53 protein-coding genes and 2 riboswitches (2 of these 55 running past the window's edge) are annotated in these 57,671 nt (G+C 38.3%); of the genes, 34 read left to right on the top strand and 19 right to left on the bottom strand.

The features are described 5' to 3' along the window. The 5 genes in view from ACFX4R_RS09140 to ACFX4R_RS09120 are tightly spaced (at most 13 nt apart) and all read left to right on the top strand, a layout consistent with a single transcriptional unit that may run on beyond the window. On the top strand, positions 1–123 hold the final stretch of the coding sequence (locus ACFX4R_RS09140) for a Mur ligase family protein (RefSeq protein ID WP_377569394.1). It extends 1,287 nt beyond the left edge of the window; only the last 123 of its 1,410 coding nucleotides appear in the window; the start codon falls outside the window, past its left edge; its stop codon occupies positions 121–123. Positions 124–136: 13 nt separating this feature from the next. Next, positions 137–1,654, top strand: coding sequence for a phosphoenolpyruvate mutase (aepX, locus tag ACFX4R_RS09135; protein WP_340447638.1), 1,518 nt, complete (start codon positions 137–139; stop codon positions 1,652–1,654). Next, positions 1,647–2,777 carry a phosphonopyruvate decarboxylase gene (aepY, locus tag ACFX4R_RS09130; RefSeq protein ID WP_165575544.1) on the top strand — a complete coding sequence of 377 codons (1,131 nt, stop codon included), beginning with the start codon at positions 1,647–1,649 and terminating at the stop codon, positions 2,775–2,777. Before aepX ends, aepY begins: the two co-directional genes overlap by 8 nt. After that, positions 2,770–4,611 carry a 2-aminoethylphosphonate aminotransferase gene (locus tag ACFX4R_RS09125; protein ID WP_377569392.1) on the top strand — a complete coding sequence of 614 codons (1,842 nt, stop codon included), beginning with the start codon at positions 2,770–2,772 and terminating at the stop codon, positions 4,609–4,611. The genes aepY and ACFX4R_RS09125 overlap by 8 nt, the downstream gene beginning before the upstream one ends. Positions 4,612–4,618: 7 nt before the next feature. Next, positions 4,619–5,041: an NUDIX hydrolase gene (locus tag ACFX4R_RS09120; protein WP_013081823.1), complete on the top strand. Its 423-nt coding sequence runs from the start codon at positions 4,619–4,621 to the stop codon at positions 5,039–5,041. 111 nt (positions 5,042–5,152) lie between these two features. Here ACFX4R_RS09120 and budA read toward each other — a convergent pair whose 3' ends face one another. The 6 genes from budA to ACFX4R_RS09090 form a co-directional block, all read right to left on the bottom strand. Continuing rightward, positions 5,153–5,866 carry an acetolactate decarboxylase gene (gene budA / locus ACFX4R_RS09115; RefSeq protein WP_043980365.1) on the bottom strand — a complete coding sequence of 238 codons (714 nt, stop codon included), beginning with the start codon at positions 5,864–5,866 and terminating at the stop codon, positions 5,153–5,155. Between the two features lie 16 nt (positions 5,867–5,882). Then, entirely contained in the window at positions 5,883–7,562 is a 1,680-nt protein-coding gene (gene alsS / locus ACFX4R_RS09110) for an acetolactate synthase AlsS (protein WP_377569390.1), read from the bottom strand. Between the two features lie 226 nt (positions 7,563–7,788). Beyond that, positions 7,789–7,953 carry an aspartyl-phosphate phosphatase Spo0E family protein gene (locus ACFX4R_RS09105; protein ID WP_014461503.1) on the bottom strand — a complete coding sequence of 55 codons (165 nt, stop codon included), beginning with the start codon at positions 7,951–7,953 and terminating at the stop codon, positions 7,789–7,791. Positions 7,954–8,837: 884 nt separating this feature from the next. After that, positions 8,838–9,035, bottom strand: a complete 198-nt coding sequence (locus ACFX4R_RS09100; protein ID WP_043980363.1) for a YwbE family protein — start codon at positions 9,033–9,035, stop codon at positions 8,838–8,840. Beyond that, on the bottom strand, positions 9,035–9,214 hold the full coding sequence (locus ACFX4R_RS09095; RefSeq protein WP_013055499.1) for a hypothetical protein: 180 nt from the start codon (positions 9,212–9,214) through the stop codon (positions 9,035–9,037). Before ACFX4R_RS09095 ends, ACFX4R_RS09100 begins: the two co-directional genes overlap by 1 nt. A gap of 84 nt (positions 9,215–9,298) precedes the next feature. Continuing rightward, positions 9,299–9,667, bottom strand: coding sequence for a winged helix-turn-helix transcriptional regulator (locus ACFX4R_RS09090; protein WP_013055500.1), 369 nt, complete (start codon positions 9,665–9,667; stop codon positions 9,299–9,301). Between the two features lie 329 nt (positions 9,668–9,996). On the opposite strand from ACFX4R_RS09090, the gene ACFX4R_RS09085 reads away from it, so the two are divergent. From ACFX4R_RS09085 to ACFX4R_RS09050, 8 genes are all read left to right on the top strand, one after another. Further along, positions 9,997–11,196: an MFS transporter gene (locus tag ACFX4R_RS09085; RefSeq protein ID WP_162213645.1), complete on the top strand. Its 1,200-nt coding sequence runs from the start codon at positions 9,997–9,999 to the stop codon at positions 11,194–11,196. Between the two features lie 57 nt (positions 11,197–11,253). Continuing rightward, a complete protein-coding gene (locus ACFX4R_RS09080; RefSeq protein ID WP_043980360.1) occupies positions 11,254–12,210 on the top strand; it encodes an LLM class oxidoreductase in 957 nt (318 codons plus the stop codon). Between the two features lie 224 nt (positions 12,211–12,434). Then, positions 12,435–13,361 carry a malonate decarboxylase subunit epsilon gene (gene mdcH, locus ACFX4R_RS09075; RefSeq protein WP_165575540.1) on the top strand — a complete coding sequence of 309 codons (927 nt, stop codon included), beginning with the start codon at positions 12,435–12,437 and terminating at the stop codon, positions 13,359–13,361. A 37-nt stretch (positions 13,362–13,398) separates the two neighbouring features. Further along, positions 13,399–15,051 carry a malonate decarboxylase subunit alpha gene (mdcA, locus tag ACFX4R_RS09070; protein WP_322551744.1) on the top strand — a complete coding sequence of 551 codons (1,653 nt, stop codon included), beginning with the start codon at positions 13,399–13,401 and terminating at the stop codon, positions 15,049–15,051. A gap of 5 nt (positions 15,052–15,056) precedes the next feature. Then, positions 15,057–15,923 (top strand): triphosphoribosyl-dephospho-CoA synthase, encoded by an 867-nt coding sequence (locus tag ACFX4R_RS09065; protein WP_043980354.1) that lies wholly within the window; start codon positions 15,057–15,059, stop codon positions 15,921–15,923. Positions 15,924–15,946: 23 nt separating this feature from the next. Beyond that, positions 15,947–16,249 (top strand): malonate decarboxylase subunit delta, encoded by a 303-nt coding sequence (locus ACFX4R_RS09060; RefSeq protein ID WP_013055506.1) that lies wholly within the window; start codon positions 15,947–15,949, stop codon positions 16,247–16,249. Continuing rightward, positions 16,236–17,936: a biotin-independent malonate decarboxylase subunit beta gene (gene mdcD, locus ACFX4R_RS09055; protein ID WP_043980352.1), complete on the top strand. Its 1,701-nt coding sequence runs from the start codon at positions 16,236–16,238 to the stop codon at positions 17,934–17,936. The genes ACFX4R_RS09060 and mdcD overlap by 14 nt, the downstream gene beginning before the upstream one ends. Then, positions 17,924–18,532 (top strand): malonate decarboxylase holo-ACP synthase, encoded by a 609-nt coding sequence (locus tag ACFX4R_RS09050; RefSeq protein ID WP_043980350.1) that lies wholly within the window; start codon positions 17,924–17,926, stop codon positions 18,530–18,532. Before mdcD ends, ACFX4R_RS09050 begins: the two co-directional genes overlap by 13 nt. Before the next feature lie 39 nt (positions 18,533–18,571). On the opposite strand, the gene ACFX4R_RS09045 is transcribed toward ACFX4R_RS09050, so the two are convergent. After that, a complete protein-coding gene (locus ACFX4R_RS09045; protein ID WP_043980348.1) occupies positions 18,572–19,510 on the bottom strand; it encodes a response regulator in 939 nt (312 codons plus the stop codon). 4 nt (positions 19,511–19,514) lie between these two features. Then, a complete protein-coding gene (locus ACFX4R_RS09040) occupies positions 19,515–20,765 on the bottom strand; it encodes an ATP-binding protein (RefSeq protein WP_237074774.1) in 1,251 nt (416 codons plus the stop codon). 266 nt (positions 20,766–21,031) lie between these two features. Between ACFX4R_RS09040 and ACFX4R_RS09035 the strand changes: the two genes are divergently transcribed. After that, the gene (locus ACFX4R_RS09035) at positions 21,032–22,021 is read left to right on the top strand and encodes a glutaminase (RefSeq protein ID WP_043980347.1); all 990 of its coding nucleotides are present in this window, start codon (positions 21,032–21,034) and stop codon (positions 22,019–22,021) included. 103 nt (positions 22,022–22,124) lie between these two features. Continuing rightward, positions 22,125–23,555 carry an alanine/glycine:cation symporter family protein gene (locus tag ACFX4R_RS09030; RefSeq protein WP_043980344.1) on the top strand — a complete coding sequence of 477 codons (1,431 nt, stop codon included), beginning with the start codon at positions 22,125–22,127 and terminating at the stop codon, positions 23,553–23,555. 30 nt (positions 23,556–23,585) lie between these two features. Here ACFX4R_RS09030 and ACFX4R_RS09025 read toward each other — a convergent pair whose 3' ends face one another. The 3 genes from ACFX4R_RS09025 to ACFX4R_RS09015 form a co-directional block, all read right to left on the bottom strand. Continuing rightward, positions 23,586–25,085: a sodium:solute symporter family protein gene (locus tag ACFX4R_RS09025; protein WP_043980342.1), complete on the bottom strand. Its 1,500-nt coding sequence runs from the start codon at positions 25,083–25,085 to the stop codon at positions 23,586–23,588. Then, positions 25,085–25,288: a DUF3311 domain-containing protein gene (locus ACFX4R_RS09020; RefSeq protein WP_043980340.1), complete on the bottom strand. Its 204-nt coding sequence runs from the start codon at positions 25,286–25,288 to the stop codon at positions 25,085–25,087. The genes ACFX4R_RS09025 and ACFX4R_RS09020 overlap by 1 nt, the downstream gene beginning before the upstream one ends. A gap of 377 nt (positions 25,289–25,665) precedes the next feature. Next, on the bottom strand, positions 25,666–26,265 hold the full coding sequence (locus ACFX4R_RS09015) for a cupin domain-containing protein (RefSeq protein ID WP_080621362.1): 600 nt from the start codon (positions 26,263–26,265) through the stop codon (positions 25,666–25,668). Positions 26,266–26,653: 388 nt separating this feature from the next. Beyond that, positions 26,654–26,732, top strand: a riboswitch (ZMP/ZTP riboswitch). A 56-nt stretch (positions 26,733–26,788) separates the two neighbouring features. Here ACFX4R_RS09015 and ACFX4R_RS09010 point away from each other — a divergent pair. From ACFX4R_RS09010 to ACFX4R_RS08985, 6 genes are all read left to right on the top strand, one after another. After that, positions 26,789–28,384 carry a glutamate/serine transporter AimA gene (locus ACFX4R_RS09010; protein WP_013055516.1) on the top strand — a complete coding sequence of 532 codons (1,596 nt, stop codon included), beginning with the start codon at positions 26,789–26,791 and terminating at the stop codon, positions 28,382–28,384. 182 nt (positions 28,385–28,566) lie between these two features. Beyond that, positions 28,567–29,613 carry a DUF5105 domain-containing protein gene (locus ACFX4R_RS09005; RefSeq protein ID WP_237074776.1) on the top strand — a complete coding sequence of 349 codons (1,047 nt, stop codon included), beginning with the start codon at positions 28,567–28,569 and terminating at the stop codon, positions 29,611–29,613. 151 nt (positions 29,614–29,764) lie between these two features. Then, positions 29,765–30,274: an acyl-CoA thioesterase gene (locus tag ACFX4R_RS09000; protein WP_043980336.1), complete on the top strand. Its 510-nt coding sequence runs from the start codon at positions 29,765–29,767 to the stop codon at positions 30,272–30,274. A gap of 462 nt (positions 30,275–30,736) precedes the next feature. After that, complete coding sequence (ppc, locus tag ACFX4R_RS08995; RefSeq protein WP_097824272.1) at positions 30,737–33,505, top strand: phosphoenolpyruvate carboxylase; 2,769 nt, start codon at positions 30,737–30,739, stop codon at positions 33,503–33,505. Positions 33,506–33,721: 216 nt separating this feature from the next. Next, the gene (locus ACFX4R_RS08990) at positions 33,722–34,165 is read left to right on the top strand and encodes a hypothetical protein (RefSeq protein ID WP_014461480.1); all 444 of its coding nucleotides are present in this window, start codon (positions 33,722–33,724) and stop codon (positions 34,163–34,165) included. Between the two features lie 392 nt (positions 34,166–34,557). Beyond that, on the top strand, positions 34,558–35,565 hold the full coding sequence (locus ACFX4R_RS08985) for an aromatic ring-hydroxylating dioxygenase subunit alpha (protein ID WP_377569387.1): 1,008 nt from the start codon (positions 34,558–34,560) through the stop codon (positions 35,563–35,565). 30 nt (positions 35,566–35,595) lie between these two features. Here ACFX4R_RS08985 and ACFX4R_RS08980 read toward each other — a convergent pair whose 3' ends face one another. The 3 genes from ACFX4R_RS08980 to ACFX4R_RS08970 form a co-directional block, all read right to left on the bottom strand. Further along, positions 35,596–36,351 carry an ABC transporter permease gene (locus ACFX4R_RS08980; RefSeq protein WP_043980330.1) on the bottom strand — a complete coding sequence of 252 codons (756 nt, stop codon included), beginning with the start codon at positions 36,349–36,351 and terminating at the stop codon, positions 35,596–35,598. Continuing rightward, entirely contained in the window at positions 36,348–37,085 is a 738-nt protein-coding gene (locus ACFX4R_RS08975; protein WP_043980327.1) for an ABC transporter ATP-binding protein, read from the bottom strand. The genes ACFX4R_RS08980 and ACFX4R_RS08975 overlap by 4 nt, the downstream gene beginning before the upstream one ends. A 97-nt stretch (positions 37,086–37,182) precedes the next feature. Then, on the bottom strand, positions 37,183–38,490 hold the full coding sequence (locus ACFX4R_RS08970; protein ID WP_043980325.1) for a homocysteine synthase: 1,308 nt from the start codon (positions 38,488–38,490) through the stop codon (positions 37,183–37,185). A gap of 344 nt (positions 38,491–38,834) precedes the next feature. Between ACFX4R_RS08970 and yknW the strand changes: the two genes are divergently transcribed. The 4 genes from yknW to ACFX4R_RS08950 are packed head-to-tail and all read left to right on the top strand — an operon-like array spanning position 38,835 to position 42,519. Continuing rightward, the gene (gene yknW / locus ACFX4R_RS08965) at positions 38,835–39,509 is read left to right on the top strand and encodes a YknW family membrane protein (protein ID WP_377569385.1); all 675 of its coding nucleotides are present in this window, start codon (positions 38,835–38,837) and stop codon (positions 39,507–39,509) included. Then, on the top strand, positions 39,510–40,640 hold the full coding sequence (locus tag ACFX4R_RS08960; RefSeq protein ID WP_377569383.1) for an efflux RND transporter periplasmic adaptor subunit: 1,131 nt from the start codon (positions 39,510–39,512) through the stop codon (positions 40,638–40,640). Next, the gene (locus ACFX4R_RS08955; RefSeq protein WP_165575531.1) at positions 40,637–41,326 is read left to right on the top strand and encodes an ATP-binding cassette domain-containing protein; all 690 of its coding nucleotides are present in this window, start codon (positions 40,637–40,639) and stop codon (positions 41,324–41,326) included. The genes ACFX4R_RS08960 and ACFX4R_RS08955 overlap by 4 nt, the downstream gene beginning before the upstream one ends. Continuing rightward, on the top strand, positions 41,323–42,519 hold the full coding sequence (locus ACFX4R_RS08950) for an ABC transporter permease (protein WP_377569381.1): 1,197 nt from the start codon (positions 41,323–41,325) through the stop codon (positions 42,517–42,519). The genes ACFX4R_RS08955 and ACFX4R_RS08950 overlap by 4 nt, the downstream gene beginning before the upstream one ends. 69 nt (positions 42,520–42,588) lie before the next feature. Here the strand turns inward: ACFX4R_RS08950 and ACFX4R_RS08945 are convergent, their stop codons facing one another. Continuing rightward, positions 42,589–43,575 (bottom strand): S8 family peptidase, encoded by a 987-nt coding sequence (locus ACFX4R_RS08945; protein ID WP_377569379.1) that lies wholly within the window; start codon positions 43,573–43,575, stop codon positions 42,589–42,591. Between the two features lie 353 nt (positions 43,576–43,928). Between ACFX4R_RS08945 and folP the strand changes: the two genes are divergently transcribed. The 3 genes from folP (at position 43,929) to ACFX4R_RS08930 (ending at position 46,465) form a co-directional block, all read left to right on the top strand. Then, positions 43,929–44,777, top strand: coding sequence for a dihydropteroate synthase (gene folP / locus ACFX4R_RS08940; RefSeq protein ID WP_080781637.1), 849 nt, complete (start codon positions 43,929–43,931; stop codon positions 44,775–44,777). 118 nt (positions 44,778–44,895) lie between these two features. After that, entirely contained in the window at positions 44,896–46,029 is a 1,134-nt protein-coding gene (locus ACFX4R_RS08935; protein ID WP_043980312.1) for a zinc-dependent alcohol dehydrogenase, read from the top strand. A gap of 241 nt (positions 46,030–46,270) precedes the next feature. Next, positions 46,271–46,465: a hypothetical protein gene (locus ACFX4R_RS08930; RefSeq protein ID WP_013055532.1), complete on the top strand. Its 195-nt coding sequence runs from the start codon at positions 46,271–46,273 to the stop codon at positions 46,463–46,465. Between the two features lie 26 nt (positions 46,466–46,491). Here the strand turns inward: ACFX4R_RS08930 and liaG are convergent, their stop codons facing one another. Next, positions 46,492–47,361, bottom strand: coding sequence for a LiaG family protein (gene liaG, locus ACFX4R_RS08925; protein ID WP_237074533.1), 870 nt, complete (start codon positions 47,359–47,361; stop codon positions 46,492–46,494). A gap of 386 nt (positions 47,362–47,747) precedes the next feature. Further along, a riboswitch (purine riboswitch) is annotated at positions 47,748–47,849 on the top strand. A gap of 137 nt (positions 47,850–47,986) precedes the next feature. Here liaG and ACFX4R_RS08920 point away from each other — a divergent pair. From ACFX4R_RS08920 to bioA, 5 genes are all read left to right on the top strand, one after another. After that, on the top strand, positions 47,987–49,180 hold the full coding sequence (locus ACFX4R_RS08920; RefSeq protein ID WP_013055534.1) for a NupC/NupG family nucleoside CNT transporter: 1,194 nt from the start codon (positions 47,987–47,989) through the stop codon (positions 49,178–49,180). Between the two features lie 315 nt (positions 49,181–49,495). Then, entirely contained in the window at positions 49,496–50,932 is a 1,437-nt protein-coding gene (locus ACFX4R_RS08915; protein ID WP_043980305.1) for an amino acid permease, read from the top strand. Positions 50,933–51,068: 136 nt separating this feature from the next. Continuing rightward, complete coding sequence (locus ACFX4R_RS08910) at positions 51,069–51,632, top strand: biotin transporter BioY (protein WP_028407561.1); 564 nt, start codon at positions 51,069–51,071, stop codon at positions 51,630–51,632. Between the two features lie 30 nt (positions 51,633–51,662). Beyond that, positions 51,663–52,385, top strand: a complete 723-nt coding sequence (gene bioD / locus ACFX4R_RS08905; protein WP_013055537.1) for a dethiobiotin synthase — start codon at positions 51,663–51,665, stop codon at positions 52,383–52,385. Then, complete coding sequence (bioA, locus tag ACFX4R_RS08900; RefSeq protein WP_043980301.1) at positions 52,366–53,739, top strand: adenosylmethionine--8-amino-7-oxononanoate transaminase; 1,374 nt, start codon at positions 52,366–52,368, stop codon at positions 53,737–53,739. The genes bioD and bioA overlap by 20 nt, the downstream gene beginning before the upstream one ends. Positions 53,740–53,898: 159 nt before the next feature. Here the strand turns inward: bioA and ACFX4R_RS08895 are convergent, their stop codons facing one another. Beyond that, entirely contained in the window at positions 53,899–54,081 is a 183-nt protein-coding gene (locus tag ACFX4R_RS08895; RefSeq protein WP_043980299.1) for a YolD-like family protein, read from the bottom strand. A gap of 376 nt (positions 54,082–54,457) precedes the next feature. On the opposite strand from ACFX4R_RS08895, the gene ACFX4R_RS08890 reads away from it, so the two are divergent. Beyond that, positions 54,458–55,123 (top strand): TerC family protein, encoded by a 666-nt coding sequence (locus ACFX4R_RS08890; protein ID WP_016763134.1) that lies wholly within the window; start codon positions 54,458–54,460, stop codon positions 55,121–55,123. A 340-nt stretch (positions 55,124–55,463) separates the two neighbouring features. Here the strand turns inward: ACFX4R_RS08890 and ACFX4R_RS08885 are convergent, their stop codons facing one another. Beyond that, complete coding sequence (locus ACFX4R_RS08885) at positions 55,464–56,732, bottom strand: dicarboxylate/amino acid:cation symporter (protein ID WP_013081860.1); 1,269 nt, start codon at positions 56,730–56,732, stop codon at positions 55,464–55,466. Between the two features lie 147 nt (positions 56,733–56,879). Beyond that, on the bottom strand, positions 56,880–57,671 hold the 3' portion of the coding sequence (locus tag ACFX4R_RS08880) for a DctP family TRAP transporter solute-binding subunit (RefSeq protein ID WP_043980297.1). It continues 267 nt past the right edge of the window; 792 of the gene's 1,059 nt are visible here — the last part of the coding sequence; the start codon falls outside the window, past its right edge; it ends in the stop codon at positions 56,880–56,882.

Genomic DNA, 57,671 nt, shown 5'->3' with positions numbered 1-57,671 from the left:
AATGTGCTAGCGCCATATTTAAATGAAAATACAATAATTTTATTAAAAGTAACGCATCGTGTTATGACAAAACCTACTTTTAAAGAATTAAGAAATAAACTTATTCCAGCCAACGAAGAGTAAAAGGAGGATAGACATGAAGAAGACTAAACAGCTAAGAGAGTTGATAGAAAGTAAACAGCTAGAGTTTATTATGGAGGCTCACAGTGCGCTATCTGCAAAGATTGTAGAAGAAGCAGGGTTCAAAGGGATATGGGCCAGCGGCCTGTCATTATCTGCAGCACTGGGTGTAAGAGATAATAACGAGGCTTCATGGACACAGGTATTAGACATCTTAGAGTTTATGAGTGATGCAACGTCCGTTCCAATTCTTCTTGATGGGGATACAGGCTATGGGAACTTTAATAATGCAAGAAGATTAGTTAAGAAATTGGAGCAGCGAGACATTCCAGGCGTATGTATTGAAGATAAATTGTTTCCAAAAACAAACTCATTTATTAAAGGTGAAGCACAGCCGCTTGCAGATATTAATGAATTTTGCGGCAAAATTAAAGCAATGAAAGATAGCCAAAATGACGAAGATTTTGTAGTGGTATCGCGTGTAGAAGCTTTTATTGCAGGGTGGGGGCTGAAGGAAGCTTTAAAGCGTGCAGAAGCTTATCGCCAAGCGGGAACCGACGCCGTTTTGATTCATAGTAAAAGGTCAGATATGACAGAGATTGAAGCTTTTATGAAAGAGTGGGGAAACAGGCTTCCGGTTATTATTGTTCCAACCAAATATTATTCGGTTCCAACTGATAAATTTAGTGATTTAGGAATTAGCTTGAGTATTTGGGCCAACCATAACTTAAGATCTTCCATTACAGCTATGCAAAAAACGTCCGCTCAGATTTATTGCGATAAAAGTTTGATTAACGTAGAAAAAAATGTCTCTCCGCTTGAGGAAGTTTTCCGTCTTCAAAAAGCTGAAGAGCTCGACATCGCAGAGAAACTTTATTTAAGCTCTGCCAATCATAGCACGAACGCTATGATTCTGTTAAAAGAATCAGCAAATGAAGCTTTGATAACTGAGCAGATAAATCAGTTAAAAAAAGTCGGCGTGACAAATAGTATAAAAGTAGGTTCCAACAAAGCTATGGAAGATAAGGCGTTTCCTAATAAAGGAGAATTATATCATCTCTATGCTGCAAGAGATAAGCTAGGAACGGCTACTTTAATAAGCGATAGTAACATCGTATATAAAACACATGTTTTTGAGGAGTTAATTCATGAAAGCGGTGATATCACGATCGTAGCAGGAGCTGATTATGAGTTAAAAGGGAATCAAACATCTTATGTAACTGCTAAACTTCCCTATTCCAAGCAGCTGTATTCCAAAGCAGTAGACTTGATTCAAATGTCGTGCAATCCAAACTCTAACAACATTCACGGTGAATTCATTGGTCTTTGGAAAGTTTCTGGAAAAGGCACTGAGGTTGTAAAAAAAGCTTTGGAAGAATTGGCACAAAGAAAAGATTTTGCTCAGCTCACGTTTTCTGATTTCTTTAATTATATTAATCTAATTCACCCGGTTGCTGTTAAATATACGATGGGGTCATGGATAGATACCGAAACGTATACAAAGATTCAAAAAGATGGTGGGAGAAATGATTAGTACGTCCGTATTTGGAACTCAATTAAAAAAACTAGGTTTTCAATTTTATAGCGGGGTTCCTTGTTCCTATCTTAAACATCTTATTAACTACGCTATCAACGAATGTGAATATGTTGCAGCAGCAAACGAAGGAGAAGCGGTAGCGATTGCTGCTGGGGCATCAATTGCTGGCAACAAAGCAGTTGTTTTAATGCAGAACTCCGGATTAGCAAATGCTGTTTCCCCTTTAACCTCTCTTATTCATCCGTTTAAAATTCCTGTCCTTGGATTTGTCAGTTTTCGCGGAGAACCTGGATTTCCAGATGAACCGCAGCATGAATTAATGGGAGAAATTACTCCTTTCCTGCTAAATACAATGAAAATAAAATGGGAATATTTATCTTCTGATTTTGCCGAAGTTAAAAAACAATTACAGCGGGCTAATCAAACTGTTGAAAATAATGAAAGCTACTTCTTTATTGTAAAAAAAGGAACGTTTGAGCCAGTTAAGCTCTTAGAAAAATCAATAAAAAAAGTTACTCCTAAAATGAAAAGTGAACAGATAACAACCGATGAGTTACCTTCAAGGTATGAGGCATTACGAGTAGTTAATTCATTAAAAGACAACGATACTATTCAATTGGCCGCTACAGGAAAAACAGGACGAGAGCTTTACGAAATAGAAGACGCAAGAAATAATTTTTATATGGTTGGATCTATGGGGTGCGTTAGTTCCATTGGTTTAGGCTTAGCTTTGAGCAAAAATGAAAAGAACATCATTACAATTGATGGAGACGGAGCGTTGCTTATGCGCATGGGGAATCTAGCAACCAACGGATACTACTGTCCAGCAAATTTATTACACATTCTTTTAGACAATCAAACCCATGATTCTACAGGGGGGCAACATACGGTCTCTCATAACATTAATTTTGTAGATATTGCTTCTTCCTGTGGATATCAAAATTCCATTCATGTTCATAACTTACATGAGTTAGAGACGTATATCAAACAGTGGAAAAGTGATAAAAAATTAACGTTTTTATATCTTAAAATAGCGAAAGGATCTAAAAAGAACCTGGGGCGTCCTGAAATGAAGCCTTATGAAGTCAGAGAAAGACTGCAGGTGTTTTTAGATGATTAAAACAGCTGTTATTCTAGCTGCAGGGATGGGGAGCAGGATTCGTAAAAGAGCTGGAAACCGCCCTAAAGGGTTTTTGATGATTGATGAAAAATCGATTATTGAACATTCCATTTCCAAGTTAATAGAAGCAGGAGTCAAGACGATTTTTATTGGAACAGGATATATGAAAGAAGAATATGAAAAGCTAATGGTTAGATATCCTCAAATAAAATGTGTTTATAATTCTAGATACGAAACAACGGGAAGCCTGTTTACGCTGTATCAATTTAAAAATTATATTAAAGAAGATTTTTTACTATTGGAATCAGATGTAATTTATGAAAAGAATGCGTTGGAAACATTAGTAAACCATTTGAGATCAGACGTCATACTAGCGAGTAAATTGAACGGTGCTGGCGATGAAGTTTATATTGAAGCTGATGAGAATAATAACCTTAAGAATATGTCAAAACAAAAAGAAGAGTTGAATAGTATCTATGCAGAACTAGTTGGTTTAACCAAACTCTCTTATGCTACATTTCAGGGACTTTGTGATGAAGCAAATACGCTGTTCCAGTTTAATCAAACGATCGATTATGAATATGGCCTCGTTAAAATTTCCGAAAAAGCAAATGTGTATGTTCATAAACTGGATAATTTGGCATGGTGTGAAGTGGATAATGAAGATCACTGGGCAAGAGCAACTGCTATTGTTTATCCGATTATTAAAGCTCGAGAAGGTATTACGCATACAGTTAAGAGAAGTATACTCCTAAACCCCGGACCGGCAACTACAACAGATACCGTCAAATATGCTCAAATAGTGGAAGACATTTGCCCGAGAGAAAAAGAATTTGGAGAGACGGTGGAATTTATCTCTGCTGAACTAACAAAATTTGTGGGGAATCCAGAAAAGTATACTACGGTATTATTCGGCGGATCTGGAACGGCGGCAGTGGAATCGATTTTAAGTTCAGTAATTGATAATGGTACGGTTGTTATTATCAATAATGGTCCATACGGTGAAAGAATGTGTAAAATCGCTGAAATTTATGGACTAAATTATTTAGAATATAAAAGCTCCGCCGAGCAGGCTATTGATATGAACGACTTAGAAATTTTTGTGAAAAAGATTTCAACGAACGTTTCTTATCTGGCGCTTGTTCACTGTGAAACTTCCACGGGACTTCTTAATGATATTGAAAAAATTGGGGAATTTTGTGCAGTGAAAAATGTCGAAATGATTGTGGATGCAATGAGTTCGTATGCAGCTGTTCCAATTGACATGCAAAAAATGAATATAAGCTATCTAGCCGCAAGTGCAAATAAGAACCTTCAAGGAATGGCAGGCGTGTCGTTTGTTATAGCAAATAAAGACCGGTTAGAAAAAACGGAGCAAATAAAGCCTCGTAACCTTTATCTTCATTTATATGATCAGTATCGATATTTCCAAATGAATAAACAATTGCGTTTTACTCCTCCTGTTCAGACTATGTACGCCTTAAAGCAGGCAATTATAGAAACTCAGTGGGAAGGAATTGAGAAACGATATGAACGCTACTCAAAATCATGGACTACTTTAACGGATGGAATTACTCGGCTTGGGTTAACCTATTTGGTTCCTGAAACGCATCATTCTAAAATTATTACCTCTATCCTCGAGCCTTCCGATAAAAAGTATAATTTTGATATTATGCATGATTTTTTTTATAAACAAGGATTCACCATTTATCCTGGTAAAATTGATAAATTAGAAACGTTTCGAATAGCAAATATTGGTGATATCACATATAGAGATATAGAAAGATTTCTTCATCTTCTTGAACAATATCTTAACGGGCTAAAAGGAGAGTGAGAAAAAGTTGAATCAAAAATTAGCTGTAGCAGTTATGGTGGTAAATCAAGATCATCACGTGCTTCTAGTCAAGAACCATAGACGGGGATGGGAATTTCCAGGCGGTTTTGTTGAAGCAGGTGAATCAATAAAAGATGCGGGGATACGAGAAGTTAAAGAAGAATCTGGAATTGTTATTGAAGTAACCAACTTTCTAGGAGTAGAACAAGATGTTAAACGATCTACTACTGTTATTTTATTAAAGGGAAAAGCGATTAGCGGGGAAATTTCTGTCTCCAATGAAACGCAGGATGTGGGATATTTTACGTTAGAAGAAGCAAAAAATATAATTAAATTAGATAACTTTAAGGATCGAATGGCTAGATGTCTAAAAGAGACTGAAATACCATTTTTCTATGTTTTAAAAGACACAGGCTCTTTTTACGTATAGGCGGAAGGTTTCTGTGTTGTGCTAGAAATGAAGCCTGAACGCGATTAAATAAAAAACGCTCATCGTCATGCATGACGATGAGCGTTTTTTTATCAGTAAAAGTATCGTTGTTTATTCAGCCGTCGCAATTTCTTCTTCTACATCATGGTCTTCTAAATTAGCATTTAAAAATTCACTTGTTTCCGATAAATTGAGATTTAATTTCGTTTTTTTGCAGATTTGAATTGTAACATCTTGAACAGAGACATCTAAAACATGTCCCCCTTCTTTTTTATATTCATCAATAAAGTGCAGGTGGTAGCCGGGAACACCGATGCCTGAAGAATATTCTGGCGTATAAAAACCTGCTAGTGTTCCATTTACATCTGAAGATGTAAATGTAGGCTGATCAGCAGCCGCATCTACCATAGAAGGATAGGGCTTCTCTTGCTTTGCAACCGTGCGCGTTTTTACTTCTTTAAACTTTCCGTCAATGCGAACTGCATAGAATAAATTCGGGCTAGGAATAAGCTCGTTCATTAAGGTTTCTAGTTGTTCACGATTCATTTCCTTTTCTACACGATAAGAGATATCTTCATAAAAGGTTGTCATAATGGCAAAAGGTGTTTTTGCATCTTCGCCAATAGGCGCGGCTTTCCCATCAGCAATATGATAAAATTCTCCGTCAAAGGCAATCATTTCACCGTCCAATTGATTAAACGTACCGATGCCGAAATCACCTTTCTTAGCTAAATCCTTGTATGTGACAATACCGTCAAATACTCCGTCTAATAAAGCGATCATGGTGGAAGTTTGGTGAATCGTTAATTTTTCTTTATTGCTCATTCTTTACTCAGTCCTTTCAGTTAATTTGATCTGGCAGTAGATGTGTATTTAATTTTTCATTATCTTTATAATCTACAGGAACATCGATGATAACTGGGCCTTGTTCACGAAAAGCGCTTGCTAGAGTGTCCGAAAATTCTTCTGGTGAGTTAACTCTAAATCCTTTGGCACCAAAACTTTCAGCAAGCGTAACAAAGTCTACACTGCCAAACTCTACTGCAGATTTTCGGCCATATTTAATCTGCTGTTGAAAGCCAACCATATCGTAGGTTTGATCGTTCCAGATAATGTGAACAATTGGTAAGTTTAATCGAACGGCTGTCTCCAGCTCCATAGCTGAAAATAAAAACCCGCCGTCTCCAGACATGGACAGAACTTTTTTATGGGGGCGAACGAGTGCAGCTGAAATAGCCCAAGGCAAAGCAACACCTAGTGTCTGCATACCGTTGCTGAATAGTAAATGCTGAGGTTCATAGGAACGAAAATAACGAGCCATCCATATGTAATGCGAACCAACGTCACATGTGATGGTAGTATCATCTTCAACAAAGTTCTGCAGAGCTTCAATTAATTGTAGGGGATGAAGGTAAGTGTCATTAGAAAACTCGTACTGATCGTCAGGTTGTTCAAGTTTACTTTTTAGCGTTTTTAAAAAAGAAGCACTTTCTTTTGAACGTATTAAATGTGGGAGTTTATCCGCTAATATGTCAATTGTGCTTGGAATATCCCCTACTAACTCAATTTCCGGCTGATAATGGTGGTCAGCTTGTGCTTGTAAATCATCTAAATGAATAATGCTTCTTTGACTTTCTGAGTTCCAAAGAGAAGGAGGATATTCAACTGGGTCATATCCGATTGTTAAGACGACGTCAGCATGCTTCAATAAGACGTCTCCAGGCTGATTGCGAAAAAGACCTACTCGCCCAAAAAAGTGAGTTTCAAGCTCTCTTGAAACAGCTCCCGCACCTTGGAACGTTTCCACCACAGGAAGGTCATGTTCTGCTATAAGTTGACGGATTGATTCCACTGCTTTAGATTTACTTGCTCTCATACCTAAAAGCAAGACAGGTAGTTTTGCTGTGCGAATAGTGTGTATAGCTTGGGCAACAGCGTCTAAATTGGCAGTCCCAATCGTAGGAGCTTTTAAAACGGATAGAGTGGAAGCTGATGTTTCGCTATCCATTACATCCTGCGGCAAGCTGACAAAAGATGCTCCTGAAGGAGAAGAAACAGCTTCGCGAAAGGCGTCTGTTATCACTTCTGGAACGTTTGCAGCGTCTTCTACCTCAACGCTGAATTTGGCGATAGATTTAAATAGTCCTTCATTATCCATTGATTGATGCGTCTTTTTTAATCGATCTGCTCTTGGAACGGCTCCTGCTAGGGCTACCACTGGGTCACCTTCAGAAGTAGCAGTCACAAGGCCAGTGGCTAAGTTAGCGGCACCTGGACCTGATGTGACAAGGCAAACGCCCGGCGTACCTGTCAGTCTTCCCATAGCAGCTGCCATAAACGCAGCATTTTGTTCATGGCGGCAAACAATTACTTCTGGTCCTTTCTCTTTCAAAACATCAAATACGCCATCAATTTTGGCTCCTGGAATGCCAAAAATATAAGGCACATTCTGACTTGCCAAACTTTCTACTAGTAAGTCAGCGCCTTTTTTTGTTTCGGCAGTATCAGCATTACTCATCATGCATTCTCTCCTTTATGTTTCTTAGATAGGTTTTAAGGCCTACTGATTGAATACCCAATTTGTATGACAACTAACCTAAGGAAAGGAGAAGGTTTTAATTTTCTAAATAAAAAACTTCCCTATTAATTAGGGAAGCAGAGATGTACCTATTGCGAATAAAACATATCTGTTTTATTTGTAGGTTTATGGTACTTGAGGGATAGAAAGTGAAAGTCCAACGCGGCTCTTATTTGGTATGGTTAAAAAGCTTTTGGTAACTAACAATTTTTTGATCTAGCTTTTGACTTAATTTTAAAATTTCACCGTGAGAATAGCTGCTTGTTTTTTTAGCTAATTGGTAAATATCTGATTGTAAGGCTCGAATTTCTTTTTCTAACTGAGGTTGCTTCATTGAAATCCTCTCCAAGTCAGAATACTTCTATCTTCTATCTTCTATCTTCTATGTTTTATCTTTTATCTAATAGTATGAAATTCCTTCATATTTGTAAAATGTTTTTTGTTTTGAAAAATATGACATAGGTGAAGAGCTGCTAACAAGCTTTGTCGAACACTTTTTTTACCTGTTTTCAATAAATATGATATACTGAGACTAGGAAAAATGACAATCTGGAGCGCACGTTCAGTTATTCTTAACAAGCGAATGAATTCTTAGCTTTGACAAGTGCAACTTGTAAGGTGAAGAAATTCATCACATAATCTTATTAGATCTGAACCTTGTTAGCCCGGATGAGGATTTGTCGAAAACGATTCACTAGAGAAAACCTTCGAGACCGCCAACTCGGAGGTTTTTTTATTTTTGTGTATGGGAAGTAAAAAAAAGACATAGACTAATAAAGAAAAAGGTCCCGCACCCATAATCGGCCGTAGTTGATTACACCTTGTCCATTTCTGCAAGGAAGCTGTCTTTTTACTATAGGGAAGTGCCGCCAAACACGATTCCCTAAAGACAATCAGCACACGAGGCTTATGGATGAAGAACCTTTTAGACGATACTTATCGGTGATTACTTATTTTACTACTGGAAAAATAGCAAAATAAGAGCGACTATGGCTCCTAAAAGCTCTACGTAAGCCGTTAGGAGCTGAACATTCTCAGCATCTAGGAAAAATGACTTGAGGATTCGTCTCAGACTATCCACCACCTTTTTCTTCCTTGCGTGAATTCCCAAGGGAAAGAAAGGGGACGACAGTGCTTCTTTATTTTAACAAAAGTAGGAAATGATAAGTAGATTTATTTGAAGTGTAAATTAAAAAAGCATGTAGAATACATGCTTTTTTAATTTGGGTAAATTTCTTTTATGCGTCCGACTTGTCCATCTGTTAAACGGACTTTGATGCCGTGTGGGTGAAAGTTTGAATTGGTCAGAATGTCTTTGACCGTTCCGCGTGTAAGTTTTCCAGAACGCTGATCTGCTTTTAAAACAATGTCGACTTCAATTCCAGGAGCTACGTCTTTTCTATTTTGGCCGTTCATTATACACCTGTTCTCTTTCGCTGATTATTCGTTTTTTTTGTTTGTTGACTCGTCAGCTTTTTGGTTGCTTGATTGGTGCTGCTATTTTGAGCTTTACTTGAAGATTGATTCTTCTTATTAGCAAGCTGCTGTTTGATAGCATCTTGAAGACTAATTTTCTTTTTAAGTTGTTCTGTCATATGGGTTCCTCCTGAATATATACATCATCTGAAAAAACAAAGAAAGTAAGGGAATGAAAAAGCTGACTAGATAGTCAGCTTTTTTTAATTAGAAACAGTGACTTCTTCTACAGGCTGCATAAGTACAGCTTCTTTATCAGGATACGTTTTTTCAATATGATGTTCTCCCCAAGAGCATAATGAATCAAGAATGCTTTTTAAAGACCATCCGTAATCTGTTAAAGAGTATTCTACTCGAGGCGGCATTTCATTGTACATTTTTCTAACAATGATGCCGTCTGCTTCAAGTTCTCGAAGCTGCTGCGTTAATACTTTTTGCGTAACGCGCGGCATAATTCTTTTTAATTCTCCAGGGCGCTTTGTCCCTTTAATTAAGTGGCAAAGAATAACGACTTTCCACTTGCCTCCAATGACTTCTAGTGCCGCTTCCACTGGAATATTATATTTTTTCACGTTAACAACTCTCCTTGTTCTAGAGATAACGGTCAAATGCATGTTTTCGCATTTTTTCTGATGTTTATCATATCACTATAGAGCAAAATTTTCTAGGTGTAAGCATTTTTTTAGAATACCCAATAGTTCATGACTTTAGTATTTACGCTTATTGTAACCTCCAGGTGCCTATATCACTTGAAAGTGCGTACTTTTTCTTTGGTTTTACATCGCTCATAATAACAATTGTTGATGGCGAGTTAGCGAATATATGAAAGGTACCTAAGCTAATTAGCCGTAAGAGAAGCTATTATGAAGAAGTTATCATAACGAACAGGAGGCGTTAAGAAGTGAACACAATTTCACAAACACAACAAAGTAAAAAAAGCGGTGCTTTGCCGCTATTAGCGCTAGCTATTAGCGCCTTTGGAATCGGGACTACAGAGTTTGTTCCAGTAGGTTTATTATCATCGCTTGCAGATGATTTAAATATTTCCATTACACTAGCAGGGTTATTAATTTCAGGATACGCAATGGGAGTTGCATTTGGAGCTCCCGTATTAACAGCTTTAACAAGTAAAATGAGCAGAAAATCACTGTTGATGCTATTGATGGTTATTTTTATCGTAGGAAACTCAGTAGCAGCTTTATCAACAAGCTTTGGGCTGCTGCTTATAGCACGAATTATTACTGCATTTTCACACGGAATTTTCTTTTCTATCGGTGCGACTATCGCTGCTGATTTAGTGCCAGAAGATAAGCGAGCAAGTGCCATTGCTTTAATGTTTACAGGTTTAACAGTTGCAACTGTTACAGGTGTTCCGCTTGGTACATTTATCGGACAAGCTTTCGGCTGGAGAGCAACATTTTGGGGAGTAGCGTTACTTGGGGTTATTGCCATTATTGCAAGTGCTCTTTTAGTGCCTAAAAACTTAAAGGAAGCGCCGCCGGCAAAGTTTAGTGATCAATTGAAAATTTTGAAAAACGGGCCGCTTTTACTATCGTTTGCTATTACCGCCTTAGGATATGGCGGAACGTTTGTAGCTTATACGTATTTAGCACCTATTCTTGAAAAACTAACAGGATACGCACCAAGCGCGGTTAGTATCTTACTGCTGGTATACGGTGTAGCAGTAGCCATCGGAAATACAATCGGAGGAAAAGCTGCGAATAAAAACCCGTTAAAAGCATTATTTTGGATGTTTCTAATTCAAGCAGTTATCTTAGTTATTTTATCGTTTACTGCATCGTTTAAAGTAGCGGGAACGATTACGATTTTTGCCATGGGCTTATTGGCATTTATGAACGTACCTGGACTGCAAGTGCTGGTCGTGAACTTAGCTGAAAAGTATGTTCCTTCAGCCGTGAACGTAGCCTCTGCGCTTAATATTGCTGCATTTAACGTTGGAATTGCTATTGGTTCTTTTGTAGGCGGCCTGATTGTTGATTCGATTGGTCTTGTTCATACTCCTTGGATTGGAGGAGTTATGGTTTTAGGAGCGGTCTTATTAACAGCATGGAGCCGCTCAATAGAAGCAAAAGCAAAATAAAACAAGAGATCATCGCCTTTTGCGATGATCTCTTAGCTATAAAAGGAGAGGAAGTAAATGACTACATTTCAGCATCATAAGGCGTATTGTCGTATGTACAAGGAGAATGAGTTAACGTTAGGGTTGCATATGCCGCTTGAAAATTATCAATATGCCACGCCTACGATGGAGAAACAAGTAGAGCTCACGCAGCTTGCAGAACAATATGGATTTACAAGCTTATGGTTCCGCGATGTCCTTCTTCAAGATCCATCATTTGGCGATCCAGCCACGGGTCAAATTTATGATATGCTTATTTATTTGACTTATCTGGCCAGTCAAACAAAAGAAATTGCTCTTAGTACATCTGCTATTGTGCTGCCTTTGCGCCATCCGCTTCGCGTAGCTAAAGAAATGGCAACCATTGATCAGCTTTTTCCTGAGCGTTTGATTATGGGCGTATCTTCTGGAGACCGTCAAGCAGATTTTCGAGGGTTAGGTATTCCTCATGAAGAAAGAGGAAAGCGATTTGCAGAGGCTTTTCATTATTTAGAAGAAGCGTTAAATAAAGAATTTCCATCTATCCAGTCTGCTTTGGGATCCATTCAAGGAGCAAATGTCGTTCCTAAGCCAACGAAACGTATTCCGACGATGATCACGGGATACAGTCAGCAAAATATGGAGTGGTTTGCACAGTATGGAGACGGCTGGATGTATTATCCTCGTCATCCCCATTTTCAAGCAGAAGCTATTACACAATGGAGGAAACTGGTTGACATCTATTATCCAGGCGTTTTTAAACCTTTTACACAACCTATGCATCTAGATTTGGCAGAAGATCCAAATGAAATGCCAACGCCAATTCGTTTAGGATTTCGAGCAGGTCGTAATACATTAATTGAGCTTCTTTCTGTTTATAAAGAAATAGGAGTTAATCATCTCTTTTTTGCTCTTTTTGATAGCAAGCGTCCGGCTGAAGAAGTTATACATGAGCTTGGCGAAGAAGTGCTTCCGCATTTTCCAGCTCATCTGTAGCTAAAAGTACTTTAGTTGAAGATCCGAACGGGTTAGATTCTTACTGGAGAATCTAACCCGTTCGGATTTTTCCATTGATTTCGTTATGTCTCAATCCCTTTTTATATAGATTTCAAGTTATAGGATATATAAGAAATATGTATTAGAGTTATTGACCCTATGTTCTTTATAATAAAATTATCCATTATCTCCTTGGATGATATAAAGTCGAAAGGAGAAACACGATGAGTGTTGCATTTCTATTTCCAGGCCAAGGCGCACAATATGCTGGTATGCTTCATGATATAAAAAATAAATGGGGATTAGCGACTACGTTTGAAGAAGCAAGTGAGGTTTTAAATCAAGACGTATTATCTTTAGATTCGTCAGAAAAATTAAAATATAATAAAAATGTTCAAATATGTCTTTTTATTGCAGGAGTGGCTGCGGCTAGGTCGTTTAAAAACAAAGGATACTCGCCAGACGTGGTAGGAGGGCATTCTATAGGGGCGTTTGGAGCAGCAGTTGCATCTGAAGTGTTATCTTTTAAAGAAGCTCTTCTTCTTGTGAAAAAAAGAGGGAAACTGATGGAAAATGCTTATCCTGATGGTTATGGTATGGGGGTTGTGATGGGACTGCGTGAACATCAGCTTCTCTCTATTGTACATGAACTATCAACTGATGCAGCTCCTGTGTACGTAGCGAATCTAAATTCTCCCGATCAAATAACGATTTCTGGCACCTTAAAAGCAATCGAGAAAGTTCTTGAAAAAGCATGTAAAAAAGGGGCTAGAAAAACTAAAATGCTTCATGTAACGGTGCCTTCTCACTGTCCTCTTATGGAAGGAGTTTCGAGGGAATTACGAAAAATCATAACGGAAGTGAAAGGAAAGGACCCGTCCGTTCCTTTTATAGGTAACTGTAAAGCTCGGAAATTATGGAAAGCTGCTGATGTTAAGGAAGACTTAGCAGCGAGTGTTGCGATGCCCGTCCGTTGGCATGATACGACGGAAGTTATGTATGAAATGGGCACAAGATTATATATTGAAATGGCTCCAGGAAGAGTGCTAACGGATTTGGCTGCTAAGAGCTTCCCTGAAGCAAGGGCTATTTCGGCAGCCGAATCTACGATGAAAACTTTGCTGATTTTAATGGAAAAAGAAAAAATGTAAGCGTATTAATTTAGAAGTATCAGAAAGGAGCTAGAACATGAGTGGCATAAAAAAAACTTCAAAATCATGGACAACTCGCCGAGATCAAAAAGCAGCTCGCCTTGCGAAAGTAGACCATCTTCTTAAAGAAAAGTTATTGGGTAATGAACACATTATTGAAGCGTTAGAATTGCTTATATCACCCGGAGATAAAGTAGTGCTTGAAGGAGACAATCAAAAGCAAGCATCTTTTTTATCAAAGGCGCTGAATGAAGTAAGCGCTGATAAAATACACGGCCTTCATATGATTATGTCTAGTATTTCACGTCCGGAACATCTCGACATATTTGAAAAAGGAATTGCTGAAAAAATTGATTTTTCGTACGCCGGTGCTCAAAGCCTTCGCGTGTCTCAAATGATTGAAGATGAGACGTTGAAAATGGGAGAAATTCATACATATCTAGAGCTTTACGGACGTCTTTTCATTGATTTAATTCCGAACATTGCCTTAGTGGCTGCTGACAAAGCAGATGCACAAGGTAATTTATATACAGGAGCAAATACGGAAGAAACACCAACCATTATCGAAGCAACCGCGTTTAAGGATGGAATTGTTATTGTGCAGGTAAACGAACTTGTTGAAGAACTTCCGCGAGTTGATATTCCGGCTTCTTGGGTTGATTGTATCGTCGTGGCGGATCAGCCTTATCGATTGGAAGCTTTATTTACGCGAGATCCTCGTCATATTACAGAACTCCAAATTTTAATGGCTATGATGACAATTCGAGGTATCTATGAGCGCCACAGCGTACAATCATTAAATCATGGCATTGGCTTTAATACCGCTGCAATTGAGCTTTTGCTGCCTACTTATGGAGAAAAGTTAGGACTGAAAGGTAAAATATGCAAGCACTGGGCTCTGAATCCTCACCCCACGTTAATTCCGGCTATTGAAAGCGGATGGATTGAGAGCGTGCACTGCTTTGGCGGAGAAGTAGGAATGGAACAATACACAGCAGCGCGTCCAGATGTGTTTTTTACAGGACGCGACGGCAGCCTGCGCTCAAACCGTGCGATGTGTCAAGTGGCTGGTCAATATGCGGTAGATGCTTTTGTAGGATCAACTTTGCAAATAGATGGAGAAGGAAATTCTTCTACCGTCACATCTGGACGTTTGTCAGGGTTTGGCGGAGCGCCTAATATGGGGCATGACCCTAGAGGCCGTCGACATTCTACGCCTGCCTGGTTGGATATGATAAACGAGCAGCACGAACTAGCGAGAGGCAGAAAACTAGTTGTTCAAATGGTTGAAACCTTTCAATCAGGAAATGAGCCTGTTTTTGTGGAGTCTTTGGATGCGATAAAGGTAGCGAAACAAGCAGGCGTAGCTACTGCTCCTGTCATGATTTACGGGGATGATGTGACGCATGTTGTGACGGAAGAAGGAATTGCTTATTTATATAAAGCACAAAGCTTGGACGAAAGAAAAGCAGCGCTTGAAGCAGTAGCAGGGGTAACACCTATAGGCCTTCGATATAACCGAAATAAAGTGGAAAAGATGCGCAGAGATGGCTTAGTGGCTTTTCCCGAAGATTTACAGATTCGCCGTACAGAAGCAAAACGTTCATTATTGGCAGCAAGAAGTGTCGAAGATTTAGTAGAATGGTCGGATGGCTTGTATAATCCGCCTGCTAAATTTAGGAGCTGGTAAGAAATATGCGTATTCAAAGTATTCAAGAAGAGCCAAGACCAGCTGTGTTTTACTCATGTCTAATAGCTAAAATGGCAGTTACCGCTCTGGTTGATGAAGCGGTGCTTACACCTAAGCCTGGGCTTGTAGATGCAGCAACAACTGGATCTCATCAAGATATGAATATTGAGACGCTGTTAACTTCTGCTTATGCTTTACAACCGACCTTTTTACAGATTGCATTATACAGTCAAGGAAAGCAGCCAAGTCAGATGCTAAGGGAAGAAATTGCTCGAATTGGACGCGAGGGCGAACAAATTATGTACGGGGCTACGGATGGTGTTAATACACACAAAGGAGCCATTTGGGCATTAGGCCTACTTGCGTCTGCAACAGCGGTTTGCGGCATTCAAGCATCACCTGCATCCATCACAGAAGCTGCAGGAAAAATTGCTCGTTATGCAGATCGTTTTTGTCCTCTGCATTCATCTAATGGATTTCGTGTGAAAAAACAGTATGGCGCAAAAGGAGCGGCTGGAGAGGCGAAGCAAGGATTTCCTCACGTAATTCATATAGGCTTGCCTGCTTTACATAAAGCTCGCAAGCTAGGCATACATGAAACATCAGCAAGGATTGATACTTTAGTAACACTAATCGCCAACCTTGATGATACGTGTATTTTGCATCGTGCTGGTCCGGTTGTGTTAAAGGAGGTTAAAATGGCGGCATCCAATGTGTTAGAAGCTGGAGGGGTATCTACATCAATGGGAAAACAGCGGCTAGAAGCGTTAGATCATATACTTCTATCATCTAACGCTTCTCCAGGCGGAAGTGCAGATTTGCTGGCTGCTGTATTATTTTTAGATCGAATATCTCTTTTTAAAGAATCGTAAACGTCTGCAGGGAGGAGTGGCTAATGGAAACGTTAGTGTTTAAATACAAAGCCGATCGAAAGTTAACTCAGCGCGCACATGTAGGCGTTGTTGGTTCAGGGGATTTAGAAATTTTAATGGTTCCTTCTGATGAAGAACATGCTCACGTATCAGTACGAACAGGAAGTGAAGGATTTAGTGAAACCTGGAAAGCCGTATTAGACCGGTTCTTTAGTGTTCATACCATTCAAGCGAAAATTGTAATTAATGATTTCGGTGCTACGCCTGGTGTAGTCGCCTTGCGTCTTGCACAAGCTTTGGAGGTGAGTGAAAATGGGAGTGAATAATCAAAGCTTTATTGAGTTAAATGGAAGAGAACGAGCGCAGGCAATCTTAGATCAAGGAACATTCTATGAGCTGCTTGGCCCTTTTGACGGAATCGAATCGCCTCATTTACCTAAGCAAAATATTGTTCCTCAAAGCGACGATGGTGTCATTATAGCAGGTGGGCTGATAGCAGGAGAGCCAGCCGTTGTCATTTCAATAGAAGGAGGGTTTCAAGGGGGAGGCATTGGTGAAGTATCGGGAGCTAAAATTGCAGGAGCTTTAGAACTAGCTCTTAATAATCACAAAAAAGGTGTTCCTGTTAGACCTGTTTTTCTATTCGATACAGGAGGGGTAAGGCTCCAAGAAGCGAATTATGGACTTTTGTCGATATCTGAAATTGGCTCAGCTGTGGTTGCTTTGCGTGAGCATACACCTGTTGTTGGAGTTATTTCAGGAAATGTAGGCTGCTTTGGAGGAATGTCCATCACTGCTTCACTCTTTAGTTATCTCATTATGACAAAAGAAGCAAGGTTTGGCCTTAACGGCCCTGAAGTGATCGAACAAGAAGCAGGAGTTGAAGAGTTTGATGCAAGAGACCGAAGCTTAATCTGGAAAACGATTGGCGGTATTCAACGCTACGAAACCGGGTTTGCAGATACCTTAGCACAGGATGATGTCAAGGCTATTCAGCGAGCGGTTCAAGAGACGTTTCAGAAGAAAGGAAAAGCAACTAGTAAAACAGAACAAGTAGATTTTTACAGACATTTGCTTAGTAAGGTTGATCCTTCAGAAAAACTGGCTCCTGATCAGTTTCAAGAATTGTATAACACAACAAAAAATGAACCTATCCCTTCAACAGTCTCTTACTCGCTTAATGAAGTTCCAGGTAACATGCCCAACAGCCGCGGTCGCGTGTGGATCAACGCCTTAATAAATGATGAAGAAGCAGATTTTGAAATCCCTTCCGTTCTTTATAAAGACGCATTGCTAGGAAGAGAAAAGGTCCGATATATATCGGTTGTACCTAATCCTTATAATCGTTTCTTACGTGCACGGAAAGGGGAAGTAGGACTAGATGAAGGATGGGCAATTGCCAAGCATGTTCGTGAAATAATAAAAGAAGATCGAAATCAATCTCCTCGGCCTATAATCGCCATTGTGGACGTACCGAGTCAAGCGTATGGCTATCATGAAGAACTTCTAGGTATTCACTATGCTTGCGGTGCTGCGGCTGATGCTTATGCAGCAGCGCGCTTAGCAGGTCATCCAGTTATTACGTTAATTGTCGGAAAAGCAATTTCAGGAGCATTTCTGGCTCATGGATACCAATCAAATCGAATTGTGGCTTTAAAAGACGAAGGAGTGAATGTTCACGCCATGTCCAAACAGTCGGCAGCGCGCATTACTAAAAGAAGTATTAAAGAACTTGAAGAAGCTTCAAAGAAAGTCCCGTCCATGGCTTATGATATTGAATCATTTGCCTCACTTGGCGCTTTATATGAGCTGGTTAGCGGTATTCAAGCAGAGCAGCCCACAGAGCGCGACGTTCAAACGATTCAAGATATTTTGACTGGAGCCGTAGAAGATGTACGCCGTGAAGGTGTGTACGATTTAAGCACCCGGCTATACAGTGAGCAAGCAAGGAAGGAAGGGCGAAAAGCTTCTTTATTAGTAAGAGATGAGTTGGAAAAACAATGGAATATATAGCTCATGATTTGCTTCAGTTAAAAGAGGAAGCAATGCTTATCAGTTATACACCTATCCCTGATTGGGTGGAGCATTCTTTAGGGAAGACTCCGTTTGTCGTTGTAAGGCGGGCTGTTCACCGAGATAGCTTGATACCTGTTGGAGTAAGAGGAGAAAGAAGAAATCAGCGTTTTGGAGCATTTGTATCTGAACAGGCCGTTAAACAAAGAATTAGGCCGGAAGATCTCGTTTCTATTTTTCAAAACGGCCACTTTAGAAACATGCCAGCCACAGGTGCTTTAAAAGAAGTTGCTATTATTTTAAAAGATTTTGCGTGGGGACCAACCGGCAGTGTGGGATTCGAATTTGCAAGTGGTGCCGAAGTTGTTACAACAACTAGTGATGTGGATATACTTATTCGCCTTTCTTCTTATTTGTCGGTGGAACAAGCGCAACTGATAGTTAATCAGTTAAAAGAGTGTCCAGTTTCTGTAGATGTACAGGTAGAAACAGAAAAAGGAGCATTTTCTCTGGTGGAATATGCAAGGGGAGAAAAGACGCTGCTTCTGCGTACTGTATATGGACCTTCCTTAGTAAAACTGAATCAATTAGTATAAAAGACGGAAGAGGTATTTGCACCTTTTCCGTCTTTTCTGTCAATACCAGCTTTTTTCCTTGCTTAACAAGCGCTTTGCTTCAAAAAAGAATATTTGAATAAATTTTTTGGTGTTAATGCGAATCGGCAAAATTTTAGAATCTCCCTGTAATTCTTTCATTTTTTTACGAACAGCTGTAAAGTCAAAAAACTTAGAAGCATAATTTTCAAATTTCGGATTTGAAAAGTCTGTTAATCCGATAGAAGCAAAGTGATTTAGTGAGTGAGTAACTGCTCGTCTTATTCGCTGTTCACAAGCTTTGGTTTCGCGATTAATTTCAATGGAAGACGCGTGAGCCCCTAATTTTTTCTCAGCCACATTCACAAAAATATTTTTTAGAGAAGGGAAATGTTTTTCCACACTTTCTCTTTGGTCATAGGTGTACAGAAACTGTAAAATATCCAGTAAATCTTTTGCACCATTTTCTCCTACAATACCTAACTCGGCTAATAAGAATTTACCTACATCGTATAGATGGGCTTGTTTCGTTACCGGCTGGCTTGAAGGGGGAGCGTGATGAGCTGTCGCTAAACTATTCAAGGAGGTTTTAATGTCATCGATTGATTTCTCAAGGGAGATTCGTTCCATTACTTTTCGAATAACCGTTAAAATTTCAATTCGGTTAATTGGTTTTGTAATATAGTATTCAATTCCTAATGAGTAGGCTTCTCCTATCAATTCTTTGGATTCCACCTGTGAAATCATAATCATTTTTCCTTTAAATGAATCTTTTAAATGACGAATCGTTTCGATTCCGTCACGTCCTGGCATAAGTAAATCGATAAATAAAATATCAATTTGTTTTAAATTTAACGTAGAGGCATCTAAAAAGCTTCCGTCGACGACTTCTTCTACAACTTCTCCTAAATCCTCATCTTCAATCAGCTGACTGAGCGTTGAACGAATAGCTGAATCGTCATCTGTAATACAAAATCGCATAAACTCATCCTTTCTGAATTAAATTACGAAGGGGGATTTGAATGATAAACGTCATTCCGCTGTCTTCTTGTGTAGCTTTAATCGTACCTTCAAGTTCTTGAACAATATCTTTTACATAAGAAAGACCAATGCCAGTAGAGGGGTTTCCAAATTGATCGTATTTTGAGGTGAAACCAGGTTCAAAGATAGCTTTTTCGTACTTTAAAGGTACTCCAGGACCGTTGTCTTGTACATGAAATTCTACATGTTCAGCTTGTCTATGTACCGATAAAACAATCCTTCCTTCATCTTTAATCGCTTCCACTGCGTTGGCTACCAAGTTATTAATGATCGATAAAATGGTGTAAACGTGGTAGCTGAAATGTTCCCCGTTTACAGAAGAAAAAAAGGTAATTTGTTTGTGAAGAGAATCGGCATATTTTTTGTTGATGCGTACGATCAGCTCGATTAATTCCTCTGCTTTCATATAATTTTGGAAACTTTCATTTGAAATTGTTTTAGATAAGCCCGCAAAAATACGCTGGTTGTCTTTTTTTACTTCGTGAATATCTCCCGCAATCCGAAGCGCTTTTTTACTGAGCATTTGGTTTAGCACAGAATGATCTTTTTCCTGCTGATTTAATACGCGGTATAAATCATACGAAGCTTTTGTAATCGCTTCTGTATTATGAAGGGTCTTTTTTAAATGAACGGTTTCTTCATAAAGGCTTGTAATGAGCATTAGCATGTGCTCATTTTGTTTGCGAATTTGACGTTCTCGTGACTGTGATTCATAAATCGTCATCATATTAAAAAAGCTAAGTACAATGAAGCTGTGAGCAAAAGCAATAACGGCCATGTCAGATAATGAATCGACATGGATTGTTGTGTGCAAAACTATATACTGCGCAGTTAGTTCCACTACATCAGCAGCAATTTCAATGATGAGTCCAATCACTCCAATTACAATAGCACTATAGTTCATGCGGCTTACTTTAAAAACAAAAAATAAAAGTGCATACGTAAAGTAGAAGAAAAACGTAGGGTAATGCGTATGTGCAGAAACCGCAAATTGAAAATGATCGAGCATGATATAATCGAGCATGATGCGAAAGAGAACGACACTTAAAGCGGTTAACAAGCCCCCGGCTAAAACGGTTTTTCGTTTTAAAAGCAACAGGAAAAAGAAAAATGTAGGAGCTCCAAATGTAATTCGAAATGTTTCATTTAACGGATAAAATTTTAACTCTCCCGCCAGCGGGACAGTAATGAGCATGAGCAATAAAATGTACGGATCTTTTCGAATGAAAGATTTAAAATTCAGATAATTCCACCTCCTGAAGTGATTCGTGAATTAGTATACATTGTGACAGCGTCCAGCACAATGGAGAAGAGTGCCAAAGATAAAAATATAATTACAAAAAGTTTTGTAGGTTTTTGTATGCTCTCGTAGGTTGCATTGTACATTAAAAACGAAAATGAAATTCCGCTTTATGAAAGCGCTTTAAAATAAAAAGTTAATTAAGTGATGAGGTGATTTTAATGAAAAGAGAAATTGAACAGGAAATGTCTTACTTACACGTCACTGCAAAAGAGCAGTTACATGAGTGGGTAGAGCAAATAAAAGAATTTTCTTCAGAAGGAAAAACGGCTGATTACATTCCAGCTCTGAAAGATATGGACTCGTCTCAATTAGGTATTTGTTTGATTGGTGCTGACGGAACTGTTATCCAGTCTGGAGATTATGAATCGGTATTTACTCTTCAAAGTATTTCTAAAGTCATTAGCTTTATAGCAGCTTGCTTATGCTGCGGCATTCCTTATGTGCTAGAGAGAGTGGATGTAGAGCCAACTGGAGATGCATTTAATTCTATTATAAGACTGGAAATGCATAAACCAGGAAAGCCGTTCAATCCTATGATTAACGCGGGTGCTTTAACGGTTTCATCTCTTTTATCTGGGGAGACGGCAAAAGAAAAATTAAGCTATTTGTTTGATGTGATAACAATGCTTACCGGGAAAACACCAATCATTAATGAAACGGTCTTTGAATCAGAATGGCAAACGTCTCATCGAAATCGTGCGCTTGCCTACTATTTAAAAGAAACGAACTACTTACAAGGAGAAGTAGAAGAGGTTCTAGAGGTTTACTTAAAGCAGTGCTCAATTGAAGTAACGACTGAAGATATTGCACTGATTGGATTAATCCTGTCATTAGATGGATATCATCCAGTGTTTCACAAACAAGTAATTCCAAAAGAAGTAGCTAAATTAACAAAAGCGCTCATGCTTACATGCGGTATGTATAATGCTTCAGGAAAGTTTGCGGCATTTGTTGGTATGCCAGCTAAAAGCGGTGTATCGGGAGGAATCATGTCATTGGTGCCACCTAATACGAAAAAGCAGTCTCCATTTCCAGACGGATGCGGTATCGGAATATACAGTCCAGCTATTGATGAGTACGGGAATAGCGTAAAAGGCGTTACGCTGCTAAAAAAAATCGCAAAAGAATGGGATTTGAGTATTTTTTAGTCTATTTACGTACTCTTCATTCGCTTCAATAATATAAACACCAAGAGAAAAAACTTTCATGTTGTGCATTTGTTCTACCAAATTTTTTAATGAGGTGATAGGCATGCAACAAGCAGTCGAAAGTGTGATTAGCGTCATCAATGATTTTTTTTGGTCGAATTTATTAATTATTTTACTTGTATCAATTGGTATTTATTTTACGATTCGCTCTCGTTTTTTGCAGTTTCGCATGTTGAAAGAAATGGTCCTTGTTTTGAAAGAAGGACGAGCGGCTAAAGGTGGAGGAGTCTCTCCGTTTCAAGCTTTTTGCATAAGCATGGCAGCTCGAGTAGGAACGGGAAATATTACAGGGATAGCGATTGCTATTGCACTTGGTGGCCCGGGTGCTGTATTTTGGATGTGGATTATTGCCATTATCGGTTCAGTATCAAGTTTTGTAGAAAGTACACTCGCTCAAATTTATAAAGTAAAAGGATCAAACGGGTTTCGAGGAGGACCCGCTTATTATATGGAAAAAGGGTTAAATAAAAGGTGGATGGGCGGGCTATTTGCTGTACTCATTACACTATCATTTGGCCTAGTGTTTAACGCTGTGCAGTCTAATACGATTACGCTAGCATTTGAGAACTCTTTTGGAACGAGCCGCTTGTTGGTTGGGATTATTATGACAGTTATATTTGCGGTAATTATTTTTGGCGGAATCAAACGCATCGCCAAGATATCGGAATACATCGTGGTCGTATTAGCCGTTTTATACATTGGAATGGCTCTGTTCATTATCTTTAAAAATATCGATCAAATGCCTGCGGTTCTATCTCTAATTGTGAAAAATGCATTTGGATTTGAACAGGCGCTTGGGGGGTCAATTGGTGCAACGTTAATCAACGGAGTAAAGCGCGGACTGTTTTCCAATGAAGCAGGAATGGGAAGTGCTCCCAACGCCGCGGCAACTGCAGTGACGAGCCATCCAGTTAAACAAGGTCTTATCCAAGCATTTGGTGTCTTGACGGATACACTCGTGATTTGTACAAGCACAGCATTTATCGTTCTCTTATCCCCCGCCTATAAGCAGGGACTAAGCGGCATTGAACTAACGCAAGCTTCTCTTAGTACCCATATTGGCTCTTGGGCATCAGGGTTTTTAGCTATCATGGTATTTCTATTTGCTTTTAGTACGCTAATTGGCAATTATTATTATGGAGAAACGAATATTGAGTTTTTAAATTCAAATAAGTTGTGGCTTTGGTCTTATCGTGTAGGTGTTTTAGCGATGGTTATTTTTGGATCGATCGCTCAGCTTCAGCTTGTATGGAATTTGGCAGACTTATTTATGGGGATGATGGTAGTCGTGAACTTGATTGCTATTTTTCTATTATCGAAAGTGGCATTTTCCGCCTTGCATGACTATACTGAGCAAAAAAAGGAAGGAAAAAATCCAGTCTTTTATAGAGATGCGTTAGAAAACAATCAAAATATCGAATGTTGGGAAAGAGAATCTGCTCCGCCCCCTTCTGAAAAAGAGAATATTATCTAAAAAAAGTTCAGCCAATTGGCTGAACTTTTTTTATGCGTTTTTCTTTAATTCAGTTTGCGCAGTGCCTTTAGAAAACAATGTTTCTTTCACGCCGTTAGTTGCTGCTTTTGTTTTGGCCGAAAAGATTGGATTTAAAATAACAACTACGAGTAAGTTAGATAATAATCCCCAGAATCCTTCATAAAGACCAAATGAATTTCCTGTGGCATGTACGGTAAACGTCACAACCAGCCCTACTACTAATCCAGCAATCGTACTTTCTTTCGATTGATTTCTCCAGAACAGACTGATAACGATAGCCGGGAAGATTTGTACCATACCGGATACCCCTAGTAACTGTAGGGAAACAAGTGCTTGAGGGAATAATAAACCGAATAAAAGTGCCAGTCCAATAACAACGAAAACCATCGAACGAGTAACCATTGTTAATGTTTTACCCTGTACATTTGGATTAATTAAATCTCTGAATATATTATTTGCAAATAAGTTAGACGCTCCGATAGCCATGATAGAACATGGAATTAATGAAGCAAGAGCAATCGTTGCATAAGCTAACCCTTGGCCAATGCCGCCATATGAATATTGAATTAAGGTTAATAATGCTAATCTAGGATCCGTTGTATCTTGAGGTAATACTTGATAAGCAATAAATCCTAAGAAGATGACTAGAATTAAAACAATATTGTAAAGCGGTAAGAAAATAGCATTTTTACGAAGCGAATCTGCACTTTTAGCAGTGAAAACACCTGTAGCAGCGTGGGCCCACATGAATAAAGCTAAAGCAGATACGAGTGATGCTGTAATAAACCATGGAATGCCTTTAGGTCCTTGTGTTGGGATCGTTAATAGCTGAGGTGAATCCTTTGCAACATTGTCGATCATGTTGCCCCAGCTTCCAAAATGCATAATTGGCAGAGAAACAACCATAAATAACATAATCGCCCATACTAAAATATCTTTAATAATTGCCGTATATGTGGGACCTTTAATTCCGCTGAAAAAGGTATAAAGAGCCACAAGAAAGAATGAAAGAATAACGACTGCTTTTACGTTAATGTAGCCAGTTCCTGCAACGCGAAGAGTATCTTGAATACCGCTAAGCTGAAGATCAATATATGGAATGAGCATCAATACACCTACTATAGCAATTAAAGAGGAGAGAAATTTACTGCTAAAACGTTCTCTGGCATAATCAGCAAGCGTAGTAAGTTTGTGCTTTTTAGCAACAGTCCAAAGCTTTGGAAGAAAAAAGTATGAAATTAAAAAGGCTAAAACAGAGTAAGGAATAGCAAAAAATGCGATGCTTCCCCCCTGATAAGCTGTACTTGTAAGACCTAGGAATGTATAAGCAGTATATAAATCTGCTCCTACTAAAAGCCAGACGAGCAGGCTTCCAAAACGTCTTCCACCTACAGCCCACTCTTCAACTGAGCTTCTAGATGATTTGTCACGTCCCGCTATAAAGCCAATTGCGATAACGACAAGAACAATTGCTGATGTGATTAAAAGTGCGGTTAAATTTCCTTGCATTATTCAATGTCCCCCCAAGATTTTTGTAAACGATAAATGATAAATGTACACACAGGCGTTAAGAAGACCCATAAAAATAACCATAAATGCAAAAGAGGTAATCCAAAAATAATTGGATGAATGTTATTTACAAAAGGTAAAAAAACGAATTGAGCAATAAATGGAATGATGAATAAAATAAAAATTATGAATTTTCTGTTCAATTTTACTCCTCCTACTAAAAATTTATCTAACAATGTTCACTATGATAGCAAGTCTGACATGGTAAAGCAATAAGTTTTTTGAAAATTTCGTTATAATCTATGGAAATTTTTTTAGAAAAACAAAAAAGAGGTTATGGTGGGAGTATATTTGAAATGATTACGAAGGAAAAAAAGGGGGATAATCTAAGCGAAGTTGCTCTTGAAGCAAAAAGAGAACGGTAAAGAAGAAATTTAGTTTTGACCGGGAAGTTTTTATTATTTCGCTGAGATAAAGTATATTGCTATTGCATCATAAGAAAAGAATTTGTATGTTCAAATAGAGATTCATGGAAAGAATAAAACAGAGCAAATAAAAAAACTAGACAATAAGTGCTTGTCTAGTTCCACCACTCTGTCAGTGGTCCTTTGTCGCCATAAACAGGATCTGTTGTAGGAATAGGTACTTGTGCAATTTCATCAAATACGTGAGGGCGATCAGTTTGTTTTCCTGTTCTTAAATTGTAATCCATGCCCTCTGGATAAGCTCCAACCACTTTAAAATCAGCAGTTGACTGCAGACGCATATGCCCTGTTCCTGCAGGAAGTACGAGCACATCGCCAGCATGCACCACGATATTTTCCCCCATATGTCCACCTAGTTTTAAACGTGCAGATCCGCTAATTACACCTAGTGCTTCATGAGAATTACTGTGGTAATGGTGAAAATCATGTATGCCGCCTACCCAGCTGTTTTTCCAGTTGTGAGAATTAAAAATGCTCTCCACTTTCTCTTTCTTACTAATAAATACGTGTTCATACAACAAAACTGGAAGACGAGGGTGATTTGGAATGGTTCCGTCGTCATCAAAATAAAGAACTTTTACATTTGCATAATTCATAAGCATCCCTCTAACAATCTTTTTTCGTAATTTTCCCTGTTTTGTGCTTGCGTAAACAGAGAAGTTTGCTCGAAGTACTTCATTTGTTGCGAAGTGCATGATATGTAGGTTTTAACGTTTTCCTAAAAGAAGTCTCCCACTTCAAGCGTAGCTAAGCGGTGGGCAGTTCACTTTAGTATCTTTTCTTCATATTGTATATAAGTAAAGGGTCTAGTGCAAGAATTCTATGGATATATAGCTGTTAATTCTTATTATGTAAATGAATATTATATATTAATATAATTTTTAGAAGGTAATCTGCTCGTGGAGTAAAAGAATCAAACAACAAGAAAAGTTAGGATTTTAGTTGTTTTTTTTTGTAATTAAAAAGAGATTTCAGAAGTTTTATTCGGAATTTTACGAATAATTTATTATCTTTATAAAAGTAATGTAAACATTTTTGTGTATTGAGTAATAGAAATGAATGTTATATACTGATAAAAAATATATTCCTATATGTGACTGGCGCAACATGGATGACCATGGGGGAGCATATAGCGTATAAGCCGCGCGCCTGGGCAAACACTTGAGAAAATTCCGCAAGTGTTTTTTTTATTTTCCTAGGGAAGAGGAGTAGATTTGGATGAGCAATATGCAAAGGAAGATGGGAACATTTGCTTTAACCATGACAGGCATAGGTTCGATTATCGGTTCAGGGTGGCTGTTTGGAGCATGGAAAGCAGCTCAAATTGCGGGACCCGCGGCTATTTTTTCATGGGTTATTGGAATGGTGGTTATTTTGACCATTGCCCTATCATATGCTGAACTGGGCGCGATGTTTCCACAAGCAGGGGGGATGGTTAAATATCCTCAGTATTCACACGGATCATTTATTGGTTTTTTGGCTGCTTGGGCTAACTGGATTTCAATCGCTTCAACGATAACAGTGGAGGCTATTGCATCTGTGCAATATATGAGTACTTGGCCCTGGAAGTGGGCTCGCTGGACTCATGAATTGGTAGACAATGGCATTTTAACGTCCAAGGGGTTGGCAGTTGCGTCTTTGTTATTATTCGTTTACTTTTTTGTGAACTATTGGACGGTAAATCTCTTTGCTAAAGCAAACTCATTTATTACGATTGTTAAATTAATTATTCCTGGTTTAACGGCAGGGGCTTTATTTTTCGCTGGTTTTCATAGTGGAAACTTTTCAAGTGAGCATGGGGTTGCCCCTTATGGGTGGGCCAGTGTTTTAACGGCAGTGGCAACATCAGGTATTGTGTTTGCATTTAATGGGTTTCAAAGTCCTGTAAATATGGCAGGAGAAGCAAAATCACCTAATAAATCGATTCCGATAGCTGTAATTGGTTCAATTTTTATTGCAGGAATTGTATACATTATATTGCAAATTGTCTTTATCGGAGCAGTAAGTCCGTCATCAATTGCTGATGGATGGAATCATTTGAATTTTAATTCTCCTTTTGCTGATTTAGCGATTGCGCTTGGAATTAACTGGCTAACAATTGTGTTATACGCAGACGCATTTGTTTCTCCTTCCGGCACAGGTGCTACATATACGGCAACTACTTCTAGAATGTTATACGGGATGCAGCAAAATGGATACTTGCCAAAGATATTTGGTACTCTTCATCCACTTTACAATGTCCCGCGCCCAGCTATGTGGCTGAATTTAGCAGCTTGCTTCTTGTTTCTCTTTTTATTTAGAGGATGGGGTGTCTTAGCAGAAGTGATCTCAGTAGCGACGCTTATCTCTTATATTATGGGTCCTGTAGCGCTTATAACATTAAGAAAAACGGCTTCACACTTTTACCGTCCATTTTATTTAAAAGGGGCATCAGTTATTGCGCCATGCGGCTTCGTTTTTGCTTCCTTGACGCTTTACTGGGCAAGGTGGCCACTTACAGGTGAAGTGATCTTTATTATGGCAATTGGCCTGCCTGTTTATTTTTATTACCAAGCGAAAAATAAATGGGTGGGCTTTAAAAAAGAATTTTTAACCGGGGCTTGGATGCTTATCTATTTAGCGTGCATGATTTTTATTTCCTACATAGGAAGCGAAAAATTCGGAGGCAAAAATATTTTGCCTTTCGGATGGGATATGCTAGTGATTGCTTGCGTATCATTAGCTTTTTATTACTGGGGAATTAAAAGCGGCAAATCTAACCGATATATGAAAGAAGCTGAACAAATCAATCAAGAAAATTTTAAATCTAAATAAAAAAACACGAGCCCGTGCTCGTGTTTTTTTATTTAGGTCAGTGGAGAATTTAGACTTAGTTTTTATCAAAATATTGTAAAAAATATAGATTTTAAGGTTTAAGTATTTATACAGGGGGAACCTTTATTTGGGATAAAGTTCTAAAAAAACAAAATAAAGGGGATTGGGAAGCTGTGAAAAAAATGAATGTTTTGGCTTTGGCTTTTGTACTTATGCTAGTATTAGCGGCTTGCAACAGTTCTAAGGAAACGGGAGGATCCACTTCGGCTAAAAATAAGACGATTGAAGCATCCATTGACAGCGCTTCTTACATTTTAGTAGATAGTGATGAAGGAGCTACAAGTGAAGAAAAAGGGCTGTTGAAAGTTGATTTAAAAGTGAAAAATGTATCCAAAAACAGTATATCTTTATCAGATTATGACGGTGTGTATTTATACGAAGGAGATGAACAGCTGTCTCCAAAAACGGGAGTGAACAGTCGTGAGCTTGGACTAGAAAGCAGTGCATCTGACAAGATTGGCGCTGGAAAGCAAAAAAAATTAACATTTGTCTTTGAAGTCAAAAAAGATAAAAAGTACAAAATTGGGCTTCAGCCAAAATCATCTGATTATGATGAAGAAATCGACGAAGTGACATTAACACTGGATACGAAAAAATACGCCAAAAGCTATAATAAGCTGCAAGACCCAGAAAAAGCTCTGCAAGCTTACACAGAAGTCCTTTACTTAAACAAAGAAAACGTAGACTATGATAAATATGTAACAGCAGATAAAACAGCTGTCATAGAAGAACAGAAAAAAGCGTTTAATGAGGAATTAAAAGGTGCGTTTTCTAACAGTTTAACCGACAAAGCAAAAAAAGATTTTTTTAACATGTATAAAGATGTTTTAAAAGAAAAAGCAAGCGTGAAAACAAATGTGATTGCGAATGCAAATAATAAAGCCGTAGTAGAAGTGGAGTACACTACTCTTGATTTATCAGACTTATATTCATACGTATCGCAGCTTAAGCGAGCATACACAGATGAAACGAAAGATTACGATACAGAACACTCTGAAGAGTTTGCGGCTTCTAAATTCAAAGATATTGTAAATGAATTAGAAACGAAAGAAGGAAGGCGTCCCCTACGAATTTTTATGGTGAAAGAAGATGAGAAATGGACTGTAAAATCAAGTGACCTATACAGTGATTCTTTAGGTAAAACGTTTGGATCAAGCTATATTCGATAGACAAAAAAGAGAAGAATTTTTCTTCTCTTTTTTGTTTTCTGTAAATAAATCAACGAGCTTTTTGTAAAGCTAAATTTATCAAAATATGCTAGTATAGGTTCATTCATTCTTTTATTCTTATTATGATAGGCATCAATGGAGGTTCTTACTAATGAAAGCAAATTATTGTAAAGATACAAAGGCAGTTCGAACGAGCCGCATTTTTCCTAATGATATTAATAATCACAATACGTTATTTGGCGGAAAGTTAATGAGTGATATTGATATGATTGCGTCCATTTCAGCTTATCGTCACAGTCGTACAGAGTGTGTGACAGCTTCAGCAGACTCTATTCATTTTCTGCACCCTATTACGCCTCAGGATTCTGTATGTTTGGAGTCATACGTATCATGGGCAGGTCGTTCATCCATGGAAGTGTTTGTGAAAGTGATTAAAGAAAATTTAAAAACCGGGGAGCGTCAAATTGCAGCTACATCATTTTTAACTTTTGTGGCAATGGATGATGATGGAAAGCCCCGCGCAGTACCGGAGCTTATTCCAGAAACAGAAGAAGAAAAATACCTGTTTCAAACGGGGGCAGATCGCGCTACCACGCGTAAACAAGTGCGTAAAAAAAGCAATGAACTAGCCTCGGTATTGGATTTAGGACAACCTTGGTAGCATAAAAGAGAGGCTGAGACAAAAGTGTTTTAGCTCAAATGAAAAACGAACCAGTGATCAACATGTTTGATTAGTGGTTCGTTTTTTTTGTTATGGTAAACGTAGGTTTCATCTGTTTTGTTCCTTCTAGCAGCTGATTGGAGGGCAAGAGGAAGACTAAGGGGGGAAAAGCGAAAGAGACGAGGAGGCTCATCGTCCACCTGCGGAAAGCAAAGTCTTGCACAGAAATCCACTGCGGTGTCACAAGCGGTTCGACTTATATATCCCATTTGTTCGTCTTTAGATTGGATTCATTTAGTTATGTCTTAACCTCTCTTTTATATTTGATGAATCTCCTCTCCTGAACGAGAGGAGGAAATAAAATTATATGAAATTTATTTTCGTTCATGGTAATATGAATTTAATATAATTTTCTAAAAAGTTTAAAAAGTACAACATTTATAAAGGAAGGTGTCGTGTCTAATGGTAACAGTAGAAGCAGCAGAAAGACAAAACAGCAGCACTGCCCTGCGCCGTGATGTAAAGTTTCTCGGTCAATTGTTAGGGAAAGTTCTGGTTCACCAAGGTGGAGAGGAACTGCTCAGCAAAGTAGAAAAAATACGCGAAGTAGCAAAATCACTTAGAGAAAACAAAGATGAAGTTATCTATAAAGAAATAAAAAATGAAATCGTTACTCTTGAACAGCCGATGCGCGAGCAGGTTATTCGGGCGTTTGCAGTTTATTTTCATTTAGTTAATATTGCAGAGCAAAATCATCGAATTCGTCGCAGACGCGAATATCAGCAGCAAGAAGATTCTATTATGCAGCCGGGCTCATTGGAAAGTGCCGTTGTTTCGCTTAAAAATAATGGCGTGGCGCCAGACGTAATTGCTAACTTGCTTCAAACTCTATCTCTAGAGCTCATCATCACTGCTCATCCAACAGAAGCCACTAGACGAAGTGTCCTTGATATTCATAAACGAATGGCTGAGCTTCTAAAAAACTTGGATAATCCAACGTTAACAAAACGTGAACGTACGGAAATTGAAGAAAGACTGTTTAGCGAAGTATTAATTTTATGGCAAACAAATGAACTGCGAGATCGCAAGCCGACGGTAATGGATGAAGTATCCAATGGATTATATTATTTTGATGAAACGTTATTTGAAGTGCTTCCTCAACTTCATCAGGAGTTGGAAAATTCATTGCAGGAGAATTACCCTGAAGAAAATTGGAAGGTGCCTAATATTCTTCGATTTGGTTCATGGATTGGCGGAGACCGAGATGGAAATCCAAATGTAACTCCTAAAGTAACGTGGCAAACGCTTGTCAAACAAAGGAAGTTAGCTATTCGTAAATATAAAGAGTCGCTTACTCAATTGAGACAAAGGTTAAGTCAGTCTACAAAAAGAGTCGCAGTTTCAGATAATCTTCTTGATTCTATTAATCAAGAAATATCGCTGCTGCCTGAGAAAAAGCGATGGAGAATCAAACACGAGGTATATCGCTGCAAGCTTACGATTATGCTTCATAAATTAAATTTAGTTGGAGAATCGGAAGCAGGCTATCAAAGGTCGGAAGAACTTCTACATGATTTATTTCTAATCAAAGATAGCTTGCAAAAGCACCAGCCTCAGGATTATCAGTTAAAAAGCTTATGTAAGTTAATTCGCCAAGTTGAGCTGTTTGGTTTTCATTTAGCAACGCTTGATATCCGTAATCACAGCGGGGAACATGAAGCGGCAATCAAAGAAATTTTCCATGCTGTTTCTTTAGCTGAAGATTATTCAGCGTTAACGGAAGAGAAAAAAGTTGAGCTGCTAGGTAAAGTTCTTCAAGACCCAAGACCTGTGATATCGTTTGTAGAGAATTACTCTAAAGAAACGCAGCAAGTAATTGAAGTATTTAACATGATTCATCGAGCACATAAAGAATTTGGAGAAAGATCTATTGAAGTCTACTTAATCAGTATGACCCAGTCTGCAAGTGACTTGTTAGAAGTTATGGTACTCGCCAAAGAAGCGGGTATTTACCGCCTTCATGCAGATGGCCGCATTGAAAGTAAGTTAAATATAGCTCCGCTGCTTGAAACGATTGATGATCTCACAGCGGGTCCTAAAATCATGGAACAGCTATTTCAATTAGATTTTTATCGTGAGCACTTAAGGAAACAGCAGGATTTGCAGGAAATTATGCTTGGCTACTCAGATGGAAGCAAAGATGGAGGAACGCTTACTGCTAATTGGAAGCTCTATAAAGCGCAGCAGGAAATTCACGATATGGCGAGGAAGTATCAAGTTCGTCTGAAGTTTTTCCATGGCCGAGGCGGCTCACTAGGCCGAGGAGGTGGACCGTTAAACCGAAGCATTTTATCTCAGCCTGTTGAGACGCTAGGAGACGGTGTGAAAATTACAGAGCAAGGAGAAGTTCTTTCTTCTAGATATGCTTTATATGACATTGCCTACCGAAGCCTTGAACAAGCGGTCTCAGCTCTTCTTACAGCGGCAGCAAATGTTTCTCAAGAAGCTGAACAATGTGATATTCGTACACATGAATGGGAAGAAACAATGGACGAGATTTCAACTGCTTCTTTACGTAAGTATCAAGAGCTTGTTTTCAAAGATCCAGACTTTTTAACGTATTTTAAACAAGCTACACCTCTTCCTGAGCTGGGGGCTTTAAATATTGGGTCACGTCCAATGAGTCGAAAAGGAAGTGATCGCTTTGAAGACTTGCGAGCGATTCCGTGGGTATTTGCATGGACGCAAAGCAGACAGCTGCTTCCAGCCTGGTACGCTGCAGGTACGGGCTTACAGCATTTAGTAGAGAAATCTGGAGATATACAGCTTCTTCAGCAAATGTATAAAGAATGGCCATTTTTCCGCTCGACCGTCGATAATCTGCAAATGGCCTTAACAAAAGCAGATTTAATGGCAGCAAAAGAATACACGGAAATGGTACAAGACCCGGCTATTTCAGAGCGGATTTTTACCGCTATTAAAAAAGAGTATAATCTCACAAAAGAAATGATTCTTCAAATCACAGGTCAAAAAGAATTAATGGATCATCTTCCTACGATTAAAGAATCTATTAAATTACGAAATCCGTATGTGGACCCTCTAACATTCTTACAAGTTAAGGTCATTTCCAAGCTGCGTGAAGATGAGGCTGGAACGTTAAATGAAGAACTTTTAAAAGAAGCGTTATTAACGATTAACGGCATTGCAGCAGGGTTGCGTAATACAGGCTGATGATACCAAAAGACACCTCAAGAAAATAAAAGAGGTGTCTTTTGCTTATTCTTCTCACATAAAGAACTGCCTGTCAGTTCCCTCTCTTTTAAAGAGAACTTCCGCCTGTTAAATAGGCACTGAGAAAAATCAATGATAGAATAGAAAAAAGATGGAAATATTCTACAACTGAATACGAGTGATGGGGAACTAGATTGAATATGGAGGACGAGGACAATGGTAAAAAATTCGCAAATCTTCATTGAAGCTGACTCCGAGAATTCTGTATTTATTGGACTGGAATTTTGTGAGTATACACAAAAAATGAATCCTACTTGTTTGTCCAAACAGCATATAAATGTGTTTATTCATCCGGAAGAACTCACCGTGGAATTTAAGAAAACAAAAAGTGATAGAACTATCGATGATTTTCATCTCATGCATATCGTTCCGGTTCATTGCTTTAATTATTTATTATGTTCGATTTCGCAAGGTATTGTTACAGATGTTCAGCTGAAAGCGGTTGGCCATCAAGGAGAAACGTTGTTTGAAGAAAATCTTACATTAAAGTTTCATGAAAAAGCGACGGATTATGAAGAAACCCTCTCATTTTTCAAGCATTTAAATCAAGAAATACAAAAGCAGACGAAAAAATATACAGCCAGTTATATGAGCTCATAATAAAGCAAGCTGCGGTTTTTAAAACCGCAGCTTTTATTCGTTTAACCGAAAAAATTATGTTAGAGATGCTTACAAATCAAGAGATTTTTCAGTGGGAAATTGATAAAGTAAAACTAAGAGAAATCAGTGGACAGAAAAGCTTTTAGCGGCTGGCCGCTCTTTATTCAATATATAAGGGTTAGGTTTTAAGGTTAAAAAAATAGCGATGAATACGTATTGTCGTTGTAGATGAAGTGCTAAGGTCGCTCTATCTGCAATCATGTAGAATCTTCGCGCGCTTATAGTCTGTTTTACGGAACGAAAAAGCTGCGGAAATAGAAGCACTCCTTCTATTTCTGCGGTTTTTTTTATAAACAAGAAATAAATTTACTTATTGTACGGAGGCGATGCAGATGATTAAAGATTTAGTATTGGCTAAGGAATGGCTGCCTGCAGCTTATTCACATGATTTAACAGATCAGCCCTTGCAAGTAACGATTTTAGAAGAGCGAGTTGTCCTTTTTCGCACAACTAATGCTATTAAAGCATTTAAGGATTTGTGCATCCACCGCGGTGCAGCGTTATCTCTTGGAAAAGTGGTAGATGATTGCATTGTATGCCCTTATCACGGATGGAAATACGATGATGCCGGGGCTTGTGTGAAAATTCCTCAACAGCCGCCGGGAAGAGCTATTCCTTCAAAAGCAAAAGCACAGGTGTATGACTGCGTTGAAAAGTACGGGATTATATGGGTGAAGATGAACAGCGAGGCAAGTGATACTCCTCTTCCCCTGTATGATGAACATCTTAACTCCGGATTCAAAACGGTTTGCGCCAGCCCTCATACTCTGCAGGCAGCAGCTCCTCGTGTCGTAGAAAACTTTCTAGATGTAAGCCATTTGGCTTTTGTTCACGAAGGAAGCCTGGGGCACTCTGACTACGCCGAAATTCCTGATTATAAGGTGCATTGGAAAGATAACCGATACGTTTCTGATGAAATCGCTGTGTACGCAGATGCAGATGGCACGGGTAACTTTGCGACTATTTATTATACCTTTGAAATTCTTCGTCCTACCGTTGCAAGGTTGAAAAAAGTTAACTACGAAACGGGTGAAATCTTTTCAATGCTGTTTGCGGTTTTACCTGAAGAGGAAAGAAAGTCCACCGTGTTTGCGCTGGTTTCTAGAAACTATTCGTTTGATGCACCTGATCAATATTTCCGCGATTTTCAGCAGCTTATTATTGAACAAGATACCAGTATTGTGGAAAGTCAAAAACCAGAAGAGCTGCCGCTTGACTTACAAGCAGAGCTTCATTTGAATCCGGACCGACTGAGTATTGCGTATAGAAGATGGCTCGGCGATTTAGGAGTAACCTTTGGAAGTGACATAGGAGAAAGATTAAAAAAAGCTGCTCAATAAAAAAAGAAGAAAGGAGTCTCCTTTCTTTTTTTATGTATGCTCACGGATAAGCTGCTGATAGCTATTAAAAAGGGTAGGATATGTTAATTGGCTTAAAATGACGCATGAAAGCGTAGCAGACGCTAGAATAGTAAAAACGATAAGCAGCTGGAATTTGACAGCTTGTATCGGATCTGCCCCTCCAATAATCTGGCCTGTCATCATACCCGGAAGCTGAACGAGTCCAATTGTTTTTTGACTTTCTACAGTAGGAATCATGCTAGCTTTGATTGCGGCATTTAAAATACTATGAATAGCTTGTTTAGGAGTGCCGCCAAGCGCCAGAATCAATTGAATTTCGTCTCGTCTTCTATTTACTTCAGCATCTAACCGATTTAAAAATAAATTGGCCAAAATCATCGAATTTCCAATAATCATACCGCTGACAGGAATGATATATCGTGGAGTAGCAGGGATAATATGTAGTCCGAGCATAACGCTTTGGGTCAGGATTTCTACAATAAAAAGAGTGACAAATACACGAAAAAAAGCTTTAAATCCCTGCTTTTTTTTCTTTACAACATTTTGGGAAGCGACTGTCAGCATAAGGAATAAAATGAAGATCATAAAAGCAGGGTGATTCGCGTCAAAAATAAACGATAAAACATATCCGATCACTAACAGCTGAACGGCTGCTCGAATACTGGCAATAATAATATCTTTTTCGAGTCCTATACGAAAAGATTTTGATAAAAAAAGAGCAATAAAAACAAAAACAATGGTAAAAATCAGTGAAAGTGAACTCATAGAAAGGCTCCTTCAATAAATTGTTTTGTTTCAGCTTTTACAGGAGCATGAAAAAAGGTCTCTGTCTTGGCTTTTTCTACAATCACTCCGTTCATTAAAAGCCAGACTTCCTCTCCTAAACGTTTCGCTTGATCTAAATTATGGGTAACCCAAATAATCGTTTTATTCTGCTCTTTATGTAAATGAGAAATAAGCTGTTCAATTTCATGAGCAGAAGTGGCATCCAAAGCAGAAGTGATTTCGTCTAAAAGTAAAAGGTCAGAGCCGTTCGACAGCGTGCGGGCTAATGATAACCTTTGCCTTTGACCACCGGATAAATCTCTGGCATCCTGCTCTAACAAGTCAGGGGAAAGACCCGTTAAGGCACAGAGTTCTTCAGGCATAATATCCTGCTTGCCATGCAGTTTTTGAACAAGCATCATATTATCACGCACTGTTCCATCAATAACAGGAGCTGATTGAAAAGCAATGCCCACTTTTTTTCGTAAATCAGAAATAGTCCATTTGCTAATGTCTTTTCCATATACTTCAATACTTCCTTCATCAGGTGCAGAAAGTAAATTGCACATGGAAAGAAGGGTGCTTTTTCCGGATCCTGATGGTCCTACCATCATGACGAGCGAGCCTTGCATTACTGTACCCGATATGCCTTTTAAAACACTATGTTCTTTATCCTTAAATGTTTTATGAACGTCTGTAAATGTGATAGCAGGTATTGAATTGAACGTGTTCATAGTAACTCCTTTTTCATTCGTTTTGTTTATTGTAGCATAAGGGAAAGTATAAAAAGTTATTGGATGATATAAAAAAAGCTGTGAAAAATCACAGCTTTTAAACAGTTGTATTCACTTTTTGGCTGGCTTTTAAGGCATAATCTAAATCTTCAAGAAGGTCGTCGATTGCTTCTGTTCCAACCGATAGACGAATGAGTTCTGGGGTCACACCCGAAGCTTTTTGTTCGTCTTTAGATAGCTGTTGATGAGTGGTGCTTGCCGGGTGAATAATGAGTGATTTAGAGTCGCCGATATTGGCTAAATGAGAAAATAACTGAACCGAATCAATTAACTTAGCCGCAGCGTTTTTTCCTCCCCTTACACCAAAGGTTAAAATTGCTCCTTGCCCTTTAGGCAAGTATTTTTGTGCCAAAGAATAGGAAGGGTGGGAAGGAAGCCCCGCATAATTTACCCATTCTACTAATTCATGCTGCTCTAAAAATTTCGCTACCTTTAATGCGTTTTCGCTGTGACGCTCTAATCGCAGATGGAGTGTTTCTACCCCTTGAAGGAGTAAAAAGGAATTAAAAGGTGATAAAGCAGCTCCAATATCTCGTAAAAGCTGAACGCGCGCTTTTGTAATATAAGCAGCTTCACCGGCAGCTTCTGTGTATACAAGGCCATGGTAACTTGGATCTGGAGTTGTTAAGTCTGGAAATTTCCCGCTCGCTTCCCAATCAAATTTTCCACTGTCTACGATAACACCCCCAATTGCTGTTCCATGCCCTCCAAGAAACTTAGTAGCAGAATGAACGACAATATCTGCTCCGAAATCGATGGGACGAAGAAGGTAAGGGCTTGGAACCGTATTATCAATAATAAGAGGAATTCCATGTTCATGGGCAATGTCTGCAACTGCCTCGATGTCTAGCACATTTCCCTGCGGGTTTCCAACGGATTCAGCATAAATTGCCTTTGTTTTGGAAGTGATTGCACTTCTAAAATTTTCTGGATGATCAGCGTTTACAAATTTGACGGTAATGCCCAGTTTAGGAAGCGTAGACGAAAAGAGGTTATATGTTCCTCCATATAAACTGCTTGCTGATACAATTTCATCTCCTGCGGAAGCGATATTCAAAATGGAAAAGGTAGTAGCAGACTGACCCGAAGCTACTCCTAGAGCACCTACTCCGCCTTCTAACTCAGCAATTCGCTGTTCAAAAACGTCCGTAGTAGGGTTTACAATTCGAGTGTAGATGTAGCCTTGTTCACTTAAATTAAATAAAGATGCAGCATGCTCCGTATCTTTAAACCCAAATGAGCTTGTTTGATAAATAGGTACCGCACGCGAAAAAGTAGCCGGGTCAAGCTGTTGGCCAGAATGGATGGCTTGTGTTTCAGGACGAAATGGTTTCTTAGCAGACATTGAAACTCCTCCTTAAATATAAAACTTATAAAAAACATAGGAATAATAAACTTTAATCATAATATACGAATTCTATTGAATGATGTCAAATGATAATTTGAATATTTAGAAAATATAAATAAGATTAATGCTGTCATTCAGCATTAAGACATCTCTTTAATTTCTAAAAATACCATAAAAAATATAAAATGTAAGAAAAATGTCAATTAATTTGTATAATTATGTTAGAATATTAGGTGTTTGAGAGTTTCTTAGAAAGAGCCGATTTTGCTAGAAGACTTTAAAAAATAGTAAAAGACGGGTCTTAAGAGCTAATAACGAAACAAAATAAAAGGAGTTTGATTATGAGCACAGAAGTCAATGTATCTTCGGAAGTCCAAGAGAAAGGAAAGCCTTCTATTTTTGGTTTTATTACGAGTCCGGTTGTACAGTTTGAGAAAATGAAAAGCAGCCCGGTCATCTGGGGACCTCTTTTACTTATCCTCATCTTAACAGCTGCAACAACGATTCTAGCCGTCTATACCCCTCAGGGACAAGAGGCCCTGCAACAGCAAAAAGAAGCTGGCATTGAAGTGAATTCAACATTTAGTATGATTGGCGGAGCGATTGCAATAGTTGCTACACTGGCATTCACGAGTTTGATTCTGTTTTTAATTGCAAAGTTAGGGACTGGAAAAACAACTTACCGCCAAATGTTTAGTTTGAATTTGTTTGTTACGTTCATCACAGCAATCGGTCAGCTAATTAATACGGGAGTAGCTGCACTAGCCCATACTTCAGCTAATGTGACTTCGTTAAATGGAATGGTTGGTGCGAAAGGTGCTATGGGAGGAGTGTTTACTTCCATTGAAATCTTTTCTATCTGGGGACTTATTCTGACAGCAGTAGGACTACAAAAAGTGGCAAATGTATCAAAAGCTGTTTCTATTATTACAGTGATTATTTTATTCATCTTAGGAGCCGCTATTTCAGGAGCTGGAGGAGCTGCTTCAGAAGCGCTTAAAGGAGCAGGGTTGTAAATGAAAAAAGGAATAATTATTACAGCTGTAGCAGTTGTTATTGTTGCGGTTATTGGGATTAACGTATATCGTGCACAAAGTGTAAGTGGGAAAGCAATCAATGTTCACGTAGCAAATATAAAGGAAAAGAAGTTAAGAAATACAGTTATGGTTCCGGGTACGTTAAAGCTTGCTGATGAGCAATATGTCTATTTTGATGCTGAAAAAGGCGAGGTTGAACGATTTCACGTAACAGAAGGCTCTCGTGTACAGCAGGGAACCTCTCTTGTAACTTACGAAAGCGATACGCTTGATTTAGAGCAAGAACAAAACAAGCTAGAAAAAAAATCCAGTCAGCTGCAAATTGACTCAGTAAGCAAACAGCTTTCTAATTTAAATAAAAAACAAAAAGAATTGGAAAAAGAAATGAGTAAGCAAGAAGCGAGAGATCAAATCGATACAGAGCGTACGCAGCTCAATCTCGATTTAGAAACGGCTAAAATTGATTTAGAACGAAACAAACTAGAAGCCAAATCAATTGCTAAAAAAGAACGTAATTTAGACGTAGCGAGTGATATCAATGGGACGGTGCTAGAAGTAGATAAAGAAGCGGTTAATAACACAAGTGACGTTCAAAAACCGCTTATACATATTGGTAATACCGATGAATACTTAGCTACTGGTGTGCTGTCTGAGTACGATGCATTAAAAATTAAAACCGGTCAAGCTGTCAAAATTACATCAGATGTGCTGCCTGATAAAGAATGGGCAGGGAGCGTTAAACAAATTGACTATCTACCTCAGCAGCAGGCATCAGCAGAAGCCGGCAATGATGCAGCTAATCAATATCCAATTGAAGTAAAAGTAGATGACCAGGATATCACGATGATTAAGCCGGGATTTAAGCTGCTGCTTGAAATTGAAACAAGCAGTAAAAAGGCTTCATCTTTGCCAATAAAAGCAGTTGTAAATGAAGACGGAGAAAAATATGTATATGTGGTGAAAGATAAAAAGGCGGTTCGTAAGGAAGTAAAGATTGGAGAAACAACAAATAAATTTATTGAAATCAAAAGCGGCGTAACTTCTAAAGACAAAGTCATTACAAATCCTACAAAGAACTTAACTGACGGTGCGGAAGTGACTGTTCAATGATTGAGCTTGTGAATATTCATAAAAGTTATCATCTTGGCAAAGAGGAAGTGCCAATTTTAAAAGATATTAATTTGAAGATTTATGACGGTGAATTTGTTGCGATTATGGGACCTTCTGGCTCTGGTAAATCAACGCTAATGAACATTATCGGATGTTTAGACCGTTCGTCTTCAGGGTCCTATTTATTAAACGAACAAGAAATCTCTACTTATAGTGATGAGCAGCTTGCAAAAGTAAGAAATATTCATATCGGTTTTGTTTTTCAGCAATTTCAGCTGTTGCCGCGTTTAACAGCGGTAGAAAACGTAGAGCTTCCAATGGTATATGCCGGTGTAACGCGTAAGGAAAGACGAGCCAGAGCAGAAGCTGCACTTGAAAAAGTAGGGCTGAGTGAGCGGATGAAACATTTACCGAGCGAGCTATCAGGAGGGCAAAAGCAGCGCGTTGCTATTGCTCGTTCTATTGTTAACAATCCGACGCTTATTTTAGCGGATGAACCAACAGGAGCTCTAGATACAAAAACAAGTGCTGATATTATGGAACAATTTTCTCAGCTTAATGCAGATGGCACAACGGTTGTAGTCATTACCCATGAACCTGAAGTAGCAGAATACACATCGCGTACAATTATCGTTCGTGACGGTAAAGTGCTAAGTCATAGCGATAAGGAGAACGATAGCTTATGAGTTTGATAGAAAATATTCGCATGGCTCTCTCTTCGGTTCTTGCTCATAAAATGCGCTCTATTTTGACGATGCTTGGTATTATCATTGGCGTAGCGGCTGTTATTATCGTTGTAGCCATTGGTCAAGGCGGAGAACAAATGATTAAGTCGGAAATAACAGGAGCAAGCAATACAGTTGATGTATACTATCAGCCTCCTGAAGACGAGATGCAAGCTGATGACCTTTCAATGACGGGTGAGCCCATCTTTACAGAGGATGATATTAAAGCTCTTTCGACTATTCCCGGAGTGAAGAATGTGGTGGCTTCTAGCTCAATGGGAATGGGGATAAGATATAGAGACAAGGAATCTGATACGACTGTTAATGCTATTAACGAAGGATATATTGAAGTTAATCAGCTGGAAGTTTCAAAAGGAAGAATGTTAGACAGCTCTGACTTTTTATCAGGTAATCGAGTAGGTGTTATCACAAGCGATATGAAAAAAGATCTGTTTGATAAAAAAGAAGCCCTTGGACAAGTAGTATGGGTTCAAGGACAGCCTATCAAAATTATTGGTGTGACAAAAAAGGCAACGGGCTTTTTAGCATTTGAAATACCGACCATTTATATTCCAAATAATACGTATAAATCAAGCTTCGGTAAGCTCGATTACACCAACCTTAGTGTTCAAGCAACAAGCTCTGATCAACTAAAAAAAGTAGGCAATGACGCAACGGATTTGTTAAATAATCTGCATGATGCGGAAGATGCTTACCAAGTGCAGAACTTAGAAGAAATAGCAGATAGCATTGGAAATGTAACGCGAATTATGACAACGATTATTGGATCGATTGCGGGCATTTCCCTGCTTGTTGGCGGGATTGGCGTTATGAACATTATGCTGGTTTCGGTAACGGAACGTACAAGAGAAATTGGTATTCGTAAAGCGTTGGGAGCATCTAAAAGACAAATTCTAACTCAGTTTTTGATTGAGTCCATTACCCTCACGTTAATTGGTGGTTTGCTTGGAATTGGTCTGGGCGCGGGCGGGGCAGCTCTTGTTTCGTTATTTGCTGGCTGGCCGTCATTAATTTCGTGGCAAGTAGTACTTGGAGGAGTGTTGTTCTCCATGACGATTGGCATTGTATTCGGCATGCTTCCTGCAAACAAAGCGGCGAAGCTAGATCCAATCGAAGCATTAAGATATGAATAAAGACATGCGTTCGCATGTCTTTATTTTAATTTAACGAGAACCAAGAAGATTTCTCGTTTTTCTTATTTATTACTTACTAGGGTTGATACGGGCTACGTTAATAATATCATGTATTTTCTCTACCAAATCGAGCATGAGAAATCCGTTTCCTTCAGAGCTTTTTCGATATCCAAGAGGAAGGGTTCTTCTTACAAGTTGAGCATAGATTTCGGCTTCGATTAAAGAACGGCCAAATTCCTTCTCACATAAGTTAATTAATAGAGCTAAAGCTCCTGCCACGTGGGGAGTCGCCATTGAAGTTCCTGAAAGAGTCGCGTACTTATTTTCCAAGTAAGTAGAGATAATGTTAACTCCCGGTGCGACTAGGTCCACTTCTTCATTTGCATTAGTAAAAGGGGCAAGATTTAAGCTGTTGTCCACTGCTCCTACTTGAATGACTTCGTTGTAACTTCCTGGATATGAATATTCAAAGGTTTCTTCGCGGTCGTCACCTTCATTTCCAGCCGCAACAACAACAGAAACATCTTTATTCACAGCATTTTGAACAGCTTCGTGCAGTTCTGGAACGTCTTGTGGTCCCCCGAGTGACATGGAAATAACTCGTGCTCGCTCATTGTTAGGACCGCGCCATTCGACGGCGTAGTTAATAGCGTCAATGATCCATTCGTAATTTCCCGATCCTTCACCGGTAAGTACTTTTAAGCTTAGAATTTTTGCTTTGGGTGCCACTCCTACTACCCCTTCATTATTGAGCGCAGCAGCAATGGTACCAGACACGTGAGTGCCGTGCCCATTATTATCTTCAAATACAGAAGCATCTCCGTCATAATCCGAAGTGAAGTTTCTTCCTCCGATAATACAATCTTTTAAGTCAGGATGATTTGTGTCAACACCAGTGTCGATAACTGCAATTACAATGCCTTCTCCTTGATTGCTTTGTTCCCAAATAGCAGGCGCTTGAATTAAGCTTACTCCTTTAGGCGTTTCGTTTGTTGAGTCGATAATCGACTCAATTGTATAAGGAATTAATTTGACTTGTAACGGTTGTTGAGTCATAGTCATCCTCCTTAAAATGAATTCCATAAAAATGGAAGTTACTTAATTATAAATTCCCAACTATTGCTATAAATTAAACACTTTTCATGCGAATCCTTTCTTTTTGAATAAAAAGACTCACAAAAGATGCGAGAAGAGGAAAAAAGACCCTGAAGACAAGCCCGATAGAGATTTTTAATGTTATCTGTGTATTCACTTTTAATGTTTATCTCACACTATAGAAGAAAGAAACTCCAAGAAAAATCACATAGGACTGGTAACTTTTGATATAATTACGAACGGTATGACATTCTCAAAATACATGATATTTATAAATATACATCAATTTGCAAATTACGAAGGGGCTGAGGATAGTGTCAACTTTAACGTCTCAATCGGTCATCAAATGCAGAAAGTATGAACTGAATTATGCGGACCGTACGCTTATTATGGGAATTTTAAACGTAAACCCGGATTCATTTTCAGATGGCGGAAAATACTACGATGTAGATAAAGCGGTTGCTCATGCTGAGGAAATGGTGAAGCAAGGAGCAGACATCATTGATATCGGAGGAGAATCAACTCGTCCTGGTTATACAAGAATTAGCGATGAAGAAGAGATTAAACGGATTGTGCCCGTTATTTCTGAAGTGGCTAAGCGCGTAGAGGTGCCGATTTCTGTAGATACATACAAGTCGGAAGTGGCCAAGCATGCGCTAGAAGCAGGAGCACATATTATTAACGATATATGGGGCGCAAAGGCTGATCCCAAAATGGCTCAAGTTGCAGCTGACTATAATGTTCCTATTATTTTAATGCATAATCGCCATGAGCCCAATTATACAAATCTGATTACAGATATGATAAGTGATTTAGAAGAAAGCATATCAATTGCAAAAGCTGCAGGAGTTCGAGATGATCAAATTATTTTAGATCCAGGCGTTGGCTTTGGAAAAACGGCTGCGCATAATGTAGAAGTGATTCAGCATCTAGATCATTTGACAAAGATGGGCTATCCTGTGCTGCTTGCTACTTCTCGTAAAGGATTTATTGGACAAATAGTTGATGCTCCTCCTACGGAAAGAATGGAAGGAACTGCAGCTACTGTATATGCAGGGATTGCACAAGGCGTTCAAATGGTTCGAGTTCATGACGTATTAGAAATCAAGCGCTTTGTAAAGATGGCAGATGTACTGGTAGGAAAACATATATTTCAGTTTTAATAATCATTTAAGCAGACGCGTAAGCGCTGCTTTTTTATTTTCCTTGATTTCCCCGGATAGAATACATGCCTTTAGATAAATTTAAGTAATATAAAGGTTATAAAAATGGAGGGTGAAAATGAGAGCGGTAACGTATCAAGGGCCTAATCAGGTAAAAGTAGCAGAAGTAGAAGATGCGAAGTTAGAGAAGAAAGATGACATTGTCATTAAAATAACGTCAACGGCTATTTGTGGTTCTGATCTCCATTTATATCAAGGAAGCATGCCATTGCCTCACGGTTATATTATTGGTCATGAACCAATGGGGATTGTGGAAGAAGTAGGACCGGATGTTACAAAAGTAAAAAAAGGAGATCGAGTTATTATTCCGTTTAACGTAGCGTGCGGACAGTGTGCATACTGTAAGGATGATTTAACGAGCCAATGTGATAATTCTAATCCACATTACGATTCTGGCGGCTATTTCGGTTATACTGAAAAGTTTGGAAATCATCCAGGAGGTCAAGCTGAATATTTAAAAGTGCCGTTTGGGAATTTTACACCATTTGTCATTCCGGAATCGTGCGAATTAGAAGATGAATCGCTTCTTTTTTTATCAGATGTGCTTCCAACTGCTTATTGGAGTGTAGAGCATGCGGATGTTAAAAAAGGGGATACCGTTATCGTACTCGGCTGCGGGCCAGTGGGATTAATGGCTCAAAAGTTTGCTTGGATGAAAGGTGCCAAACGGGTTATTGCAATAGATCATGTTCCATACCGAATGCAGCATGCAAAGAAAATGAATGCCGTAGAAACCTTTGATTTTACAGAATACCCAGATATGGGGGAGCACTTAAAAGAAATCACAAAAGGCGGAGCAGATGTGGTGATTGACTGTGTAGGTATGGATGGAAAAAAGTCGCCTCTTGAATATATTGAACAAAAATTAAAACTTCAAGGTGGAACGCTCGGACCTATTCAAATTGCGACAAAAGCCGTTCGTAAATGTGGAACCGTCCAAATCACCGGGGTATACGGAAGCAACTATAACAGTTTTCCGTTAGGAGCTTTTTTTGCTCGAAATGTAACTCTCAAAATGGGGCAAGCTCCTGTCATTCCCGTTATGCCGAAATTATATGATCAAATTGTACAAGGAGAATTCGATCCAAAAGAAATTATTACTCATAAAGTCGCTTTAGAAGACGCAGCTGATGCCTACAAAATCTTTAATGATCATCAAGATAACTGCATTAAAGTCATTTTAAAACCTTAAAATGCCATCTCTATTAGGTGAAGATTCCTGAGCAGTGAAGCTCGGGAATTTTTTATGTATGTAAAGTGGCGGAGGAAAATAATGCACGATTGGATGGTTGATTTTACATAATTTAGCTTTATGATAGAAAGAGAAGATATAACGCTTTCATATTCTTATTAAATCGTGCTGCTTAAAATGAAATAAATAACATCTTGGTATTCAGTCTTATTCAATCACCGAAATATGGAGGAGAGAATGAATGAAACTAGCATTGCTTCTTGTCATTATTATCGGCGTTGCTGCCCTTGCAGGTACGATCAGTGCTGCAAAGAAAGTAGATGAAGATTACGGAAAATCTAAAAAGAAAAGTATAGTGAATTTATCTATTATTTACGGAGTCGTATTCATAGGATCAATCGTAGGAGTAGCGTGGTATATTGCAGTGAGACCATAAATAAAACGAACACTTCCGTGTTCGTTTTATTTTGATTTTAACGTTAATTCTCCGCTTGAAACAGCTGCATCAATAGGATATTTTCCATTTCCATGCTTTCCTTTTAATACATCTTCTGTTACGGTTGCATTGCTTAACTTAAAGTCATTGTTTATATAACCGCTGCTTACTTTTCCATTCACTTTAAAACCAGCGCTTTTCGGAAGAAACAGCACGGCATCTCCAGATCCTACATCTACAGAAACGGCCTCTTCTAGTTTTTTAAAATCCATATAGAGATCACCAGATCCAATGCGCGCCTGAAGTTTTCCTTTATAGTTTGTTCCTTTAATTTCCCCAGAGCCTACAGCAAATTTAGCCGTTTGGCTTTCAACATTACTCAGCTGTAAATCTCCAGAATTGACATCCGTACGAAGAGAGGTGCTCCTCAAGTTTGAAATACTTGCATTTCCAGAACCTACTTTAATCGAAACATCTTTCAGCTGAAGTGCTTGCTCAGGCTGTGCAGCAACTTGAAGGTCCCCAGAACCTACCGTAAGCGCAAGGTTGTGGTGATAATCTCTAGGAATGTAGATTGTCACTTTTGTATTTGAAAAAATAGAAAGCCATTGAAAAGGACTTTTTTGATAAGTGACGACTAGGGTGTCTCCATTTTGCTTTACATCTACTTTTCCTTTACCTTCTACTTTTGTTTTAATATCTTGACGATCTTGCGGCACGACAGTTGTACTAATGCTTGGAGAGTCAATTTGAATATGCTGAATATCACTTGATAACGCCGCTTCAGACTTGGACGTCTTGAATGAACTTAACGACCAAGAGGAAGGTGCAAATGCAGTAGAAAAGAGGACTGCCGTACCACCTATTACTAAAATAAAAGCCAATATTTTTTTCACGTTATAACCCGCTTTCTACCTAAATTAAATTTGTTTTCTTCTACCATAAAGTGTAAATTGAAAAGCGGTTAATTTCAACGAACAGCAGGATTATTTTTTTCTACGTCTCAAGTCGTAAAAATGAAATATTTTTGAGGAATTAAATGAAAAGCGAAGTAGATATTTAAACATACTCATCAAAGAATCAATTTCTTTGTTTCAAAAATAGGAAAATAATTGAGTTAAAAGAACGGTTAAATTCACTTTTTTTTGTGTAATTTTCTTATGAGTAGTTCAAAAGGAGTGATAAATAAATAGAATTTTCATACCAATTTTACTATTCCGAAAAACTTTTAAAGTGTTGATTATTAAAAAAATAAAGGGTAGAATTTGTTCATATCAATTGAATACAGCTAAGATTACGATCTTGTATATTATCAGTAATATGGTCTGATAGTCTCTACCTAGTAACCGAAAAAAACTAGACTACAAGAAAGTTTGGATATAAGCAGCAAAAAGAAGGGCGTATTCTCATGAGTACAGTCTTCTTTCAAAGCTCTTACTTTTCATACTTTCTGTTATTGTCAGAATTTATGAAAAGTAAGAGCTTTTTTGTTTTTCAAATACACACCTGGGAGTGGCTTGCATGTACTTTTTATTAAATTTATTAGGCGTTTTTGTCGTAATGGGTGTCGTCTTTTTATGTTCTCCTAAAAAGAAAGAGATAAAGTGGCGTCCAATTGCTTCACTGCTAGTCGTTGAAGTCCTCATTACTTGGTTTATGTTAGGAACTTCAATCGGAACATGGATTATTAATAAGATTGCTTCGTTCTTTACTTGGCTAATTTCCTGTGCTAACGATGGAATTGCTTTTGCGTTCCCATCCGTAATGGGAAATGAAACGGTTGACTTTTTCTTCAGTGCATTACTGCCTATCATCTTTGTCGTGACATTTTTTGATATTTTATCTTACTTTGGTATTTTAACGTGGATTATTGATAAAGTAGGCTGGGTCATTTCGAAAGTTTCTCGTTTGCCTAAATTAGAAAGCTTTTTCGCTATTCAAATGATGTTTTTAGGAAATACGGAAGCATTAGCGGTTATTCGTAATCAGCTTTCTGTGTTAAAAGACAACCGTTTGCTTACGTTTGGAATTATGAGTATGAGCAGTATTAGCGGATCTATTATCGGTGCTTATTTAACGATGGTTCCCGCTACGTACGTGTTTACAGCAATTCCACTGAACTGTTTAAACGCGCTTATTTTAGTGAGCTTATTGAATCCAGTTCATGTTACAAAAGAAGAAGATATGATTTACGTACCGCCAAAGTCGGAGAAAAAAGACTTTTTCTCTACCATTTCAAACAGTATGTTAGTCGGAATGAACATGGTTATTGTTATTTTAGCGATGGTTATTGGATATGTAGCTCTTACATCTGCGCTTAACGGTATTTTAGGCGTTATCGTAGACGGCTTGACTGTACAAAAGATTTTCTCTTATATCTTTAGTCCATTCGCATTTTTACTAGGGCTAACGGGACATGATGCAATGTACGTAGCTCAGCTGATGGGTATCAAGCTAGCAACAAATGAATTCGTGGCAATGATGGATTTGAAGAAAAATCTAGATACACTTCCACCGCATACGATTGCAGTTGCTACAACATTCTTAACATCTTTTGCTAACTTCAGTACGGTGGGTATGATTTATGGGACGTATAATTCTACGTTATCAGAAGGTAAATCAACGATTATTGGAAAAAACGTATGGAAACTGCTTGTGAGCGGTATCGCTGTTTCGTTATTAAGTGCTATGATTGTTGGATTGTTTGTTTGGTAAAAAGTTAAAAAAGCTGTGCTTTCGTCTTAGAAAGCACAGCTTTTTTCTTGTTGCATAACCTATTCATTTGCAGAAAAATGGTTATGAATATCCACAGTAAAAGAAAATCAAACTATTCAAGAAAAATTCATTTTACTTTTGCAGAAAAACATTTTAAATCTAGTGAGCATTATGTTAAGATTACAAAAGGCTGTTTCATTTAAATTGAGAACACCGCATAAATATGTAAGTAAATATGCATAGAAAACAAAGGTTTATTAATTTTTTTCTAGGTAATATCTCGTAATAAATAGGTTGAAAGGAAATGTCGTTAATATGATAGAAGGACAACAGCAAACAAATGAATTAAAAAAGACGATGAAAAGCAGACATTTGTTTATGATTTCGCTCGGCGGGGTTATCGGTACAGGTTTCTTTTTAGGAACAGGATACACGATTAGCCAAGCAGGAGCGATTGGAGCTATCCTTTCGTTTATCGTAGGTGGCTTCATTATGTACTTAACAATGCTTTGCTTAGGGGAACTTGCAGTAGCGATGCCAGTTTCCGGTTCGTTTCAGACATATACAACAAAATTTATTGGCCCTGGTGTTGGTTTCGCTTTTGGATGGTTATATTGGTTGGGCTGGGCTGTAACGGTTGCATTAGAATTTTTGTCAGCAGGTCAGCTTATGCAAAGATGGTTTCCTGATTCTCCTGTATGGATCTGGTGTGCTATATTTGCCCTTTTATTATTCTCATTAAATGCACTGTCAGCTAAAGCGTTTGGTGAAGCGGAGTTTTGGTTTGCCAGCATTAAAGTGTTAGCTATTATTTTATTTATCGTGCTTGGTGGAGCTGCTATGTTTGGTTTTCTTCCATTAAGTAATGGAGACAGCGCACCGCTTTTCTCTAATTATACAGCTCACGGTGTGTTTCCTCACGGAATTAGTGCCGTGTTGATTACCATGATTACAGTTAACTTTTCATTCCAAGGCACGGAGCTTATTGGTGTAGCGGCTGGGGAAAGTGAAAACCCAGACAAGACTGTACCAAGAGCAATTAAACAAACGGTATGGAGAACGCTTGTATTTTTTGTACTAGCTGTAGCTGTCTTAGCGGGTATGATTCCGCTTGAAAAAGCAGGCGTAGTTGAGAGTCCATTTGTTGTTGTATTTGACCAAATTGGTATTCCATATGCAGCAGATATTATGAACTTTGTTATCCTAACGGCACTGTTATCTGTAGCTAACTCAGGTCTTTATGCAGCAACGCGTATGCTGTATTCATTGTCAAAAGATAACATGGCAAGTTCAGCTTTCATGAAAGTAAATAAACGCGGTGTGCCGATGAATGCGCTGCTTTTAACATTAGGCATTGCGCTTTTATCTTTACTTTCAGGATTCTTTGCTCAAGAAACAGTATTTGTATGGCTCATTTCTGCAGCGGGTTTAGGTGCACAAATCGGCTGGATTACGATTGCTGCATCACTGCTTGCATTTAGAAAAAGATATATAAATCAAGGAGGGCAAATCGAGGATTTAAAATTTAAAGTCCCTCTTTACCCAGTATTACCTTTAATCGCATTAGTATTAAATACAATCGTATTGGGAAGCATGGCATTTGATGCAGAACAGCGAATGGCACTGTATGTCGGTATTCCACTAGCGCTGCTGTTTTATGTTTATTATCACGCACGTGTAAAAAAGAAAGTTGATTTATCTATCAGCCGTCAAGAAGTGCAGCTTAAAGACGACAAAAAAGTAATTTTATAAAAATCAAAAGACGCAAAAGCTCAGGTTTTTGCGTCTTTTTTTATTGTTTATTTGTAAACTTAAAATAAAATTAAGTTGACAAATAAAAAGAAATTATTGCAAACTTAAAGCAACGAAAAGAGAAAGGAGGGTGAATATGAAACCGAAAACAATGGCGTATGTTTCCTTATTTGCAGCTTTAACGGCGATTGGTGCATTTATAAAAATTCCTATTCCCTACATACCGTTTACTCTTCAAATTGTTCCTGTTTATTTAGCCGGTGCGCTGTTAGGTCCGCGTTTAGGTTTGTATAGTCAGCTATGCTACATAGGTATTGGGTTAATCGGTGTTCCGGTTTTTGCAGAAGGAGGAGGTTTAGGGTATATCTTCAAACCAACGTTTGGCTATTTAATTGGCTATGCTATGGGTGCATTTATGAACGGATACCTTATTCAAAAATATGACTTAAAGAAACCTTTTTCTATTTTTTTAGCTAATTTATCTACGTTAGCTATTGTGTACGCAGTCGGCTGCTTCTGGCTTTACGGAGCAATGAAATGGATAATTGAAAAGCCTCTTTCACTGAGTGATACACTTCTTTTTGGAGCTGTTTTGCCAATGCCTGGAGATCTTTTGTTATGTATTTTATGTTCAGTGCTGATTCACCGAATGCAGCCTCAATTTAGTCGTTTGTCATCAAAGCGGGTCAAAGCGGGGTAACTAAGACATAGAAAAAAAGGAGAGAAAAAAATGGGCAAAGCGTATTTTATTACGGGAACTGGAACAGATATTGGAAAAACCCTGGTTACAAGTATTTTGTATAAAGTACTTGGTCGTCTAGGAATAAAAACGACAATTTGCAAACCATTTCAAACCGGCTATCAAGACGAAATTGGAGGTTATCCGGATATTCACTGGTTTGAAACAAGGCTCGGAGTAGCAGATACGGGTATTTATCAGTTAAAGCCGGAGACGTCTCCTCATTTGGCTATTGCACTGAGCAACAAGCAAGTAGAGCCTTCAATCGTCTTAAAACGCATTAATGAATTAAAAAAGAAATTTGATGTAGTGCTCGTGGAAGGAGCAGGAGGCCTTGCCGTACCTTTAATTGAGGAGGAAACAACGTTCTATATGACAAAAGATTTGATCATAGATGCACAAATGCCGGTTATTGCTGTTGGAACAACGGGATTAGGAGCTATTCACGATGCGCTTTCTACCTTTTCATATGCAAGTGAGCATCACCTTAAAATCAACGGACTCATTTTTAATCGTTTTAATCACAGCAGTATCATTCATAACGATAATGTTCGAACGATTGAAAAGCTGCTTCAAATATCATCTTTAATGACCGTTCCAGTATTCACACATATCGATGAAGAGTTAGATGCATATATTGAGAAAATGATGAGGCAAAAAAGTGTTATTCAACATATTCAGGAGGTGTTTGACTGTGCCGTATCAAAAAGCTGAGCTGGAGAAATGGGATAAAGAATATGTATGGCATCCGTTTACGCAAATGAAAGCTTACCGTCAATCAAATCCTCTTATTATTGAAAGAGGAGAAGGAAGCTATTTATATGATGTAGAGGGAAACAAATATTTAGACGGATACGCTTCTCTATGGGTGAACGTGCATGGACATAATGATCCGGAATTAAATACAGCTTTACATATACAAGTGGAAAAATTAGCGCATTCTACGCTGCTTGGATCCGCAAACGTTCCATCTATTTTGTTAGCCAAAAAGTTAGCGGAAATTACTCCTGGCAGCTTATCGAAAGTCTTCTACTCTGATACAGGCTCCGCCGCTGTCGAAATTGCGTTGAAAATTGCCTATCAATATTGGCAAAATCTCGACTCTGTAAAGTACAAAAACAAAAGTAAATTTATCTCATTGAATGAGGCATATCACGGAGATACAATTGGGGCAGTCAGTGTGGGAGGCATGGATTTATTTCATCGCATCTTTAAGCCTTTGCTGTTTGAACGAATTCCCACACCTTCTCCTTATACTTACCGTATGGAAGGATTTGAAACGGAAGAGCAAGCTTCAGCTTACTGTATTCACCAGCTAGAGAAGCTCTTGCAGAACAAAGGGGAAGAAGTAGCTGGGTTGATTATTGAACCGCTTGTGCAAGGAGCAGCGGGTATTATTACACATCCTCCCGGTTTTTTAAAACAAGTAGAGCTGCTGTGCAAAGCGTACGGGGTATTGCTGATTTGTGACGAAGTAGCAGTTGGATTTGGACGAACAGGAACGCTGTTTGCATGTGAACAAGAAGATGTTGTACCGGATATTATGTGTGTAGGAAAAGGGATAACAGGAGGGTATATGCCGCTTGCGGCTACGTTAACAAGCGAAAAGATATTTAATGCTTTTTTAGCTCATCCAGATGAAAATAAAACCTTCTTTCATGGACATACGTATACGGGAAATCAATTAGCCTGTACAGTAGCGCTTAGAAATATTGAACTGATAGAAGAAAGAGAATTAATCCGTAGTGTAAAAGAAAAGGAAAAAGTTTTTAAACGTTATCTATTAAAGCTTTATGAGTTGCCTAACGTGGGAGACATTAGACAAAGAGGATTAATGGCAGGAATCGAAGTTGTGAAAGACCGCCAAACAAAGTCTATTTTTGAAGATAAAAAAGTGATGGGAGACATCATTTTAGCGGCTCGCCAAAAAGGTTTAATTATTAGAGAGCTAGGTCCTGTGATTACGATGATGCCTATTCTTTCAATGACAAACGAAGAATTAAAAACAATGGTTGAAATTGTATATGAATCAATTAAAGAAGTAATTGCACGTCATACAGTGAGTTAAATAAAAAGATGATAGGACAAAAGTATTTTATGTTAAAAAAAGATCCGAACGATAAAGCGTTCGGATCTTTTTATGGTTATGGTAACGTGAATGTACTCTATTTAGCCGCTTCTAGCGGTTGATTGGTGTAGTTATCTCTCAATCTCTTCTTTTTTTTTATCAATAAATATTTTTAATACTTGATAGGCGAAGTGATCGTACATTCTGATTTTCATCTTTTAATAGAAGAGTTTGTTCGAGTAAGTTTAAGTTTTGAATATAACCTTTTACCGTTTGAACAAAACCGTTGTTTTGATAGTTAATAGTTAATAATTTATTTGTTTTTAGCGCTTTTAAAATCATACCTATTTTCTCCTTTCTTATATCGTAGCTGACGAAAAACTACAAAATAACGAAGAAGCATTGGAGGCTTGTATTATTTATAAAAGTCACTCTATTTTTTATAAATGCTCTCCTGCTATTAATAGTAGAGAGTGATGGTGAAAAATAGATGAAAGATAAAGGATAAGGTTTGATTTATTGTAATGAACTGACTTTTCCTTTACAAATACCTATTTCAAATTTCTTTTTAGTGATAAAATACTGTTAGTGAAATAACTACTTCTCTCCATTAAAGGGTAAGAACGGGTTATGTTGATAGAGTTTTAGTTCTCTATTTCTAGTAATGAAATAAGAGATAGAGAAATAGACTAATAAAAATCAATCAAGGAGTTTTTTTATGGATCAGAGTTTTATTTTAAATCTTTTAGAAATTTTACTGATTAACATTGTACTGAGTGGCGATAACGCAGTCGTGATTGCTTTAGCTTGTCGGAATCTTCCGGACGAGCATCGAAACAAAGCGGTTGTTTTCGGTACATTAGGAGCGGTTGTACTACGTGTAGGGCTAACATTTGTCGCTGTATATTTATTAACAATTCCATTTTTAAATTTCATCGGAGGCCTGCTTCTTCTATGGATTGCTATTAGTCTTTTAAAAGGTGAAGATGATGGAGATATTAAAGCGAATTCAACTCTAGCAGGTGCTATTAAAACAATTATTATAGCGGATCTTGTTATGAGTTTAGATAACGTAGTAGCGGTTGCGGGTGCGGCTAACGGCAATATTCTACTCATTATCCTTGGTCTTGTTATCAGCATTCCGTTAATCATTTGGGGAAGTCAGCTTTTAATGAAAATTATGGAAAAATTCCCGATTATCATCATTGCCGGAGCAGCGCTTCTTGGCTATACTGCTGGTGAAATGATCTTTAAAGACAAAGCGGTGGGACACGTATTAGAAGGGTTGAATCCGCATTTGCATACGATTATTCCTATTTTGTTAGCTATTTTAGTTGTGGTTGTTGGGAAACTTAGCGGACGTTCTAAAAAAGAAACGCATTAATAATAAAAAAAGTTTGGGACAAAAGTATTTAAGATGAAGTGAAAAACGAACCACTAATCAATTTTGATTAGTGGTTCGTTTTTTTTGTGGTGAACGTAGGCTTCATTTGTTTAGATCCTTCTAGCAGTTGATTGGAGGACAAGGCGAAGACTCCTGCGGGAAAAGCGGAACAGATGAGACCCCACAGGAGCGTACGTGACGAGGAGGCTCATCGGCCGCCCGCGGAAAGCGAAGTCTTGTACGGAAATCAACTGTGGTGTCATAAGCGGTTCAGCTCATGTATCCCATTTATTCGTCTTTAGATTGGATTCATTTCGCTATGTCTCAACTTCTTTTTTTATTACTTAGCTAATGGAGGTGCGGAATTAACGTCTTGTACTGTTTCTACAGGAGGATGAAATTCATTTTCCATTTTCGATACAACTACAGTTGCTACACCATTTCCAATTAAGTTTGTAATGGCACGAGCTTCCGACATAAAGCGGTCTACCCCAATTAACAGCGCGATTCCTTCAACTGGAATCATCGGGAATGCAGCAAGCGTAGCTGCTAGTGTAATAAATCCAGAGCCAGTAACTCCGGCAGCTCCTTTAGACGTTAGCATTAAAATACCAAGTAGCGTAATCTCTTGCATTAACGACAGGTCGACTCCATACGCTTGAGCGATAAAGATAGCAGCCATGGATAAGTAGATTGCTGTTCCATCTAGGTTAAATGAGTAACCAGTTGGAATGACAAGTCCTACTACAGATTTTGAACATCCGTACTTCTCCATTTTGTCCATCATTTTTGGCAGTGCAGATTCCGAAGAAGACGTACCTAATACAAGTAGAATTTCTTCTTTAATAAAAGCAATGAATTTAAAAATATTAAATCCATAAATCTTAGCAATGGTTCCAAGTACAAATACAATAAATAAGAACATAGTAATGTAAACAGATCCCATTAAGAAACCGAGTTTTTGAAGAGAGCCTATTCCAAAGTTACCGATCGTATAAGCCATCGCTCCAAACGCCGCAATAGGTGAAAGTTTCATAATCATATTAACAATGCCAAAGAAAATATCTGTACAGCGTTCAAAGAATGTAATGACAGGAGCCGCTTTTTCGCCGAGTGTAGCTGTAGCCATTCCAAATAGTACGGCAAAGAATAAGATTGGCAATAATTCACCATTTGCCATTGCGCCAAATACGCTGTCTGGAATAATTCCCATGATAAACTCCATAAAGCCATGCTCCGCTTCAGCTGCTTGCTGCGTATATTGAGTAACATCAGCTCCGCTTGCGCCATTGATATTAAAGCCAGCCCCAGGTTTGATAAAGTTTACAACGATAATTCCAATTGCTAAGGCAAAAGTAGTGACAATCTCAAAGTATAAAAGAGCTTTACCTCCAATTCGTCCCACTTTCTTTAAATCTCCCATGCTTCCGATACCGATGACCACTGTTAAGAAAATAATTGGGGCAATTACCATCTTAATTAATTTAATGAAGATATCAGCCAATACTTTTAATTTAGCTCCAAATTCAGGAAACATGAAGCCAATTGCAATACCGAGAAGGATACCGATAACAACTTGAACAGTTAGATTTTTAAAACTTAATTTCATACGTAATGCTCCTTTCGAGAATGTTTTTTTGTTAACGCTTACATTATTCTTATCCTTATATTAACTGATAATTTTAACTATTTATATTTCTGGTGATAATGTTCTTTTTGGTCATTTTGGTCAAAAAAAGTGATGAACATATAGTCATCACTTTTTGCTTTCGATATTTTTTATTTGTTGAATGATATCAAGCGTTTGTTTTGTTGCATTGTTTTCAAACGATTGATAAAGAGAGCTAAACTGTTTTTTCCATTCGGATTTTTGTAAATCATTTAAGTAATAAACGCGCATGCCAGACTTATTTTTTATTTGCTGCAGCTGTTCATCGTTCATCATTTTTGATTGAGTCCAAATCCAGTTAGTTGTTTCTACCATTGCATCACTTAATAGTTGTTTTACATCTTCAGGGAGGCTGTCCCAATACTTTTCATCCATTAAAACAGCGTAGCCCAAGTATCCATGGTTGCTGATGGTCATATATTTTTGCAGCTCGTACAAACGTTTTGAATAAATATTAGAAATGGTATTTTCCTGTCCATCAAATTCCTGTCGTTCAAGGGATTGATATACTTTATTAAACGAGACAGCCTGAGGCTTGGCGCCAAGAAGTTCGAATTGTTTTTTGATTACTTCACTTGGCATAATGCGAAACGTTTGACCTTGAAAATCTGCTGGATGGAGCAAAGGTTTCGTATTGCTAGTCATTTGTTTAAAGCCGTTGCTCCATAAAGCAAGCCCTTTAATGTTTTTCTCTTGCAGCGTACTCAACAAATCCTGTCCGATTTTACCGGTAAACACTTGTTTTGCTTCGCTGTAATCATCGAAAATGAAGGGAAGATCAAAAAGCTGCCACGTAGGGGAGAGGTCGCTTAGCTTTGAAATGGAAGGTGCAATCATTTGTACATCATTTCGGCGAAGGGCGGCAAGTTCTTCGTCGTC

This window comes from Priestia sp. YIM B13490 (genome assembly GCF_042787735.1).
Taxonomy (GTDB): Bacteria; Bacillota; Bacilli; order Bacillales; family Bacillaceae_H; genus Priestia; species Priestia megaterium.
This window is presented reverse-complemented; position numbering and strand designations above follow the sequence as displayed.

Excerpts from the sequence above, each read along its gene's own strand:
- aepX (WP_340447638.1), top strand. The coding sequence starts at position 137 with ATGAAGAAGACTAAACAGCTAAGAGAGTTGATAGAAAGTAAACAGCTA.
- aepY (WP_165575544.1), top strand. The coding sequence starts at position 1,647 with ATGATTAGTACGTCCGTATTTGGAACTCAATTAAAAAAACTAGGTTTT.
- ACFX4R_RS09125 (WP_377569392.1), top strand. The coding sequence starts at position 2,770 with ATGATTAAAACAGCTGTTATTCTAGCTGCAGGGATGGGGAGCAGGATT.
- budA (WP_043980365.1), bottom strand. The coding sequence starts at position 5,866 with ATGAGCAATAAAGAAAAATTAACGATTCACCAAACTTCCACCATGATC.
- alsS (WP_377569390.1), bottom strand. The coding sequence starts at position 7,562 with ATGATGAGTAATGCTGATACTGCCGAAACAAAAAAAGGCGCTGACTTA.
- ACFX4R_RS09105 (WP_014461503.1), bottom strand. The coding sequence starts at position 7,953 with ATGAAGCAACCTCAGTTAGAAAAAGAAATTCGAGCCTTACAATCAGAT.
- ACFX4R_RS09100 (WP_043980363.1), bottom strand. The coding sequence starts at position 9,035 with ATGAACGGCCAAAATAGAAAAGACGTAGCTCCTGGAATTGAAGTCGAC.
- ACFX4R_RS09095 (WP_013055499.1), bottom strand. The coding sequence starts at position 9,214 with ATGACAGAACAACTTAAAAAGAAAATTAGTCTTCAAGATGCTATCAAA.
- ACFX4R_RS09080 (WP_043980360.1), top strand. The coding sequence starts at position 11,254 with ATGACTACATTTCAGCATCATAAGGCGTATTGTCGTATGTACAAGGAG.
- mdcH (WP_165575540.1), top strand. The coding sequence starts at position 12,435 with ATGAGTGTTGCATTTCTATTTCCAGGCCAAGGCGCACAATATGCTGGT.
- mdcA (WP_322551744.1), top strand. The coding sequence starts at position 13,399 with ATGAGTGGCATAAAAAAAACTTCAAAATCATGGACAACTCGCCGAGAT.
- ACFX4R_RS09065 (WP_043980354.1), top strand. The coding sequence starts at position 15,057 with ATGCGTATTCAAAGTATTCAAGAAGAGCCAAGACCAGCTGTGTTTTAC.
- ACFX4R_RS09060 (WP_013055506.1), top strand. The coding sequence starts at position 15,947 with ATGGAAACGTTAGTGTTTAAATACAAAGCCGATCGAAAGTTAACTCAG.
- mdcD (WP_043980352.1), top strand. The coding sequence starts at position 16,236 with ATGGGAGTGAATAATCAAAGCTTTATTGAGTTAAATGGAAGAGAACGA.
- ACFX4R_RS09050 (WP_043980350.1), top strand. The coding sequence starts at position 17,924 with ATGGAATATATAGCTCATGATTTGCTTCAGTTAAAAGAGGAAGCAATG.
- ACFX4R_RS09045 (WP_043980348.1), bottom strand. The coding sequence starts at position 19,510 with ATGCGATTTTGTATTACAGATGACGATTCAGCTATTCGTTCAACGCTC.
- ACFX4R_RS09040 (WP_237074774.1), bottom strand. The coding sequence starts at position 20,765 with ATGCTCATTACTGTCCCGCTGGCGGGAGAGTTAAAATTTTATCCGTTA.
- ACFX4R_RS09035 (WP_043980347.1), top strand. The coding sequence starts at position 21,032 with ATGAAAAGAGAAATTGAACAGGAAATGTCTTACTTACACGTCACTGCA.
- ACFX4R_RS09030 (WP_043980344.1), top strand. The coding sequence starts at position 22,125 with ATGCAACAAGCAGTCGAAAGTGTGATTAGCGTCATCAATGATTTTTTT.
- ACFX4R_RS09025 (WP_043980342.1), bottom strand. The coding sequence starts at position 25,085 with ATGCAAGGAAATTTAACCGCACTTTTAATCACATCAGCAATTGTTCTT.
- ACFX4R_RS09015 (WP_080621362.1), bottom strand. The coding sequence starts at position 26,265 with ATGCACTTCGCAACAAATGAAGTACTTCGAGCAAACTTCTCTGTTTAC.
- ACFX4R_RS09010 (WP_013055516.1), top strand. The coding sequence starts at position 26,789 with ATGAGCAATATGCAAAGGAAGATGGGAACATTTGCTTTAACCATGACA.
- ACFX4R_RS09005 (WP_237074776.1), top strand. The coding sequence starts at position 28,567 with ATGAATGTTTTGGCTTTGGCTTTTGTACTTATGCTAGTATTAGCGGCT.
- ACFX4R_RS09000 (WP_043980336.1), top strand. The coding sequence starts at position 29,765 with ATGAAAGCAAATTATTGTAAAGATACAAAGGCAGTTCGAACGAGCCGC.
- ppc (WP_097824272.1), top strand. The coding sequence starts at position 30,737 with ATGGTAACAGTAGAAGCAGCAGAAAGACAAAACAGCAGCACTGCCCTG.
- ACFX4R_RS08990 (WP_014461480.1), top strand. The coding sequence starts at position 33,722 with ATGGTAAAAAATTCGCAAATCTTCATTGAAGCTGACTCCGAGAATTCT.
- ACFX4R_RS08985 (WP_377569387.1), top strand. The coding sequence starts at position 34,558 with ATGATTAAAGATTTAGTATTGGCTAAGGAATGGCTGCCTGCAGCTTAT.
- ACFX4R_RS08980 (WP_043980330.1), bottom strand. The coding sequence starts at position 36,351 with ATGAGTTCACTTTCACTGATTTTTACCATTGTTTTTGTTTTTATTGCT.
- ACFX4R_RS08975 (WP_043980327.1), bottom strand. The coding sequence starts at position 37,085 with ATGAACACGTTCAATTCAATACCTGCTATCACATTTACAGACGTTCAT.
- ACFX4R_RS08970 (WP_043980325.1), bottom strand. The coding sequence starts at position 38,490 with ATGTCTGCTAAGAAACCATTTCGTCCTGAAACACAAGCCATCCATTCT.
- yknW (WP_377569385.1), top strand. The coding sequence starts at position 38,835 with ATGAGCACAGAAGTCAATGTATCTTCGGAAGTCCAAGAGAAAGGAAAG.
- ACFX4R_RS08960 (WP_377569383.1), top strand. The coding sequence starts at position 39,510 with ATGAAAAAAGGAATAATTATTACAGCTGTAGCAGTTGTTATTGTTGCG.
- ACFX4R_RS08955 (WP_165575531.1), top strand. The coding sequence starts at position 40,637 with ATGATTGAGCTTGTGAATATTCATAAAAGTTATCATCTTGGCAAAGAG.
- ACFX4R_RS08950 (WP_377569381.1), top strand. The coding sequence starts at position 41,323 with ATGAGTTTGATAGAAAATATTCGCATGGCTCTCTCTTCGGTTCTTGCT.
- ACFX4R_RS08945 (WP_377569379.1), bottom strand. The coding sequence starts at position 43,575 with ATGACTCAACAACCGTTACAAGTCAAATTAATTCCTTATACAATTGAG.
- ACFX4R_RS08935 (WP_043980312.1), top strand. The coding sequence starts at position 44,896 with ATGAGAGCGGTAACGTATCAAGGGCCTAATCAGGTAAAAGTAGCAGAA.
- ACFX4R_RS08930 (WP_013055532.1), top strand. The coding sequence starts at position 46,271 with ATGAAACTAGCATTGCTTCTTGTCATTATTATCGGCGTTGCTGCCCTT.
- ACFX4R_RS08920 (WP_013055534.1), top strand. The coding sequence starts at position 47,987 with ATGTACTTTTTATTAAATTTATTAGGCGTTTTTGTCGTAATGGGTGTC.
- ACFX4R_RS08915 (WP_043980305.1), top strand. The coding sequence starts at position 49,496 with ATGATAGAAGGACAACAGCAAACAAATGAATTAAAAAAGACGATGAAA.
- ACFX4R_RS08910 (WP_028407561.1), top strand. The coding sequence starts at position 51,069 with ATGAAACCGAAAACAATGGCGTATGTTTCCTTATTTGCAGCTTTAACG.
- bioD (WP_013055537.1), top strand. The coding sequence starts at position 51,663 with ATGGGCAAAGCGTATTTTATTACGGGAACTGGAACAGATATTGGAAAA.
- ACFX4R_RS08895 (WP_043980299.1), bottom strand. The coding sequence starts at position 54,081 with ATGATTTTAAAAGCGCTAAAAACAAATAAATTATTAACTATTAACTAT.
- ACFX4R_RS08890 (WP_016763134.1), top strand. The coding sequence starts at position 54,458 with ATGGATCAGAGTTTTATTTTAAATCTTTTAGAAATTTTACTGATTAAC.
- ACFX4R_RS08885 (WP_013081860.1), bottom strand. The coding sequence starts at position 56,732 with ATGAAATTAAGTTTTAAAAATCTAACTGTTCAAGTTGTTATCGGTATC.